Origin of the sequence: Paenibacillus sp. ICGEB2008 (assembly GCF_000307675.1) — a bacterium.
Lineage (GTDB): Bacteria > Bacillota > Bacilli > Paenibacillales > Paenibacillaceae > Paenibacillus > Paenibacillus polymyxa.
In genome coordinates this window covers 1-57,671 of record NZ_AMQU01000028.1, presented here as the reverse complement: position 1 = coordinate 57,671, position 57,671 = coordinate 1, and the positions used below count along the sequence as shown (strand labels likewise).

Here is a 57,671-nt window from a genome sequence, read left to right as displayed (position 1 = left end):
CAAACGGAAATGGCGGCCAGCTATTTCAAGGTTTTATCCCAACCGGCTGCTGCGATTAAAACGTTAAAATTCAAAGGTCTGAATCCAGACTACGTTTACAGAAATATAGAAACGGGTGAGCTGTTCGGTGGTGATGAATTAATGCATGTTGGCATAACGCTTGCCAGGGTGAAGCAGGACTTTTTAGGCATGTTCTGGAGATTTGTTAAAGAGGACATCTGATTCAGCTAGAGGAGGTTTTACTAGATGGAAGCAAAAGAAAAGCATTATAAGCAAATATCTCAAGAAATTTTAAAATATATCGGTGGTGAAGAGAACATTATCGGTGTGGCCCATTGTGCCACAAGACTAAGAATTGTCCTTGAGGACAATGAAAAAGCGGAATTAAAGAAGATTGAAGATATTGATCTGGTTAAAGGTGTTTTCATAGCAGGGGATCAACTGCAGATCATTTTTGGAGCAGGGTTGGTCAATAATATCTATGCTGTGTTCTCCAAACTGACTGGAACGGAAGATATGTCATTAAGTGATGTCAAATCGAAGTCCGCACAAAAGCAAAATCCTTTTCAGAAAGCCATTAAATCGCTGTCAGATGTCTTCATTGAGATCATGCCTGGAATTCTTGCCGCCGCATTGTTAATGGGGATAACCGGTCTTCTGGGTCAAAAGGGGCTATTCGGCCCTAAATCGATTGTGGAGATGTATCCAATTTTCCAAGGGATCAATCGCTTTGTTCAGATCGTTTCCACAGGGATTTTCACCATCCTCCCGCTGCTTGTTGTGTATTCTGCAACCAAGAGATACGGTGGTCGTCCAATTCTCGGGCTTGTGCTAGGTGCGATTATGCTTCATCCGGCCTTGGCGGATGCTTTTGAGGTAGCTAAAGGAAGCCAAAATCCGGAATCGATCAGTCTTTTCGGGCTTCCCGTACAGTTGGTTGGCTTTCAGGGCGGTATTATTATTGCTCTAATGATGGGATATGTGGTAGCCAAGTTGGATCAGTTTTTTAACAAAAAGGTTCCAGACATGATTAAACTATTTTTGGCTCCTTTGCTGACGGTCTTTGTTTCTTCTCTGCTATTGTTTACCATTATCGGCCCTCTTGGGCGAGAGTTGGCCAGTCTGGTGACTGTTTCGTTGCTTTGGATGACGCAAAACCTAGGGATATTCGGCTTTATGTTTTTTGCAGGTATTCAGCAGATCATCGTTATTACGGGTTTGCACCATGTTATGGGCGCGGTAGAAGCACAGTTGTTAACCGATACAGGCAGAAATTTTATCAATCCATTGGCATCGGTAGCTTTGATGGCTCAAGGGGGCGCCGTTTTGGGGTATGTTCTTTTGAATCGCAAAGACACCAAGGTTAAAGAACTGGGTTACTCTGCATTCGGGTCTGTACTTTTTGGAATCTCGGAACCAGCCATCTTCGGGGTCACTTTAAAGTATAAATTCCCTTTAATTGCTGGTTGCCTTGGAGGAATGGTTGCAGGGGCATATGTATATTTAAGCAAGCTGACAGCCATAGGATTCGGAACCACGGCTCTTCCTGGCTTTGCAATTGCAGCATCAGATAACCACGGTCATATCAATTATCTTGTCGCTCATCTGATTGCCCTGTTATGCGGAGCATTATTTACATTGGCTTACGGTATGATCAAGAGCAAGAGGTCAAAAGTAATATCTTAAGGAATGAATCGAAGTTTATGAATAAAAAGGAGTAGAAAGAGCTTGCAGGCTCTTTCTACTCCTTTTTATTTGCGGATATCGTACTTATATGGAGGGATCGCTCTCAATCAGCCCTTTGCCGATCACATTGGCTGATACCGGAGGCTTGCCAAGCTCGCGCGACCATACGGATAACTGCCCGATATGATGAATCTGGTGGGCAATGACATGGCGCATTACCTCACCCCAGGCATCAATCGCAATTCTGCCGTCCGGGAGGTGATCTTCAAACCTTTTTCGTTCCAGACCTTCATGCCAGGCGAGTACGAACGGCTCTACATCGAGTCGAAACTTTGCATCCAGCTCGCGGACTTTATTCAGCGTATTATACTGAGAGAAGTCTTCCTGAAAATCAGGTTTGCCTTGAATGATTTGAATCCAGCTCCATTCTACATCAACGATATGAAAGAGCGTTTTTAGAATGCCGCCAACCCCGCCGATGCGTTCTTTCAGCAGTTCCTCCTGCGGCACCTCTTCACACCAGCGGTACCATTGTTCCCGAACCATCCAATTGTAACGAAAAAAAGTCTGCATCCATTACCCTCCAGGGACTGTAATAAAGAATGATTTCCACCAGTTTACCACAGAATGCCAAAAGGGCTGTCTCATTCGTAGAAAATCTACTTTTGAGACAGCCCTCGTGATTCAGGATAAGAATGTTGCTACTGGCTTATTTCTTTGCAGCAGCGTAACGTTTGTTGACTTCATCCCAGTTGATTACATTGTAGAAAGCTGCAATGTAGTCTGGGCGTTTGTTTTGATATTTCAGGTAGTAAGCATGCTCCCAAACATCCAATCCAAGGACCGGAGTCAGACCTTCGAACAGCGGGCTATCTTGGTTTGGAGTGCTAGTGATCGCCAATTTGCCGTCTTTGCCGACAACCAGCCAAGCCCAGCCGCTACCAAAACGAGTTGTAGCTGCTTTAGTGAAGTCTTCTTTAAACTTGTCATAGCCGCCCAGTTCGTTGTTGATGGCTTCAGCAATTGCACCTGTTGGCTGTCCACCGCCGTTAGGAGCGATAACTTCCCAGAACAGGCTGTGGTTGTGGTGTCCACCACCGTTATTGCGAACCGCAGTGCGGATGCTTTCAGGAACGCTGTCCAGATTGGAGATCAGATCCTCCAGGCTTTTGCTTTGCAGTTCAGGAGCGCTCTCCAGAGCTGCATTTAAGTTCGTAACATATGTGTTATGGTGACGATCATGGTGAATTTCCATTGTCAGTGCATCAAAGTGTGGTTCCAGTGCGTCTTTTGCGTAAGGAAGTTCTGGTAATTGAAATGCCATAATAAAATCCCTCCTGGTTATATGGTTGGGTAAGTGTTCCTATGTAATAATACCCTCGATAGTTATATTAAACCGCATTCGGCCTATTTTTTCAACATTTTTGTTTGTAAAATACCAAACTGAGCAATAGCGCCTGGTAGCTAGCATGTCCAAAAACCCGATTGGAATACGTAATACATAGGTAATAAGAGGTAAATTTGCCCCTCAAAAATGTAAACGCTTTATATACAGCGCTTACATGAGAAAAAAGGATGTATTCCGTCAAAAAGTATGGTTTAATGGTCAAGGAAGCAGAATTTTGGGCTTTTTTGTCGTCTGCTATTAGCTGTCATGTCTATGACATGACGAACTTGAGGGCACACACCCTTTTCCTGTTCTTCATTTCATATATAGCAGATCGTATGCATTTTTATCATAATGCCTTGTGATTAACACCATGATAAGCGCTTTATGGATTTATGTAAAAATGACGGTGCTGTCTCAATTTTTTTATTATGCTTACGAAAAGGGAGATATTACTTATGCACGTTCGTTCCTTTCAATTAAGTGATGTGAATTCAGTAACGGAACTCATGCAAATTGCCTTGTCAGAGGAGTGCTACAAAGAGACGGTGGGTGCTTTTGCCCGTCAGCTTTCGTGGGATTCCGGTTTGATCGTCGTTGCCGAAGAAGAGGGAGAGATCGTTGGTGCCCTGATTGGCACGATTGATCAGAATCATGGTTGTTATTATCGTATTGCTATTCACCCGGATCATCGTCGGATGGGAATCGGGAAATCGCTTGTGGAGTCCATGGAGCAGCGTTTTCAGCAACGTAAGGTTAGCCGTATTTGGGTAGCAGGGGACAAGCATAACAGTGCGGCCATGCCGTTGTACGAAGCTATGGGCTACGGAGCAAGCCAGATTTTACAGGCGTTTCAGAAGCTGAGTATTTTGGCACCTCATTAATCGGTATTCGATATACAGAAACGAAGTATAATATTTACATTTAGAGCATATCTGAGTAACCGTTGCAATCGGGTACGGGATATGCTTTTCTATTTATAACAGGGTTGAGGAGGTTAATTATGGACGCTTTGGCTCCTTCGTCAGACCCGCTTCCTTCACCGGAAACGTCCAAACAGGCAGGTCGCTCTGGTTACATACGCGATTGGTTAGTCACTCTGCTGATCGCGATGGTTGTCTTGCTGCTTCTGAACCTGTTTGTATTTAACTTGTCTACGGTCAGAGGACATTCGATGCAGCCGACGCTAATGGAAAGCCAGCATTTGTTCGTTAACAAGCTGGTTTATAATTTTCATGATCCGGGAAGAGGGGACATTGTGATTTTAAAAGATCCCGATTCCAAACTGTCCAGCCCAAGATTTTTAGTGAAAAGAGTCATAGGTATTCCCGGAGATGTCATTCGGATTGAGCATAATCATTTATATGTAAACGGTGAGCTGCTAAATGAACCGTACACCAACTCGGACGTGGAGGATGGTGATTACGGTCCTTTTACGGTGGAGCCAGAACACTTCTTTGTCATGGGAGATAATCGCCATACGGCTGCAAGCAAGGATAGCCGGTATTTTGGCAGCGTTAAGTCTGAAGATTTACTGGGACGTGCAGAGTTTATATTTTGGCCGATCTCGGAGTGGAAGTGGCTATAGAGCAGTTATGATTCTGAAATCAATGGGGAACACGCACAAACCGATCAGGGTTATAACGGATCAGCGATTCCCAATCAGGAAAGGAAGAGAACGATGAAAGAAGTGATGGTTTATACCGACGGTGCTTGTTCGGGGAACCCGGGCCCAGGGGGCTGGGGGATTGTTTTGCTGTATGGAGAGCATCGTAAGGAGCTGTCGGGTGCCGAAAAGATGACGACAAACAACCGCATGGAGATCAAGTCGGTGATTGAAGCGCTGAAGCTGCTCAAGGAGCCGTGCCGTGTAAAAGTACACAGTGACTCTGCCTATGTCGTCAATTGCTTCAAACAAGGCTGGATTAAGAATTGGCTCCGTAATGGCTGGCGCAACAGTAAAAATCAGCCGGTGGAGAACAAGGAACTTTGGGAAGAACTATGGGCACTAATGGGTAAGCATGAGGTTGAATATGTAAAGGTGAAGGGCCACAGTGACAACGAACTGAATAATCGCTGTGATTTTCTGGCGACGAGTGCTGTTAAAAATTTACGGTAGCATCTGCTGCTATTTTCTGTTGAAATTTGAGATAGGAGAATGATACATCATTCTCCTATCTGTCACGAAGAATTGTGAAAGAGAGGTGAGTATCGGATGCAACGCGAACTAACTCGGACGGCGACCGGAACGGCTTCGACTTGGGCTTCGCTCAAGCAGGAAATTATTGAGGCAGCTCCAGGGCTGGGGATTGATTCCATCGGGTTCGCATCCGCCGATCCCTTTCTGTCTCTGAAAGCTATATTGGAAGAGCACCGTGCTAAAGGTTATGAATCCGGCTTTGAGGAGCCCGATATTGATAAGCGTATCTATCCAGAGCTGTATGGCTCGCAGCCCGCATCCCTGATTGCCATTGCGGTGGCGTATCCTTCGAAAATGAAGGACCCGCCGAAGTCGGACAAGGGCAAATACCGTGGTATTATGGCGCGTTCAGCTGGGGCAAAGATTATCATCTGGTACTGCGCGAAGCGATGGAAAAGCTGGAGGCTTTTATAAGTGAGCGGGTACCTGATGCACTGTTGAAAAACATGGTGGATACCGGAGAATTGTCGGACCGAGCCGTTGCGGAACGCGCAGGAATTGGCTTTAGCGGCAAAAATACGATGATGATTTCACCGACACTGGGGTCATGGATTTATCTCGGGGAGCTGTTGACGAACATTCCCTTCCAGCCCGATGAACCGGTTACGGATGGTTGCGGAGAGTGCACCAAATGTTTGGATGCATGTCCTACCGGCGCGCTTGTAGGTCCGGGACAGCTGAATGCCCAGCGGTGCGTGTCCTTTTTGACGCAAACCAAGGGCTTTTTGGACGAGGAGTTTATGCTGAAAATAGGGAATCGGCTGTATGGATGTGATACGTGCCAAATCGTATGTCCCAAAAATCGAGGCCTTAACTGGGATCATCATCCCGAGCTTACACCCGATCCTGAAATTGTGAAGCCGTTGCTGTTACCGTTACTGGATTTGAGCAATCGTGAATTCAAAGACCGGTTTGGTCAAAGTGCAGCGGCTTGGCGGGGGAAGAAGCCGATTCAACGTAATGCAGTCATTGGTCTTGGCAATTTCAAGGATGTTAGCGCGGTGCCCAAATTGACGGAGGTTTTATTGGATGATCCGCGTCCCGAGCTGCGAGGCACGGCGGCGTGGGCTTTAAGTCGAATAGGAGGGGAAAACGCTATGACAGCGATCAAGCAAGCATCAGAGAAGGAACAACATGAGCAAGTACGCGAAATGATCGCGCAGGCGCATTCCAAGCTAGCGGAACAAGAGCAGGCAGAGCAGCAAACTTCTGCTGAATTAAAGACGGAGGATTCACAGGGTCCAACTAAGATTTATTATGACGAAATGGAGACGCCTGTGGGCACTCTGACGCTGTGTGCTACGGATCGAGGTCTATGCCGAATTGACTATAGCTCTTTTTATGCGAAGGAAGCATTGCTTCAGCAATGGGCCCGGACATGGGTCGGGGAATATGTCTATGTACAGGAGCCGGAAAAGCTGCGCGAAGCTGCAGAACAACTGCGTGAATATTTTGCGGGAGAACGACGGGAATTCAGTATAGCCTATGATTTGAGAGGCACTCCTTTTCAAGAGCAGGTATGGCGCGCACTGCAAAATATTCCGTACGGACAAAGTGTGTCCTATCAAGATATTGCAGAATCGATTGGACGAGCCAAGGCGATACGTGCTGTCGGCGAAGCCAATAACAAAAATCCATTGCCTATCCTGTTTCCATGCCACCGTGTATCGGGTGCAAACGGTAGTTTGGTTGGCTATGCCGGAGGCTTGCCAGTCAAAATGAAGCTGCTGGATTTGGAGAAGGAATAAGGACATATGTTTGCAAAAAGTAATTTGCTAGCTGTCCCATGTTTTGCTATGATAGGTTCGTGTAATTCAAGATGTCTCATATAAATATACAGAGGTGACGACTTCGTGGTGTGGAATATTGTCATTCCGATTATTACCCTGATTGTTGGCTTGGTCGGGGGATTTTTCATCGGTGCTTATTATCTTCGCAAACAGCTTGAAAAGATGCAGAACGACCCTGAAACGCTGCAAAAAATGGCCAAACAGATGGGCTACAACCTGAATGGGAAACAGATGCAAAAAGCCCAGCAGATGATGAAGAACCAACAGTTCTCCAAAAATCAGCCTGGTGCGCGTAAAAATCAGGGCCGTCGGAAATAATGAGCAACGTGAGTACGGATGCCGCATGAGGTTGCTGCATAGAGGAGGATTACTGTGGCTGGCGTAAAAGATTATATTAACCGCAAAGCTGCGGATAACCGGGATAAAATCGAGTACCATGTGGAGCAGATTTTAAAACTGATCGGTGAGGACCCCAAGCGTGAAGGTTTGTTGGAAACACCAGCACGCGTTGCGCGCATGTATGAGGAAATATTTGCGGGTTATGAGGTTGATCCACGAGATGCGCTGGGTGTGACATTTGACGAGAATCACGAGGAGCTTGTAATCGTGAAGGATATTGTCTACTACAGTCAGTGTGAACACCATATGGCTCCTTTCTTCGGAAAAGTGCATATCGGCTATGTACCCAGCGGTAAAATTGTAGGACTAAGCAAGCTAGCCCGTTTGGTGGAGGCGGTGACCCGCCGATTGCAGGTACAGGAGCGTATTACATCGCAGATCGCTGATATTTTAAATGAAGCGGTCTCCGCTCACGGAGTTATGGTGGTCGTGGAAGGCGAACACTTGTGCATGTGTGCCAGAGGTGTCAAAAAGCCTGGCAGCAAAACGGTAACATCTGCCGTACGCGGTACGTTCCGTGATAATGCAGCACAACGCGCAGAGTTCTTGTCCCTGATCAAGGAATAATTGAACAGAATGCAATGGTTAGTGATAAAAAAAAGGGTGGTTTACGCATAGGCGTAGCCGCCTTTTTTTTGTTAACATCGGTAATAGTGACAATGGGATAGCTACTGTGAAGAAGATGAAATAAAAAAATAGCAGCATGCTGCCTTGAAAATTACGATTAGTCTATGGATAACAGTTATTTTTAAGATAGGGGATAACGTATGGACCATATACATAGCTCAACAGAAATAACAACAGCATTGCCTGAGTTGCAATGGTTGGAAGCGCCACTGATGACTACTCAGGAAGACGTATTGTTTCCGCTGGCTTGGGAGGAGCTGGCTTGTCGGCAAGTAGGGAAAGGAGCTGCGCCCATTTTGCATGTATGGCGGCATCCGGCAGCGCTTGTGATTGGTCACCGGGACCGCAGGCTTCCCAACGCTCCACAGGCGATGGAGCGAGTGCGTAGTTCAGGAACGTCGGTATGCGTGCGTCCTTCAGGTGGAGCAGCTGTCATGCTGGACAGGGGGGTACTGAACCTGTCCTTGATCCTGCCGAATCCGCAGCGGGCCATCAGCCTGCATGAGGATTTTCGGCTCATGGCAGGGCTGATTGCCGATGCGCTGGCCCCGTGGTCTGCCGAGGCGCAGACTGGAGAGATCATCGGGTCCTTCTGTCCCGGGGATTACGATGTGAGCGTCCGAGGACGCAAGTTTTGCGGCATTGCACAGCGGCGTCAAGCCAAGGCGTATATCATCACGGCCTTTGTGATGATTGAGGGCCACGGAGCAGAGCGCGCACAGGCGGTGCAGCAGTTTTATCGGGAGGCAGCCGGGGATACACCGGCAGGCGTGCAGCAGCCGGATTATCCCCGGGTTAATCCGGCAACGATGGGCAGCCTGGCAGAGCTGGCCGGAGTGCCGTCTGTCGAGGCGTACACAGCATCGCTACGCCGTGTAGTCGAGAGTCGGGCGGCCATTTTGCCTGCCGATGGCTCACTGGTGCAACTGGAAGGATTGGCAGAACAGATGGCAGCGCTCAGAGAGCGGTACGATTTGCAGGTGTAGTTTATTTTAGCTTAGAATGGTTGCCATCTCAGCTTGGAGGCTTGAGCGTAGCGCGCTTCCACCTCAGGCCAGTTGACGACATGCCACCAATCTTCGATGTATTTATTGCGTTCAGCCTGATGCTTTAAGTAATATGCGTGTTCCCACACATCGATCGCCAGCAGCGGAATAGACTCCCATTGAGTCAGGTTCTGGTGCTTTTCGGCCTGCAAAATTTCAAGCCGCCCGGCGCGCGGACTCCACACCAGAATGGCCCAGCCGCCGCCTTCGACCTTTTCGGCTGCTGAACTAAATTGCTTTTTGAAGGCATCGTAGCTGCCAAAATCCTTTTTAATCTGTTCAGCCAGCGGTCCGCTTGGATTTCCACCGCCTTGAGGGCTCATGATCGTCCAAAAAAGAGTATGCAGATAATGACCTGCACCGTTAAATGCCAGTTCACGTTCCCAATGCTTTACGAGGTCAAAATCACCTGTTTTTCGGGCTTCTTCCAGTTTCTTTTCCGCTTTATTCAGATCATTCACATAGCTCAAATGATGCTTGTCATGGTGAATACGCATCGTTTTTTCATCAATGTACGGTTCAAGCGCATTATAAGGGTAAGGAAGCGGAGGGAGCCGATGTCCGCCAATAGGGACCGGGCGACCGATTAAGGACTTTTCTGCTGGCGAAGGTTGAGCCTGGCCGGACTGGACGCCTTTAGTAGCCCCAGAACCCTCTCCTCTCATGCCGGCATGCCGCTCTCGAAACGCTTGCTCCGGGTAATCCTCACCCTCTGCCGCTACATGATACAACCCAGCGGCTCGCGCGATGGAGCCGGGCTCTTGAAAGGGAGTGGTTGAGATCAGGAAATATTGACTTTCATGTGCTGCGTGTATTACAACTCCGGCGGATTTTGGCTGTTGACGCAATGCATGACTGTGTTCAGTCAGCAAACCTAGCTGCCGTACATATTCTTGTGATTGACGGTTCGCGGTTTGCAGCAAATCGTCCAGTCGACGATTTAATTCCTGTGAGGCAGGCTGTGAATTCAAGCCTGAAACAGACAACGATTTCTCTCCAGTTGCTGATGCGTCTGATCCCCTTGAATGTGCTGATGATTCATCCAGCTGGTGTGTATGTGCTTGAGGAACAGACGACTCTTTTTTCCATTGATGCTGCCATGCCTGTTCTGCCGGATCAAGCGCGCTCCGTTGCTCTTCGAGCAGCTCGATGGCGGTGCGTTCCGTTTGTTCAAATACGGTTCGCCAATCATCCAGCAGCCGCACATAAGCAGGCTCTAGCCCTTCAGTAGCAGATTTAATCACTTCCACGTGCCAACTTTCCTGCTGCTTCCAATGACGAATTTCCTCCAGCACACGTAAGGGCAGGAAAGACCCATAAGTACTCAGCATTCGTTTTTACCTCCCGTATCCCGCTATAGCTATCCGGCAGATCTAGCAGATCTGTCCTGGATGCATATGTACCCAGTATATTCGCCGTCTCACCGTGAATATGTCTATGAACTTCCTTCATCAGGTTATACCTGTTGCGCAGAACAATAATTACTCATGGAAAATAAAAAAAAGAAGCCCGTCTACGGCACGGGTTAAGTGGGGACTGACCCCATAACGTGAGACAAATCAAAACACCTTCAAGAGAATCAAGCCATGTCGTAAGATATGGAGATAACCTTGGAGGTGTTTTTACGTTGGCAACGAGAGTGAGTTACCCCCTAGAAATAAAGATGAAAGCTATTGAAATGAGATTGGCAAGAGTTCCGGTAAAAGAGGTTATGGAGCAACTGGGAATACGGAATAAGACACAGCTAAAAACATGGATGAGGTGGTATCGAAAAGGCGAAGTGCATCGTCTGGAGCAGCCTGTGGGTAAACAATACAGCTACGGAAAAGGTCCGGAATACTCCTCAGAGCTTGAAAAAGTAAAGGCGGAGAACCGGTTCCTGAAGCAGCAATTGGACCTGCTAAAAAAGTACAAGGAACTGGAAAGGAGGTGGAACCAGAAGTCGCTGTTGCCTGGATCGAATCCATTCGAGACGAAGTGACGGTGTCTGAGGCTTGTAGATGGATCGGGATCGCAAGAGCGACCTACTACCGCTGGAAAGCAGCCGCGAAGACAGAGCGCACAGATGCTACGGTGGAGAAAATCCGGGGGCTTTGCATCCATCATAAATTTCGGTATGGTTACCGGAAAATCACCGCACTCCTTCGGGCAGAGCAAAGAATGAATCACAAACGAGTTCAGCGGATTATGCAGCGTGAGGGGCTACAGTGCCGCGTGAGGATGAAGAAACGAAAGGTCACTGGACAGTCTGCTCATCTAGCGGAAAATCTGCTGAAGCGGCAATTCCATGCCGAGGCGCCCCTGCAAAAGCTCGTCACGGATATCACCTATTTACCGTTTGGGGGTAAGATGTTGTACTTCTCCAGCATTCTAGATCTGTACAACGGAGAAATTGTGGCTTACAGTATAGCGGACAAGCAAGATACGTCCTTGGTTTTGGATACGCTGAATCAACTTCCAAAACGGACAAACATGCTACTCCATAGCGACCAGGGAAGCGTGTATACGTCACAGGCATATCAAGCTGCAGTAAAGGGAAAAGGCATTACCATGAGCATGTCCCGTAAAGGAACGCCCGCTGATCATGCCCCCATCGAATCATTTCATTCCACACTAAAGTCTGAAACGTTCTACCTCGAAGATCTCATCTGTACAACGACTGCCATCGTTGTACAGACCGTTCGAGACTACATCAACTACTATAACTCAATTCGGATTCAAACGAAACTAAATAACCAGTCGCCAGTAGATTACAGGCGACTGGTTATTTAAACTTGAAAGGTGTTTTGATCCCTGTCTCACAAATGGGGGTCAGTCCCCAGTGTCCATAGGCAGGCTTCTTTAAGACGATGAATACTTGTTTTAAAAATAATTTCTTACTTCGTAGTCGTTTGTTTATGGGCAGCAGCAGTGGTTTTCTTGTCCTCCAGCTCCTGTACACTGCTTAGAAATGTCGATACCCGTCGCAAATATTCACGGGGATGCTCTCTGAAAATAAGCTCATGTATCCCGTTTTTGACAATCCATACACTGGAAAGCGGGTTGGTTTGATTGGCAGCAAGCTTTTCCGCAATGGGGTAAGGAGCCTTTTCATCCTGTGTACCATGCACAAACATGATTGGAAACGGATAGTTCTCCTTTTTAACCTCTTGATATGGAATCTGATGCAAGCTGGTGCCGTTTAAGACTGGAAACAGCAACTCCAAAATTTCCAAAGACGGATGTCTCGGCAGATTAATTTGATTGTGAATGTTATGGTACAGTGTATCTGGCTCCAGCAGGAAGGTACTGTCCAAAATCATTGCGTCCACATCCTTGGTTTGCAAGCCCGCCTGAAGAGCGGTTCCTGCTCCCATAGAAAAGCCCCATACGATAATTTCCGACGAGCCGCGTTGCTTCGCAAGCTGAATCGCTCCAAGAAGCTGCTGGGATTCCGCCTTACCTCCGGTTGCGACGGCCTTGCTGTTTTGTGACGCGAATCCATAATCAAACATGACCACATTAAAGTTCAGACTGTGGGCATAATGCGCCAGATCATACATAGGAATCCAGCTTTCTTCGCGATTAGCCCCGTAACCATGACTGAAAATAATGGTTTTCCGCGATTGATCCGCCGGGATATACCAGCCTTGTACGATGCGGCTACCATCCTTCGCTGGGAAGCTGACATCTTCATAAGGCATGCCTTTGGCCTGCATCGGATTAGAGTACAAGGGTGCGACGGTGGGATTCGTAAGCACCCAGGCGATGTAAGCATGCAAGGCAATAAAGCAAAACAACAGAAAAAATACGACCGACAGCAGCAGAGCAATCACAACGTGCTTGAACCGCAGCATACGGGGATTAAAGAGTGGGGTGGACGGCTCCTGAACAGCGGTCTGTAGCTGAGCGTTGCGCTGGGATGTCGAAATCATGTAAGAGCCTCCTTATATAAAATTGATCTTCGAATCATAAAATTTAGGTATAATTCCACTTGAAAATAGTAGGGTATGTTCGTATAGATACCTATTATCGTATGATGGCTATTATCCAAAGTCAACGCCTGAACCGGAAAAGTAAAAATGATGCAAAGAATTGTCGATGTTTGTTCTTGTTCTGTAATATGGTTGTCACAAAAACATCGGTTTACAGTAGCCGCGACTATTCTATATAATTTATGTAACCATGTTTCATAGTGTGAAACGAATATGGATACAAGAGGAGCGGTTCACGATGGAAGACCGTAAATTAACCGTCCGCGCTGTAGAGCGTGCACTTGATATACTGCTGTGTTTTACCGCAGAATCTGATCTTGGTCTAACGGAGATTGCCTCCCAAATTGGTCTACATAAAAGCACTGTTCATCGTCTTTTGACTACGCTGGAGGATCGGGGATTTGTCGTTCGGAATGCCGAAACGGAAAAATATAGGCTTGGTTTTCGCATATGGGAGCTGTCCACGCATCTGTCCCAAAGCGATGAGCCGGCGGTGTTGTTACAGCCTGCAATGGAAGGACTGCGTGATCGCTTAGGGGAGACAGTCAGCTTGTACCTGCGGGATGGAAGCATGCGTATTCGCATACAAGCCGTGCAGAGCAATCAGGCGATCCGCAGGGTTGCGCCTGTGGGTGCGCGTATGCCGCTGGCTGTGGGAGCCTCCAGCAAGGTGCTGGCGGCCTTTATGCCACCGCAGGAGCTGGAGGTATTGCTAAGCAGTGAAGAATGGCCACCTTCGGTAGACCCGGAGGTTTATAAAGCCCAGCTGCAGGACATTCGTGAGAAGGGCTATGCGACCAGCTATGAAGAACGTGAGCCAGGAGCTGCGGCTGTGGCCGCGCCTATTGTGAACCGAAAGGGACAGGTCACGGCGGCTTTATCTGTATCCGGCCCGGTCAGTCGACTTGCGCCCGAGACGCTGCATGAGTTTGCACCGATTTTGATCGAAGCAGCCAAGGAAATGGGGCTTATGCTTCCGTGACAGTAATCAATACAAAGGAAATCATACAAGGGTTGCCAAAGCTATAAATTTAAAGTAGTCTGATAGAGATGGCGGGATGTTTGTTATAGCCGCCAATTCATGTGAATAGAAAGTATCACAGTTACTGGGGGAGCCTGTAATGCGGGCTGAGATGGAATCAGGCAAGATTCCGGACCCTTTGCACCTGATCTGGATCATACCAGCGTAGGGAAGTAATCGGCCATTGAAATGTATACGCAGCTGCTGTCTACGGCCGCGCATTGGAATATGATTATTCCACGTGCGATCGGTTTGGATAGCTGTCTCGTTTGATTAGCCGGTTCCCTAGGGAACCGGCTTTTTTGCATAGATCAGCGCCACCCTGGGAATGGTTCCGGATCGGTGTGTCATTTCAACGATACGGGAGGAATGGACCATGAAACCGACGGAAACAAAAGGAACAAAAGAAACAGGAGTGAAATCAGCAGATGCAGGATTGGCGGGAATAATAGAAGTAGAGGGAGAGAAGGCCAAAGCGGAGCAAGCCAGTGGGCTAAAGCCCTTTCCGGGGAGCCGTAAGGTGTATATTCAAGGTTCTCGGCCGGATATTGCTGTGCCTGAGCGTGAAATCGCGCTACAACCCACACATACGCCTCAGGGCACCGAGCATCATGAGCCACTGCGTGTGTATGATACCAGCGGTCCGATGACGGACGAAGCCTACCAGGTCGACATCCGTCAGGGATTGCCACCATTACGGCGAGCTTGGGCACTGGAACGGGGAGATGTGGAGGCTTATGAGGGCCGCGCCGTCAAGCCGGAGGATAACGGGATGAAGCCCGGCTCCAAACGGGAGACAGTGGAATTTCCCGGCGTGACCAACCGTCCGCTACGGGCTTTGCAAGGGCGTACTGTGACGCAAATGCACTATGCGCGGCAAGGGATCATTACGCCTGAAATGGAATTTGCGGCGATCCGCGAAGGCGTAGAGCCCGAGTTTGTACGACAGGAGCTGGCGGCTGGACGAGCTATTTTACCTTCAAATATCAATCACCCGGAAAGCGAACCCATGGTCATTGGACGCCATTTTCACGTAAAGATCAATGCGAACATTGGGAATTCTGCGGTTTCGTCCTCCATTGAGGAAGAAGTGGAGAAGATGACCTGGGCTGTACGCTGGGGATCAGACACGGTCATGGACCTGTCCACAGGTCGTAATATTCATACGACGCGCGAATGGATCATCAGGAATTCGCCTGTACCGATTGGAACGGTGCCGCTATATCAGGCACTAGAAAAGGTGAACGGCGAAGCTGAGAAGCTGACGTGGGAACTGTATCGAGACACGCTGATTGAGCAGGCGGAGCAGGGAGTGGACTATTTTACGATCCATGCGGGTGTATTGCTGCGATATATACCGATGACGGCGAACAGAATGACGGGAATTGTATCCCGGGGCGGGTCGATCATGGCAGCCTGGTGCCTTGCACACCATCAGGAGAATTTTTTGTATACGCATTTTGAAGAAATCTGTGAAATTATGAAAGCCTACGATGTGGCCTTTTCTCTCGGGGATGGTCTGCGTCCAGGGAGTATCTATGATGCGAATGATGAAGCACAATTTGCAGAGCTAGAGACGTTGGGCGAGCTCACGCAAATTGCATGGAAGCATGATGTCCAGGTCATGATTGAAGGGCCAGGACATGTCCCTATGCACAAAATCAAGGAGAATGTGGATTTACAAATGGAGATTTGTAAGGAAGCCCCCTTTTATACTTTAGGGCCGCTGACGACGGATATCGCGCCAGGATATGATCATATTACCTCAGCTATCGGGGCGGCGATGATCGGTTGGTTCGGGACGTCCATGTTGTGCTACGTTACGCCGAAGGAGCACTTGGGTCTGCCGAACAAGGATGATGTCCGCGAAGGAGTTATTACCTACAAAATTGCCGCGCATGCTGCTGATCTGGCGAAGGGTCATCCGCGGGCACAGCAGCGGGACGATGCTTTGTCCAAGGCGCGTTTTGAATTCCGCTGGCGCGATCAGTTCAATCTCTCGCTTGACCCTGAGCGGGCATTGTCCTACCATGATGAAACGCTACCAGCAGAAGGGGCCAAGGAAGCCCACTTTTGCTCGATGTGCGGTCCCAAGTTTTGTAGTATGCGTATCACGCAGGACATTCGTGCCTATGCGGCCGATAAGGGACTGAATACTGAGGAAGCCGTTGCCGCCGGGATGCGAGAGAAGGCAGAGCAGTATCGGGAAGCTGGGCAGTAAAAATCGGTAGCGATACAAAAGTCAATCAACTGGGAAGCCTCAACGAAAAGTACAGTTAAGCTCGTCAGAGGTTTATTTCCATAAACGTATGAGCAAGGTTTAGAAACGCGTGAGTAACAAAAAGCCGTGGTTCTCTACAGTTGATGTAGAAAACTACGGCTTTTCAGCTTATGTAAAGCGGGATCATGCTACCGGATTAACGGAGCTTTATTTTTTACCCATTTTTTCATTCAAAATGTCCTGAAAGCTGAGCTTCTTCTCCGAGCTATCTTCTTTCTTCTGCATACTCACCGCGTTGGCACGTTGGTATTGGTGGTGAAAAGGCATCAGGGTGTGGACAGTTAAGTTCATTGTATTCATGTGGTCATTCCTCCAATTCCATTTTGTCAAATTCAGATTGAGTTGCTTAGGACGTCTGTATAGGACTATGTATATGTACTTGATGTTGTAATGCCGTGTAGGTTGCTTGGTAATGTTTCAATCATTATACCCGCATTTATCCAAAGTAAAACGCTTTTGACATAAAACAGGAAGATGGTCGTATGTGTCCAAAATGTGTATTAGGAGGATGGTCATTTTAGGGGAAAATGTGCCTAGGGCCTAAACAAGGGCTAGAGGCCCGTTTTCTCAGTTTAGTAGTCGGGATTGTGTTTTTTTGTCGAATAACCTTGTATTAGCGGAATTTTGCGGAATTATAAGGTTGGACTAAGGCAGTCTGGTGGCGAATTAAAGTGTCAAAGTTGTATTGACTTTATGTTGGGTAGTGGATACCATGAACTGGTTGTCAGCGTATTTTGGCAAGAAGAGTCAGCCAATCCATCTGGCAATTCATCCGTTGAAATGTTAGAGAGAGGATTAGAGCATATATGAAAAAAAGTATTGCAGATATCGTATTTATTATTCTGGGTGCGTTTTTTTTTCGCGCTGGCTGTTAATCTGTATGTGATCCCGAATGAATTTGGCGAGGGGGGCGTTACAGGGGTCACGATCATCTTGTACTACCTGTTTCAGTGGTCTCCCTCGATCGTCAATCTGGTCATTAATGGCTTGCTGCTGATTGTCGGATATAAATTTTTGGACAAGAGAACGACTCTGTATACTATAATTGCGGTCGCTTTTAACTCGCTGTTTTTACATTTAACAGTCAACTGGCGGATTGATTCGCATGAGCCGACGATTAATGCCGTATTTGCCGGAGTTTTGGTAGGGGTCGGCATTGGCTTAATTGTACGGGTCGGTGGTACAACGGCAGGAACAGTCATTTTAGCCCGGATTGCCAACAAGTATCTGGATTGGAATATCAGCTATGCCTTGTTGTTTTTTGATCTGATTGTCGCCTTCTCTTCCTACTTTATTATCGGCCCGGAAAAATTAATGCTAACTATCGTTATTTTGTACGTCGGTACGAAAGTTATGGATTTCATGATTGAAGGATTGAATCCGAAAAAAGCGGTCATGATCATTTCGGAGCATCAAGACAAAATTGCCGAGATGGTCATTACGCAGATGGACCGTGGAGTCACCGTCCTGTCAGGCCACGGATATTACACCAAAAATCCAAAAGAAGTTTTATATATCGTCATTAGCAAACAAGAGGTGTCAGCGCTTAAAAAGATTGTGAAAGCTATCGATACAGCAGCATTTATCACCATTCATGACGTACGGGACGTATTCGGAGAGGGCTTTTTGGATATTTCGAAGTAATTGGCGTGTGAAGCTAAGGTTATAAGAGAACGTGGCTAGAAGTCGGTCCTGAGAGGATCGACTTTTTTTTGTCCTGTTTGTTGCCTTACATAGGGCCTCATACAGATAAAAAACACCCCTGAATCGCAGATGAATCTGCAATCAGGGGTGTTGTATATATAATGCTATATCATTACGCTTGAATCATTTGACGCAGTACGGTTTGCAAGATACCACCGTTGTGGTAGTAGTCGATGTCGACGGTGCTGTCCAGACGGGCAGTGACTGGGAATTCGAACTTGGTGCCATCCTCGCGTTTGGCTACAACCGTAAGTTCTTGACCTGGTTTCACGTCATTGTCAATGCCGAGAATGTCGAAGGTTTCGCGACCGTTCAGGCCCAAGCTGGACCAGCCATAGCCTTCCTGGAATTGCAGCGGCAATACACCCATACCGACCAGGTTACTGCGGTGAATCCGCTCGAAGCTTTCAGCAATGACGGCTTTAACACCTAGCAAAAGCGTACCTTTGGCCGCCCAGTCACGGGAGCTGCCTGTGCCGTATTCCTTGCCGGCGATGACGATCAGGTTCTGATCGGCTGCCTGATATTTCATGGATGCATCATAGATGGACATTTCCTCATCTGTAGGCAAGTACTTGGTCACACCGCCTTCGGTGCCTGGAGCTACATTGTTGCGGATACGGATGTTGGCGAATGTACCGCGCATCATGACTTCATGGTTACCGCGACGGGAGCCATAGGAGTTGAAGTCCTTGCGCTCTACACCATGCTCCTTCAAGTACAGTCCTGCCGGGCTGGAAGGGGCGATGTTGCCTGCTGGTGAGATGTGGTCTGTCGTGACCGAATCATTCAGCAAGGCAAGTACACGGGCATTACGGATTTCCTTGATATCCTGCACACCATCCTGAAGCCCTTCAAAGAACGGCGGATTTTGAATATAAGTTGAGTTTTCATCCCATTCATACAGTTCGCCTTCAGGAACCGGAATGGAATTCCATTTTTCGTTGGCCGTAAATACATTTTCGTATTTGCGACGGAACATATCCGGACTCAGAGACAGGCTGATCGCTTCCTTGATTTCTTCGGAAGTAGGCCAGATATCTTTCAGGTAGACAGGCTGATTGTCCTGATCGTAACCGAGTGGTTCGTTCACCAAATCAATATTTACCGTGCCGGCGAGAGCATAAGCGACTACCAGTGGCGGTGAGCCGAGATAGTTGGCTTTGACTTGCGCATGCACACGTCCTTCAAAGTTCCGGTTACCGGAAATAACTGCGCCAACGGTCAGATCATTGTCTGTAATGGCCTGACTCACTTCGTCAGGAAGGGGTCCAGAGTTACCGATACAGGTCGCGCAGCCATAGCCTGCCACATGGAAGCCGAGGGCTTCAAGCGGTTCGATCAGCCCGGCTTTTTGCAGGTACTCCGTTACGACAAGCGAGCCTGGTGTCAAGCTTGTTTTAACATAGCCTGGCTTTTTGAGCCCGCGCTGTACTGCCTTTTTGGCGAGCAAGCCCGCGCCTAGCATAACGCTTGGGTTGGAGGTGTTCGTGCAGCTTGTAATGGCTGCAATCACGACTGAGCCAGTACCCAGCTCACTGGTGGAGCCGTCCGGATGGGTCAGTGGAACCTTCTGTGCGATCTTTTCATCGCTCAGTCCATAGCCGCCTTTGTCTACCGGGGTACGGATAATGCCTTCGAAAGTTTCTTTCATGCGGCTTAGCTCAACACGGTCCTGCGGACGTTTGGGTCCTGCGAGACTCGGTACAACCGAAGCCAGGTCCAGCTCAAGCGTATCGCTGAACACAGGGTCTGGGGTATCGGATGTGCGGAACATGCCTTGAGCTTTGTAATATTCCTCTACGAGGCTGACTTGCTCATCGGAACGTCCGGTGCTGCGCAGGTAAGCCAGCGTTTCGGCATCAACCGGGAAAAAGCCGATCGTTGCGCCGTATTCCGGTGCCATGTTGGCCACGGTCGCACGGTCAGCCAAGCTAATGTTGGCCAGACCTGGGCCGTAAAATTCTACGAATTTGCCGACCACGCCTTTTTTACGCAGCATTTGCGTGACTGTCAGCGCCAGGTCGGTAGCGGTAGCTCCTTCCGACAGGCTACCTGTCAGCTTGAAGCCGATCACATCGGGAGTGACAAAATACAGCGGCTGCCCCAGCATACCCGCCTCTGCCTCGATCCCGCCGACGCCCCAGCCTACGACACCGAGTCCGTTAATCATCGTCGTATGGGAGTCCGTTCCCACAAGGGAATCCGGGAAGACAACCGTTTCGCCGTCGATGGTTTTGGTGGCAGCCACGGAAGCGAGATACTCTAGATTAACCTGATGAACGATACCGGTGGACGGCGGCACCGCACGGAAGTTATTGAATGCCGTTTGCGCCCAGCGCAAAAAACGATACCGTTCTTCGTTACGTTCAAACTCTACATTAATATTGTAGTCCAGCGCGTCACTGGTACCGAAGGCATCAACCATGACCGAGTGGTCGATTACGAGATCGACGGGAACGAGCGGGTTGATTTGTTTCGGATCGCCGCCCGCTTTTTTCACCGTATCACGCATAGCTGCCAAATCGACAACCACCGGGACGCCAGTAAAATCCTGAAGCACGATACGTGCAGGAATGAACGGAATTTCCTTGTTGGTGTCACGATCCTCAGCCCAGCCTGTCAACTGCTGCACATGTTCCTCCGTAATGGCGCGTCCGTCAAACTGGCGAACCGCTGCTTCCAGCAACACTTTAATGGAGAAAGGCAGCTTGGCAACACCGCTTTTTCCTTGTTCCTCCAGTGCCTTAAGACTGTAGTAGCGATAAGGCTTCCCGTTAACTTCCAAACTACGGGCAATGGAGAATTGATCTTTTCCTGACATAAGTATTACCTCCTTGAAGTAGATGCTTGCGGGAAAATAGGGATGTCTTTTTTCGACGTCATGCACATTTGGTTTTAATTGGTTGCGTTCTCAATTTCATCTTCAGTGGTACATTGTAAGTTAAGAGGTTGAGATGAATGTAATTCGTTTCATTAGATGAAACATGATTTCAAAATGATTGCTTTTGGATTAAGTATACCGTTTTCAGACGGTTCCGTAAAGTTTTTTTTGACCTAAATTATGCGTGTTCAGACTGGAAAATAAAACGTTCCGTTCCCCCGCGTTTCGATGTTCATACCAAGCTTTAGAGATTCATACTTATAGATAGAGAGCATATCCGACCAGAGAGAAAGAAGGAAGTTATATATCAGCGTGGTTATCCCCGAATAAGGATAGCGAGACGAAAAATGGAGGGATAGGGATGGGGGAGCGGGAATGGAAACAGGCCCTTTTTGCTTATGTGAATCAGTACAATCGCAGTGAGGTAAATGGTGTACCACAGCCGGATGAGTACCTGGAAGTGGGCCAGCGAATGGAGCGGGCGGCACGTGCGGCCAGATTGGAGCAGTGGTACAACGAACGGGACGCTATTCCCCTGCGCAGCGAGACACGCGCCAAGCCACTACGAATAGTGCAGGATACCCCGGATGAGGCAGTGGTCGATGTACAACTGCATGTGAGGCTCTTTTATGAGAAGGGCGGGATGACGCACCGGGAGGATCGGATTGAACGGGAGCGTCTAACGTTTACACGCGAGGGCGAAGCCTGGCAGGTGACGAGGATTGAGCGCGATCCGGCAGAAAGAAAGCCGGCGGGAGGAGAGGTTCCTTTTGAACAAGCGTCGTTTAATCAGGGAGGAAGTCTGCCGCTATTGAATCGTGGTGTGCTGGGCTTCGGCTCATCAGCACGCCCCAGCCGATATCGTCGTGAAGAAGCAGCGGCCTATGCAGATCAGTGGTGGGATAGCTTTAACCCGGAGTTTGAGGCGTTTGATGTGGATTGCACCAATTATATCTCGCAGTGCCTCTTTGCAGGTGGTGCACCGATCCACTATACTGGTAAAAGAGAATCGGGCTGGTGGTATAAAGGACGGGTCGCCGGACGTGAGCTGTGGAGCTATAGCTGGGCGGTTTCCAACAGTCTGGAGCGGTATTTGGGCTCCAGCTCCTGGGGGTTGACCGCAGAGCAGGTGAGTCGACCGGAGCAGCTCATGCTGGGGGACGTCATTTTTTATGATTGGGATGGTGACGGAACTTTCCAGCACAGCACGGTGGTAACGGCCTTTGATGCTGGCGGCATGCCGCTAGTCAATGCACATACGGTAAGCTCTAGACATCGTTATTGGGACTATAAAAATTCGTATGCGTGGACGGACAATACGGTATATCGCTTTTATCACATCGCCGACTATTTTTAAATGAGATGATGGATAACAGGTACAGTGAAGCAAATCAGGCACAATGACGAAAGCAGGAAAGCGGAGGATAGGCATGGCAAATCAAAAATTGACCGTAGGGCTGGTGTACGGTGGTAAATCGGGCGAACATGAGGTATCGCTGCAAACGGCGTATGCGGTAATGAACGCTTTTAACTATGAGAAATACGAGATTATTCCTTTTTATATTACGAAGGCTGGCGATTGGCGTAGAGGGACGCTGTTAAGTGCGCCTTTGACTACTGTAGACCAATTGAAGCTGGAGCACGCTGAGGGCGGCACCAAGGCGGCATTAGATACGTTGTTCGGCAAGTTGTATGGAGAGCAGACGCTGGATGTACTGTTTCCGCTGCTGCACGGCACCTTTGGCGAAGATGGAACGATTCAGGGTCTGTTCGAAATGGCTGATATGCCTATGTCGGGGCAGGCGTGCTGGCTTCGGCAGCAGGTATGGATAAAGGCGTCATGAAGAAGCTGTTTGAGCATGCAGGATTGCCGCAAGTGAAATACTGCTATTTTAATAGTACACAGTGGGCACAAACCGGTCATGACTTGGTGCGTAACATAGAGACTGAGTTGGGTTATCCTTGCTTTGTCAAACCAGCCAATCTGGGATCGAGTGTTGGTATTTCCAAAGCGAGTAACCGAGAAGAACTGGAAAAGGCTGTAGATCTGGCTCTGCAATTTGACCTGAAGGTGATTGTGGAGGAGTACGTCGATGCCCGTGAGATTGAAGTCAGCGTACTTGGCAATGACGAGCCGATTGCCTCGGTACCGGGTGAAATTGTGTCGTCGAGTGATTACTACGACTATGCTGCCAAATATACCGATGGTCAATCGGAAATGCTCATTCCGGCACCACTGGACGAGGAAGTGGCAGATCGTATCCGTGAAGCCGCATTGCAAGCTTTCCGTGCTCTGGAAGGTTGCGGGATTTCCCGTGCCGATTTCTTCGTCAGACGCTCAGATGGACATATCCTTATTAATGAAGTGAATACAATGCCTGGCTTTACACCGTTCAGCATGTATCCATTATTGTGGAGAGAAACCGGCGTATCCTATGTAAGTCTGCTGGATCGCATGATTGCTCTTGCACTGGAGCGTTATGAGCGCAGGTCGGCACTGCACTATGAGAACTCATAAACGAAAAACGAAGGGGAGCTGATCACTCTCCTTTTTGTTCATATACACTGATAGACTTGAGCATTTTACCAAACTCTTAAATATGAAAGGTGGCGGCTACACATGGGCTTTCAAACTGAATTTAACTCGGTGTGCAAATTCAAGAGTGAACAAGAACTTTATGAACTGCTGGAATATGGACGTGGCAAAATGGTTAAATCCGGCCTGCGTGTTTTTCCGACAGGACAGAAGGTCATCGCTTACAGCGTGGACAACGTGGCAGTAGCCATCGTTCAGATTGTGGGCTGTATCGCCGAAATCAATTTCCAAGGTGACGAAGTGACCGAGGTAGAAATGACTCTCATTCGTAAGCTGAATGAAGAGGAATCAAGAATTCAGACCGCATTGGCGGATGAAATGTTTTTTGGAGCACAGCAGCAATCCTAGCTGTTTGTTTCTTACAGTTTTGTGCAATACACCGAATCAGCAGGTGCTTTTCCGGGTATGATCAGTAGAAAAGGGGTTTAGGTCACAGAATGAAAGCGGCCTTGCCATCTACTGCGAACTGCTGAAAGGAAGGACATCTATGATCGTAAGGTTCGGATATGTTGCCATGTCAGTCACCGTGCAAAATGCATCCCCTTCTAAAACTATGACCATGGCCAGCTTTAACAAGATCGGAGACCGAGAAGCGGCGATCCGCAAGCTAGAACGGATTGCAGCCGAAAATCTCCATAATACATTGAGGCTGCTGCGTCATAATCGTGCGAGTGATATTCAGGTCTATCGTTTCTCATCCAAGCTGATTCCGCTTGCGACCCATCAGGATCTGCGGGACTGGGACCCGTTTGAGGCGCTTGCCGCTGATTTTGCAGAGGTGGGGGACTATGTCAAGGCGAATAAGATGAGGGTATCGTTTCACCCCGATCATTTTACAGTGCTCAGCACTCCCCGTCCTGAAGTGTTACAGAGCTCCATTAATGATCTGAAGTACCACGTGGCGATGCTGGAGGCCATGGGACTTGGTGCTGAAGCCAAGAACAACATTCATATTGGTGGTGCCTACGGAGATAAGGTGACCTCAGGTCAGCGTTTTGTAGAGCAAGTGAATGCCCTGGATCTTTCATTAAGACAACGGTTAACATTGGAAAATGATGATAAAACGTTCAATGCGGTGGAAACACTGGAAGCTTGCAAAATAACGGGCTTGCCGATGGTTCTCGATATTCATCATCAATGGGTCAATAACGAGGGGGAGAAGCCGTGGGAGCTATGGCCGGATATATTGGATACCTGGAAAGGGGAATTGGCTCAAGCCGGATCTTCTACTGATCATCCATTGCCGCCCAAAATTCATGCCTCCAGTCCTAAAAGTGAAAAAGACCCTCGTGGTCATGCAGACGGTGTTCTGGTGGAGCCGTTGCTGACCTTTCTGCGTAATATTGCTGGATATACGGATCGGATTGATGTCATGCTTGAAGCCAAACTTAAGGATGAAGCATTGTTCGGATTAATGAATGAACTGCGTCTTCAGGAAGATAACGGGGTCAAAGTGTTGGATGGGGCTTCCATAGAAATTACGCCTTAAAAAGTAGTATTTTGCGGATAAAGCTTCCATATGGAGAAACTTTATGAAGCTTATTGTGTATACTAGAATGTGTAAACTATCAAACTTGTACTGAAACAGAGATGGTTAAGAGACTGTCTGCAGGGCAGATTCATAAACCACGTAACAATGATATAGAAAGTAGAGTGAACACGTTGAACGAACATGAAAACGAAAAGGTTCCCTATATCGTATCAGGAAAAAGCTATACGGCCGTGGCTATTAATGCGGCATCCAAAGCCGGGGAATGGATTAAGAGCAGACTGGGCACTGTTGAACAATTGAATACCAAGCAATCTTCGACCGATCTAGTAACCGAGGTAGATAAAGGTGCAGAACAGATGATTCGCAGACTCATCCTCACCCATTTTCCCGATCATGCCATTTTGGGTGAAGAAGGGGTAGAGCCGGGAGCTGAAGCTTCAGCCCGAGCATTAGAGGCTGCCCGTGAAGAGGAATATTTATGGATCATTGATCCGGTAGACGGCACTACCAATTTCGTGCACAGTCTGCCGTACTACAGTGTGTCTATTGCCTTGGCTCATCGTGGCGAAGTGATTGTCGGGGTAATTTATGATCCGTCCCGTGATGAAATGTTCGTAGCGGAAAAGGGAAAAGGCGCATACGTCCACGGAAATCGCATGCAAGCATCGAAAGAAGAAACGCTGGGAGATAGTCTGGTGTGCATCGGCTTCCCGCCGGATCGTACGTATGCACAACCGTTGAATATGAAAATTACGCAGGTTCTTACACCTCAGGTACGGGGCATTCGGGCGCTCGGCTCGGCAGCCTTGCATTTGGCTTATGTGGCGTCGGGACGCTTGTCCGCTTATTGCGAAATCGGTTTGAATGCCTGGGATGTGGCCGCGGGTGCTTTGTTGGTACAGGAATCAGGAGGCACCATTACGAACACATTAGGCCAACCTTATGACCTGAGTGTACGGCATGTTGTAGCTACGAATACAGCTATTCATTCTCAACTTATTCAAGTGCTGAAAGAAGCGGACGCAACCGGGTTATAATACTACGTAACCATCATCCTGAAGGAGGAAATCGCGATGAGCCAATCCGAAGAATTGGAACGCCAGCTCAGTGAACTGCTGACGGAAGGCGAAATTCGTGAGAATGAGGCCAAAAAACGGGAACGACTCAGCCCCAAATATGAGGTGCGGGTTCAGACTCAAATGGACCCTATTGTCGAAGAGACGCGAAAATACCGGAGTATGGCACGTGAACTTGATGACCGATATGACGAATATATGAGCAAGGCGGACAAATCGAAAGCAAACGATCAACGCTAAGCAAACCCAAATACCTCTTGCCGAATGACCAAGGCATGGGGTATTTTGTATAATATAGAGTTTTCTCCATTTTGAGCTGGACCGTGCAGGATGAGCGAAGGAGGCGACATGTACTGATTACCTATTTTAAGAGCGCTTACAAAAATGCTGGAATCCATCATAAGATGGTACTGCTGATTACGGTGCTCATGCTGGTTAATTTTGCGGTTGTTGCAGTCATACTTAAATACGTATTTCATATTTATGATAATCAAATGTACAAAAAGACATCCGAGGTACTCAATATTTCTTCAATTGGCATTGAAAATGAACTGAAGGATGTTGAAAAGGTTACTTTTAAGGTAATAACGGACGAGCAGCTTCAGCGTTATTTGCTCCAGTTGGAAAAGGAAACGTCACCTTATGTCAAAATGGTACTGCGCAAAAAAATAACGAATAGGCTTATTGCCTTTGCCGGCTCTGAAACCTATGTCTATTCTATGATGGTAATCGACAAAGAGGGACAGGTGATGAGTGCGGGCAACCGCGAAGGTATCCCCCAAGAGCTTCGATCCACCCTGTCGGAGTTGGCAGACGAATATGACGGCTCCCATGCATGGTATGCGGCAGGCCATTCCTCCTTGCTGGCAGCACGGCAATTCAAATCTTTTACCGATTCCAATTTTACGCTGAACGGGCTTGGAACGCTTGCGATTCGTGTGCGAATTGACCGGATTGTAGCGGATCGTGTGCAGACCTCCGGCCGTGACGGACAGTTGATGATTACAGACGGAAGACGGATGATTTATCCCGAAACACCGCTTTTGAGTGAGAGCGATATTCAGGCAGAGCTTGGGAGGAAGCAGCCTTACGGGATCGCGACCTATACAGGCGGGACCTTTTTTGCTGCTCAAATCAAATCCTCTTATACGGGCTGGACGTATTTACATATGACTCCCTTTGATGATATGTTTCGCAGTATTACGATAATCAAAGAAATTGTAAGCGCAATTTTTGTCATTATGCTGCTTATAGCACTGGCACTGGGCGCTAGGTTATCGGGCAGCATTACCCAACCGATCGTTCAGTTGATCCAGAACATGCGTAAAATAGAAAAAGGAGATCTCGACCGTCTGGAAGAGGAAGCGCTTGGGGCGGTACCCCTTTCCACACAGGATGAGGTAGGCTTACTGCATCGGACGTATAAGAAGATGATCCGCCGTATCCGTGAGCTTATTAATGAGAATGTTGCCAAGCAGCTACTGCTGCGGGAAACAGAGCTAAAGGCGCTACAGGCACAGATAAATCCACATTTTCTATACAATACATTAGAGTCTGTGAACTGGCTCGCCAAGGCCAACAAGCAGGACCGGATTTCAGAAATGGTGGAAGCCCTTGCTTTTCTACTACGCAGCGCGGTCAGTTTTGAAGAACAGCTAATTCCGCTTCAAAAAGAACTGGATATCGTGAGAAGCTACGTAACGATCCAAAAAACACGTTTTGATGAACGTCTCGTTTTCCATCTCGATGTCCCGGAAGAATTGATGGACGCGCAAATTCCGAAGCTAACGCTTCAGCCCTTGGTGGAGAATGCGATTCATTATGCGCTGGAGCCGCGTATTGAACCGTGTCGGATCACAATTGTGGTCAGAGAAAACGAGGGGACGCTGTTCCTGAGGGTTGAAGATGACGGACCTGGAATGACCCCGGATTTCTTGGAAAAGCTGCGGAGCGGACAGATCACCACCCGTGGGCGGGGTATTGGACTTGCGAATATTCAAGAACGGATTAGCCTGACATTTGGTACACCTTGGGGGATAGAGCTGCATAGCGAGTCAGGAGCAGGAACGTCAATTCATGTCTGTATTCCATATGTGAAAGGGGATCAGGGTCGTGTACAAGGTGCTACTGGTTGATGATGAGCGTATGATTTTGGAAGGCATATCACAGGTGGTCGATTGGGGCAAGGCAGGAACAAGGCTGGTAGGTACGGCGCGTAATGGGATTGAGGCATACGATCAGATCCAGGCGAGTCCGCCTGATTTTGTGATCAGCGATATTTCTATGCCAGGACTGGACGGTATCGAACTCGTTGCCAAAACGACGGAGCATTTTCCAGACGTTCGGTTTATTCTGTTGTCAGGTTACAAAGATTTTGACTATGCCTGTCGGGCTATGCAATACGGGGTGAAGCACTACTTGCTGAAGCCCTGTAACGAGCGGCAAATTCATGAGGCTCTGACAGAGTTGGGACAGGAGCGAGAGGAACAGGAAGAACGCAAGCAGTTTGTGAACCGGATGAAGCTTGATTTTCAGCGTATGTTGCCGCATGTGAAGGAGCATTTTTTGAAGGAGTTTATTTCCTATAAAACTTACGGCAGCCGTGATATCGCTTTTTATGAGCGTTTGTTCGGTCTGGAGTTGCAAGATAAGCAGGTTCGAATGCTGCTGCTGCGGGTGGAGGAGTCCCACGAGCCGGAGCATTTGTTTGCTTTGCAAAATATAGCAGGGGATTTAATGGATCATGTCTTGCTCAGTACGACTATGCAAGGGCAGCTGCTAATTGTGCTGGAGAGTGGGGATGACACATCTCGATTTATGAAACAGATTGAAGCGGTACGTACGACATTTCACCGCTTTTATAAGCTGGAGGTGACCGTCGCAGTTAGCGAGTCGGATAGCATGCAGCATTCGCGGGGGATGTACCGGGAGACTTTGCATTGTATGAATCACCGCTTTTACACCGGAGAGGGAAGTCTCATTACGAAGGAGGATTTGGCGGCTGAGGACACCCGGGAGATGGCAGATTTGGAGCTGGACGAGGAGAAGTTCGGTCTGCTGATCAAGGCTGGAAATAGGGAGGAAGTTGCGCAGGAAGTGGATCGGCTGTTCGGCATCCTGTCCCGTATGAAGTTGGAAATCTCCGTAACCCGTTCCTATGTGCTACAGCTCTATGCTGCCATGATCCGTATATGTCCTGAAGAAGAGCGTGCGGCGTTCACGAGCCGAATGGTCGTGCTGGCAGAGCAAAAAACACTGGCATGTCTCAAATCTTTTGTACAGGAAGCTGCCGAACGAATGACCGCAATTTATTATAAAAGCAATGTATACCGCCAATCTTCCACGGTGGATAAAATGATCACAATTATTGAGCAAAACTATAGAAAATCCGATCTTTCACTGAACGGAGTGGCGGGGCAAATGCTCTATATGAATTCCGACTACTTAGGGAAAATTTTCAAAAAAGTGACGGGCGAAAACTTTTCGCACTACGTCAATCGTTACCGGATCGAACGTGCGGCTGAGCATATTCGGGAGACGGGAGACGTAAAGGTGTTTGAGCTGGCAGAATGGTTCGGCTTCGGCGGGAATGCGCAATATTTTAGCCAGGTGTTCAAAAAATGGGCAGGTATGACACCGTCCGAGTACATTAAATCATACGAACGGGGATGAGCTGCTGAGCCCCTCTGTTTTTTGAACCTTTGAAATCGGATTTGTGTATTCCAATGTTTCTCTGCATTTGGGAAAATAACAACAGGAGCAAATGTAAACGCTATCAAACTTGCGTAAGTACATTGTTACTTGTAATAAGGCTCCTTTCTAGAACAGCGAAAAGGGGAGAGATAGGTGGGCAAAAAGGGATGGTTTCTGATCATAGCGATGCTGCTCGTTTTGACGACGGCATGTAGTGGAGCAGACGGTGGAGGCAATTCGGGCACAAGTGCAGACGGGAAAGTAAAGTTGCGGATCGCTTGGTGGGGATCGGATACGCGCCACGAATATACGCAGAAGGTTATCGATTTGTATAAGCAAAAAAATCCGAATGTGACGATTGATGTGGAATATGCCTCTTTTGATGACTACTGGAAGAAGCTCGCCCCGCAGGCGGCAGCAAACCAACTGCCGGATATCGTACAGATGGACATTTCGTATATTAGCCAATATGCGAAGAACGGCCAACTGGAGGATATGGCGCCTTACTTGAATCAGAAAATCCAAGTCGCTGATGTGAACGAAAATGTACTCAAAACCGGGATCATTGCCGGAAAGCAATATGGTATTCCAACAGGTGTCAATGTGTTGGGCTTCCAATATGATCCGGCATTGCTCAAAAAAGCGGGCATAGACAAAATTCCTGACGACTGGACATGGGATCAATACAAAGAGCTGGCTTTGAAGGCAGCCTCTAATAAAGTTTACTTTGACAGCTCAATGGCTGCGGATATTTTCTTCCACTACTATTTGCGGACACATGGAAAATCTCTCTACAATACGGAAGGAACAGGATTGGGGTATGACGACGATAAGCTGTTTGTTGATTTTTTCGGCGGTTTAGCTGAGCTAATTAAAAAGGGAGCGACACCAACTCCTGAAGTCATGAACCAAACCAAGGGAATTCTTGAGGAATCGGATATCGTTAAAGGAACAGGCATCGGCATTTGGCAGTGGTCCAATCAATATGTGGGCTTACAACAGGTCGTTAATCGGCCAATGGCGCTTGCTCCGATGTTTGGACCGAATATGGAAAAAGGCGTGTATATGCAGCCTACAATGTACTGGGCTGTGGCTTCCCGTTCACAGGTGAAGGATGAGGCCGCAAAATTTATTGATTTCTGGATGAATGATGTAGAAGCGAATAAATTGATTAAAGGCGAACGCGGCGTACCGATTTCTGCCAAAATCAAAGAAGCTGTAGCGCCGGAGTTGAGCGAGGCAACGAAGCAGGTGTTTGAATTTGTGGCTTCCATGGAGCCAAAGGCTTCTCCAATGAGCCCGCCGCCGCCTGTTGGATCGCCGGAAGTGATTGCTACTCTGACCGATTATATTGAGCAAGTCAATTTCGGACAGATGACGCCTGAAGACGCAGCGGTCAAATTCCGGGCTGATGCGAATACCATCCTTGCGAATAACAAGCAGTAACAATGCAGGGTTGAAGGAACGTTTCGTTAGGTTAACCGTGCGTAGTGCAAAGCAATGATTGCGCACGGTTGATCCGACGAACCCATCGTAGAGGCAACCTTTGTAGATATCAAAACAAAATTCATATAACAACGATTAATATATATATTTAAATTTGCTAATTTTTAAAATGCAACAGAAGGGAGGCTTGATGAGCTTGCGAAATCATCAGAGCTTGAAAGCCAATATGACCGGATATGCGTTTATCAGCCCGTTTATTGTGGGCTTTCTGGCATTTACATTAATTCCAATGTTTATTTCGCTGTATCTATCCTTTACCAGCTACAATCTGTTCACCCCGCCCAAATGGATTGGTCTGGGTAACTTCGAAAAAATGTTTACAGGCGATCCGAAATACTGGAATTCGATCAGGGTTACGTTTACGTATGTACTGGTCGGTGTACCGTTGCGACTGATTTTCGCGTTGTTTGTGGCGATGATTTTGAATACCAAGTCACGCATGGTGGGCACCTATCGGACGATGTACTATCTGCCTTCTATTATCGGGGGGAGCGTTGCAGTATCCATCATGTGGCGCAATATTTTCAGTAATGAGGGCATTGTTAACAGCTTGCTTTCGGCCTTGGGGGCAACCCCGGTGAAATGGTTTGGTGATCCGAATGCTTCGCTAATGATGCTAATCACCTTGTCTGTATGGCAATTTGGTTCATCCATGCTTATTTTTCTGGCAGGACTGAAAAACATTCCGCATGAAATGTACGAGGCATCCAGTGTAGATGGTGCTACGCCAGTACGGAAATTTTTCAGTATTACGCTGCCACTGCTGAGTCCGATTATTTTATTTAACTTGATAATGCAGACAATCAGTGCTTTTATGACCTTCGTCCCGGCCTATGTTATCTCCAAGGGTGAGGGCGGCCCAATGGATGGAACGATGCTGCATTCACTGTATCTGTTCCGGCAGGCGTTTATGTTCAGCAATATGGGATATGCGGCGGCTATGGCTTGGGTCATGCTTATTATGATTGCGATACTGACTGCGATTTTATTTATAACATCCAAATTTTGGGTATTTTATGAAGCGGAAAAGGGGCGCTGATACCAATGGCATGGAAAACGTTCAAATGGCCAATTTATCACATTCTGGTTGCTGCACTAGCGCTCCTAATGCTGTATCCCGTGTTTTGGATGCTGTTCAGCTCATTTAAAGAAAGTCGGACGATATTCGTCACAGCCTCCTCACTTTTCCCTACAGAATGGATTTGGCAAAACTATGTAACAGGCTGGAAAGGCACGACGGGTTATAACTTCGGCACATATATTCTAAATTCGCTTACGATCGTAGTGATTTCCACGATTGGCGCTGTGCTTTCCTCCTCATTGATCGCATTTGGCTTCGCACGCTTAAAATTCAAAGGGCGTAACTTGTGGTTTGCTCTGATGATGGTGACGCTGATGCTGCCAGGGGATGTAGTGCTGGTACCGCAATATATCATTTTCACCAAGCTTGGATGGATCAATACAATCTTACCGTTGGTAGTACCATCCTTTTTCGGGATGCCGTTCTTCATCTTTCTGATGGTGCAGTTTATACGCACGATTCCAGCAGAGTTGGATGAAGCGGCGACGATTGATGGATGCGGCAAGTTCCGGTTGTATTTTCGGATTATTTTACCCTTGCTCAAATCCTCGCTGGCTACGGCGGCCATCTTCTCTTTCTACTGGAAGTGGGAGGATCTATTAGGTCCGGTATTGTATCTGAACTCTCCAGAGAAATATACCGTATCGATTGCACTCAAAATGTTTCTCGATAGCGAGTCAGCCTCCAATTGGGGAGGAATGTTCGCGATGTCCATCTTAAGCCTGCTGCCTGTTATCGCTGTATTCTTCGCTTTCCAAAAGCAAATTGTAGAAGGAATGAGCACGAGTGGCCTGAAGGGTTAAGACCGAGGAGTGAGTAAAATGTGGAAGTTTGACTTTGGTCCGGGGGAGCCTGCGGATGGCTACAAGGCAGTGTCCCCGGATTGCATATATACAGCTGAACAGGGCTATGGCTTCGAGACTACAGAGCATGTGTACGGGCGACAAAGGCAGAATCCAGCCAAGGATGCACGCACACGGCTGCGAAACAGCTTTTGTATTCCACTGAACGCTTCGTTTATTGCAGATGTGCCAGACGGGCTGTATCTCGTCACTATACTGGTCGGCGATCCACTGGCGGAAACGCTCACGCGATTCCAGGCTGGCGAGGGCAAGCATATGCTGCCCCCGGTACACACGCTGCCGGGCCAGTTCACGGAAGCGATGTTTACGGTGCCTGTCCGAGGCGGCAGACTGCGCCTCACCGTATCTGGCACTGCGCCACGGCTCAATGCTCTGGAAATTGCACCCGCACTGCAGAGTCTTCGGCTATTCCTAGCCGGAGACTCTACGGTTACGGATCAAGGGCTGACCGGCTATCCTTATACAGGCTGGGGTCAGGCTTTGCCAGCCCTGTTCAAGCATGATGTCTGCGTGGATAATCACGCTGTATCGGGACGAAGCTCCAAAAGCTTCGTGGACGAGGGACGTCTGGACGCTATTTTGGGAGAAATGAAGACAGGAGACTTCCTGTTCATCCAGTTCGGTCATAATGATCAGAAGCCTGATCCGAAGCGGGCCACGGAGCCTTTTACGACCTACAAGGAGCATTTGCGCCTATATACCGACGGAGCTAGAAGCAAGGGCGGAACCCCGTTGCTGATTACGCCTGTACATCGTCGCTATTTTAACGAGGATGGTACGCTGTCCGATACACATGGCGACTATATAACGGCGGTTCGCGAGTTGGCGGAAGAAGCGAACGTGCCGCTCATTGATTTGTCTGCCCGCACGCAGGAGTTATATGAAGAGCTGGGCCCTGAAGAAAGCAAGGAGCTTTTTATGTGGCTGCTGCCTGGGGAATACATGAACTTTTCCGGCGGCCTGGAGGATAATACGCATTTTCATGAGAATGGTGCGATCCGGATTGCAAATATGGTGACGGCGGCTGTGAAGGAACTGGATTTGCAACCGCTGCGCATGTACTTACGTTGACGGATGACCTTTTTTGGAACAGGTGGCAAGGAGGGCAACTAACGTGAAGCTTACCAAAGGAGGAGACGTAGCAATGCCCGCATTGAGTTTTGATGAGGAACAGATTAAACAGGTGATTGGCCGGGTGGAGTAGCCTTTTATGGAGTATGCGAGGCCTATGAAGCAACAGGCAATGAAAAGTATTTGACCAAGCTGAAAGAATGGGTTGACGAGAATATCGAGGATGGACTTCCGCCTCTGTCGGTAAACGGCGTTTCTATTGGACATTGTTTGTTGGCACTACATCAGGCTACAGGTGAGCAAAAATACCTGGATATCGCCATCGAGATGGCAGAATTTTTGACGAAAAAAGCTGAGCGGTTTGCCGATGGCATTTTCCAGCACACCGTGAATTCACTACATGATGTATTTCCGCAGCAAGCATGGGTGGATACGATGTTTATGGCCGGTTATTATCTGCTGCGGATCGGGCATTTGCTGGGCAACAAGACATATTGGGAGGATGGAATCCGGCAATATCACGGGCATGAAGAATTTTTGCAGGACCCGGATACGAATTTGTATTATCACGGCTGGGATCATGCGAACCAAAGCCGCATGTCGGGAATATACTGGGCGCGCGGCAATTCATGGGCAGCCCTCACGATGGCCAAGGCGCTGAAATGTGTGGAGGTGCAGCATCCATCCTATATGATCATTGACGGCTCGCTGCGTGACCAACTCAATGCACTAGTGCGGCTGCAATCCCCAGAAGGACTATGGCATACAGTGCTGAATGATGATACCTCTTATCTGGAAACCTCCGGCTCTGCAGGGATTGCGACTGCTTTGCTTATGCAGGGCCGATTGTTTAACAAATACACGCAAAAGGCGATCGACGGCATCCTTTCCCGCATTAAAGAGGACGGCACAGTGACTGGCGTATCCGCTGGAACTGCTGTAATGAACGATATAGATGGCTATCGCAACGTACCCTACAAACGCATTCAGGGATGGGGCCAGGGATTGACGCTTGCTTTTCTGGCTCAACTGCTGCGTACCAAAGAGAATCCGTACGGGTAAAAAAGGCTTTAGAGGTGTGAAGGTATTCATAGGTGAAAGGAGGCTAATGGCATGGGAGAACCTGAACAGTCTCAGGAAAAGGCGGCTAACCAGCCGCGAGGAAGTTTATTCTGGGTCATCCCCGATGGATATATTCCACCGGAAAGCCGGGGAGAGCTGCTCAGTCATGAGAGTATATGTGTGCTGAACTGTGGAAACCGTGCGGCAAAGCTGAGCATAGACATTTATTTTGAAGACCGTGAGCCGTTGGAGGGAATGATCGAGGTGGTGGAAGGAAGACGAACCCGCCATATCCGAACAGCCTCGCTGGAAAAGTCCGGCGAACGGATTCCGCCAGGTATTCCTTACGCAATTACGGTCACTAGCGATGTGCCTATCATTGTACAATATAGTAGACTGGACACGACACAGCCGGAGCTGGCGTTAATGAGTGTCATGGCGTATCCGGTCTAGTCCACGAAAACGATGAAGTTAAAAACTCCAGGCTGGAATGACCCAGCTTGGAGTTTTCTTTTTTTGAAGGCAAATTAGCACCTGTCTGCTTTTAGCCCATTATTGTGATTTAGCCGAAGTTGTTTTGATCGGCGTAAAGCTTTTTCTTCCTCCGAAATTGGTGCCCACCACACCGATAATGATCACCACAGCACCAATAATGTGATAGTAGGCAAGCTGTTCCTTCAAAATATAAGCACCCGCTAACATGGAAATAAGGGTGGATAAATTACCAATCACACTCATTTTGGAGGCTTCGATCCACTTCAAGGCAAAGCTGGACAACAGCGAGGTGACGAGGGTAGATAGTATGCCCAGATAAGCCAGTGCCATCCAATAATCAGGCTTTACCAGCGGCGCAGTATAAGCGCTCATAGAACCGTCTATGGCATGATACCCCAAGGCCGCCAAGTTAAAAACAATACATCCCAAAATGGAGGTAACGTAGGTCAGTTCCATCGGATTGTACTTTTGTGTTAATGGACGAGCCAGTACGTTATAGCCAGATAGGCATATAGCAGAGAGCACGAGCAGAAAAATACCGCCAAAGCTATTGGAAGCTAACGGTGCTCCGCTTTTCATCACAAATATAAAAACGACACCAAAGACAGATAGCAGTAAGGATATCTTTTGAAGCACTGTTGTGCGCTCTTTAAGAAAATAGGAGGCTAGCAGAAGCGTAAAGATCGGAACGGTAGCTTGAATAATTCCACCCTCCGATGAAGAAGTACTCATCAGTCCGAACGCTTGCAAGGGGAAAAACAGTAAAGGTGAAAGCAGCGCCAATGGTAAAATGCGCAGCATATCACGCAACTTGATATTGATTTTGATCCAACCAAGCAGTACTGGAATGGTCAGAGCGATCAATGACAACGCAAAGCGGTGGGCGATCACATCCAGCGGGCTTGCCTCTGTCACCGTCAATTTTACAAATAAAAATGAAAAGCCGAGTATAGCTGCATAGCTGAGAGCTGCCAGATAGGCGACCCCATTTCCGGAACGACTGTGCATAATAAACCCCCGTAATCATGATCTCAACTTGTGGTTCTCTCAATATAACCGGATAGCATAACCAGATACAATTCATAAAATCTGCAACTGTACGGGTACAGTTGTGAAATGAAAAAGAGCCAGAACGCAGTCCCAGAGGTCGGATACCCGTCCCTAAGATTACTTCCAGCTCTCATCCTATTCATATTTTATCGCTTACTGCTCTGCTTATTTACCTTGTGACATCGCACGGAACGAATCGTCCGCCGCTTCCAGCGTGGCATCCACATCTTCGTCCGTATGCGCTGTTGTGAGGAACCAGGCTTCGAACTTGGACGGAGCCAGATGAATACCGCGATCCAGCATGTGGCGGAAGAAGGATGCGAACGCTTCGCTATCCGTATCCTGCGCCTGCGCGTAATTCGTGATCGGATGATCACAGAAATGCGTCGAGAACGCTCCACGAATGCGGTTGATCGTCAATGGCACGCCGTAACGATCAGCGGAAGACTGAATACCGTCCGTCAGTCTCACAGCCAGACGTTCCATCTCTTCATACACGCCTTCCCCTTGAAGAACTTCAAGGCAGGCGATGCCTGACGAGATCGAAGCCGGGTTGCCCGCCATTGTACCTGCCTGATAGGCTGGGCCGAGTGGGGCAACCTGCTCCATGATCTGCTTGCTGCCGCCGTATGCACCAATCGGCAGACCGCCGCCCATAATTTTGCCCAGTGCGGTCAAATCCGGCTGAATCGCATCATGGTTGTCCAGACCTGCATACGTTTGGGTTGAGCCGTAGTGGAAGCGGAAGGCGGTAATGACCTCGTCATAAATGACGAGGGAGCCATTCGCCCGCGCCATCGAGCACAGCCCTTCCAGATAACCCGGCTGCGGCATCACCATGCCGAAATTACCGACAATCGGCTCTACCATGACTGCCGCAACATCGTCGCTCCAGCGCTCCAAAGCTTGGCGCAACGCGTCAAGGTCATTGAATGGCACAGTAATGACCTCGCTCGCAATGTTGGTTGTAATGCCTGCGCTGTCAGGTATGCCCAGTGTGGAAGGGCCGGAGCCTGCGGCTACAAGTACCAAATCCGAGTGACCGTGGTAGCAGCCGGCAAATTTGATGATCTTGTTCCGCCCAGTATAGGCCCGTGCCACACGAATCGTCGTCATGACCGCTTCTGTGCCGGAATTCACAAACCGGACCTTATCCATAGAAGGAATGGCCTCTTTTAGCATCTTGGCCAGTTTGATTTCCAATGCCGTCGAGGTTCCATACAATACGCCATTCGCAGCCGCTTCGCTGATGGCCTTGGTAATATGGGGGTGAGCATGTCCGGTAATAATAGGGCCGTAGGCCGCCAAATAGTCGATATACTTATTGCCATCCTCGTCCCAGAAATGAGCACCTTGGGCGCGTTTCATAAATACTGGAGCGCCGCCGCCTACAGCTTTAAAGGAGCGTGAAGGGCTGTTAACGCCCCCGACAATATGCTCCAGGGCTTCTTTATATAGTGCTTCGGAGTTATCCCGTTTCATCATCAAAACTTCCTTTCCGTTCATTAAAATAGGGTATACACACGCCAAAGGGCAGCGTTCACGGCTGCCCCTGCATACATCATTATAGCTCTTTTTGTCCTGTCTTTGTTGTTGATTGTGTGGAAGCATCCTCATTACTGGTTTTACTGCCCCCTGTAAAGGAGGCTTTATCCGTCTTGGAAGACGATGCACTATCTGGCTGTTTCGTTTCGTTCTGATCCTTATTTTGTTCCTGTGTTTGTGTGGGAGGATTATTAAATATATCCTGCACATATGATTTCAGTTCTTCGGGATCGCGGACGGTAAGAACTGCCGCGCCGCCCACATTTTCTTCTCCAAGCAGCTTCATCGGTGGAACCTGTTCGCTGCCTGCAAAGCTGCTTTGGTACCCTACATTCGCCAGCTTCCACATATCGTTAACACTGAGATTTGTATCAATGTACGGGTTAACCTGCTCTAAAATGCTTGGCAGATTAGCAATGGAAGTCGTGGTCTGCATTTTCTGGGCTACGGCCTCCAAAAATGCCCGTTGCCGTCCGGAACGGGAGAAGTCGGACATGGCATCATGGCGGAACCGCACATATTGAAGCGCCGTGTTGCCGTCCAGATGCTGCATACCCTTTTTCAAATCAATATCGTATTCATGCTTATCCGCATTACTTGTATAATGCATATCCTTTTCCACTTCAAAATCAATGCCGCCTACAGCGTCCACCAGTTTGATAAAGCCTTGGAAATCCGTATACACATAATATTGCACTGGGATGCCCAATAGATCGCCAGCCGTCTTCATGGCCGTATTGGGGCCATGAGTAATGGCAGTATTGATTCGATTTTTTCCGTAGCCGGGAATATCCACGTACGTATCACGCAAAATAGAGAACAAGTGGATTTTTTTCTTCACGGGGTCCAGTGATACGACCATCATGCTGTCCGATCGGGGGACTTCCCCTTTCTGGATGCCACGGCCATCGACACCCATCAGCAAAATGTTGACCATATCGGTACCTTCCCACTTGGGCGGTTCTGGCGTACGAACCTGATCGACCTGCTTTACATTTTTGAAGGGGGAGTTAGCACCCTCTTTATGCAGATTATCCAGCTGATTATAAATGGATGTAAAATAGTACACGGCAAAGCCGACAATCGCGACGATTACCACGGCTAGAACCGACCATATCGTCCTTTTGGTTCTGCTTGTCATGGATGCTCTCCCTTTCGCTTTTCAGTTCATTACATTATAATTTCTTTTTGGAGCACAATCAATTTAACTATGGATTTTACAAATCCTGATTGAGAGGTATAGCATGCTAGCAATTGATGTGCAGGATCTGCGCAAAACATTTAAGGTTCAAAAAAACCGCGAGGGCTTAAAAGGTGCCTTCCTTGATTTATTCGCCCGCGAATACAACGAGGTGGCTGCGGTCAAAGATATATCCTTCCGTATTCCGCAAGGGGAAATATGCGGTTATATTGGTGAGAACGGTGCCGGAAAGTCCACCACGATTAAGATGTTGACAGGTATTCTCGTGCCGACATCGGGACATCTCAAGGTGGGAGGATATGTCCCTTATGAGGATCGCGAGAAATTTGTAGGTAACATTGGCGTTGTTTTCGGTCAGCGCAGCCAGCTTTGGTGGGACATCGGTGTGATCGAGTCTTTTCAACTGCTGCGCAAAGTATATCAGGTTCCGGCCACAGACTTCAAACGTAGGCTGGATGAGCTGGTAGAGAGGCTGCAATTGCAGGATCTGCTAAGTCGCCCGGTACGCAAGCTTAGCCTTGGACAACGGATGCGTTGTGAGTTGGTAGCTGCTTTGCTGCACAATCCGTCCATTGTTTTTCTAGACGAGCCGACCATTGGACTTGATATTATGGTGAAGTCCGAAATTCGCGAGTTTTTGAAGGACATGAACCGTGAACACGGGACCACTATTTTGCTGACAACCCATGATTTGCAGGATATTGAAGCGCTGTGCTCGCGCGTCATTATGTTGGATGATGGGAATATCATTTATGATGGTGGACTGGATGATCTCAAGGATCGTTGGGGGACAGGAAGGGAAGTACGGTTTCAATTTGGTACGACGACACAGCTGGAGCAATTGCAGGCATGGACAGCCGATATGCCGCTGACGTGGACCATGGATAACGATTTGGCTGCCAAGGTGTGGATTCCTCTTCATATTAATGTATCGGATGTACTAGCTAACGTAGTTGGTCGCACGGACATTACGGATATCAAAATCATTGAAACCAACACGGATGATATCGTCCGCAGTATCTATCAGTCTGGCTCGGCAGAACGCCAGGGCAATCCGATAGTGGAGGCCAAAGTTCATGCTTAGCGTATATACCGATTTTATTCGTATTCGATTTCTCACCATGCTTGCTTATCGTGTGAACTATTATTCAGGCATACTTATTTATTCCATGAATATCGGCGTGTATTATTTCACATACAAAGCGATATATGGCGATGCGGGTAGTATTGGAGGCTTTACTGCTGCTCAGATGACAACCTATGTAGCCGTTTCGTGGATGGCACGAGCCTTTTATTTTAACAATCTGGATCGCGAAATATCGACGGATATTCGGGATGGAAGCATTGCTATTCAGATGATCCGACCTTATAACTATGTACTTGTTAAGTTTATGCAGGGGCTCGGCGAGGGGATGTTTCGCTTCCTCTTGTTTATGATTCCGGGCATGGCGATTGCGATGCTGCTGTTTCCCGTGAAGCTTCCTAGTGACCCGGTAGCCTGGATTGGTTTTCTGGTCATGCTGTTTTTCAGCTTTCTGATTAATACTCAGATTAATATTATTACAGGATTGACGGCCTTTTTTATTGAAAATAATGAGGGCATGATGCGCATGAAGCGCGTAGTCGTAGACCTGTTCTCGGGGTTGATCTTGCCAATCAGTTTGTTTCCGGGCTGGCTGGCGACAGTTTCCCAATGGATGCCGTTTCAGGCAATTACTTATTTGCCGGGCTCTGTATTTACGGGACGTGTAAAAGGCGTTGGCATATGGAATGTGCTGGGTATCCAAATCATTTGGCTGGTCGTTCTGCTCGTGCCGATGATCATCATTTGGCGGCTGGCGCGCAGACGTCTGTTCGTGCAGGGAGGGTAAGCCGATGATGTACTATTTGGGTCTCATTAGCGAATATTTGAAAAATTACATGAAATCACGGCTCACCTATCGTGCCGATTTTTGGGTAGAAGTCATTTCGGATCTGCTCTTTCAGGCCACGAATCTTATTTTTATTTTAGTTATTTTTATGCATACGAACAGCTTGGGTGGCTGGAGTGAAAGCGAAGTTGTGTTCGTTTACGGATTTTTTATGGTTCCTTATGGACTGTTCAGTTGTTTCGTTAACCTTTGGAACTTTAGCGAGCGTTATATTGTAAAAGGTGAACTCGACCGGGTAATGACCCGTCCTGCGTATAATCTGTTCCAGATTTTCCTTGAAAATGTGGACCCGCCCGCGCTGGTCGGCTCAGTGATCGGCCTGATTATTATGGGGATCAGCGGCGCACAGATGGATTTGGCTATGGAGTGGTGGTTCGTACCGGCGCTGATCGTTTTGAGTCTAAGTGCCGTGGCGATCTATACGGGTATATACACCATATTGACTTCTCTTTCATTCTTTTCGGATGCGCCCACAGGAATTATTCCGCTCATGTACAATATTCAGGGCTACGGACGTTATCCGGTAACGATCTATAACCGTGCCATTCAGGTTGTGCTGACTTGGATACTCCCTTTTGCTTTTGTCGGTGTATACCCGGCTTCCCTGTTCCTTCAACGAGAGGACATGCGCCATATGGCGCTCTTAACTCCTGTGATGGGAATTGTTTTTCTGACATTGGGCTTACTGGCTTGGAACTGGGGGATTCGGCGTTACCGGGGGGCTGGCTCATAGGGTGGATGATATAAGAACCCCTACAAGATAGGAGATGATAAGATGTCCACGACATTGACCGTTATTGGACAAGCTGCACCAGACTTTGAATTGCCTGGTAGTGAGGGCAAGAGTGTCAAGCTGTCGGATTATCGCGGCAGTAGAGTATTGTTGTATTTTTATCCCAAGGACTTAACCTCTAGCTGCTCGACCCAGGCTTGTGATTTTCGGGATAAACATGTGGAGTTTGAAGGTTTGAACACCGTGATTCTGGGCATAAGCCCCGATCCACTTAAGCAGCATGACAAGTTTATTGCCAAGTACGGTCTACCTTTTCAGTTGTTATCTGATGAAGAGCATCAGGTGGCTGAGATATATGGTGTATGGCAGCAAAAACAAATGTACGGCAAGCAGTACATGGGCATTGTTCGCTCTACGTTCCTTATTGATGAGAATGGCATTTTAGTTCATGAATGGCGCGGTTTAAGAGTAAAAGGACATATTGATGCTGCGCTGGCTTACATTCAGGACATGGCATAAGTTATGAAAAACCTTTTGGAATCGCGTTATGCTTTTTAAGCGTCGGTTTCAGAAGGTTTTTTGTTAATGTGTAGATATGTTTTGCCGCTGCTTCCACTTTTGCCGGCAGAGGTAAACAATCCATAAAAGAAGTGGAATGATCAAGCCGTTCGTATAATGCCAGGCTGCCATGGGATAAACAAGAGTTCTTACATAATAAAACACATTGGGGGTTACCAAAATGGTCATTCCATACACAAGCGCCCCCGCAGGTATAATAAAAGGTTGAACATTAGAAATTCGAAACAACTGGGTTATACCGAAAGTAAAGGCAAAGAAGAAAATGACTCCCTTAAAATAAGCGACTAGTGCCCAGAGCAAAGCAACCAGTGATTCAATGCGTGTAATATAATTCAGCTCATTAATTTTGGTTGAAAGGGCAGATGAAATGTATGGACTGTAGTTGGTCACGAAGGGTCCAATCACAAGCAGGGAGAGCAGCAGAAAGAGGCTAATCAGTACTCCGCCTAGAAGCGATGCGAGCAGCATATCCCTTTTAAAATGACCTTTTTTGTTGACAAAAGGGAAAACCATGAGCATGATAGACATTCCGGCAAAAGGCATTGCCGCGCCTGGAACCATCCCTTTAGCAACTGGAGCGAGCCCGTTTTCCAAAACAGGACGTACATTAGAAAGGTGAATTTGTGGTAGCAGCGCTAGGATCAAGCCACTAAAAATGAATATATACACAGGTATCAAAATCTCGCTAACCCGACTAAAGGCTTCAATTCCCGCTAATGCAGCAAGCACAAGCATCAAAACTTCCATCGCCAGTAGAACGCGCAAAGGAGTGTCCTCAAATATCTGTGTAGTCAGATAATCACCTACCTCTCTCGCATTAAGGACGACACCCATGAAGAAATAAAACAAATACCAGCAGGAGATAATGGTTCCGAACACGGGCCCCAAAATTTTGCGAATCGCTTCAATAAGTGTAAGATTCGGGTGGAGTTCATGAACGCGAATAAGCACGTAAATAATGATTAAGCCCAGCGGGATGGACAGTATGGAGCTGATCCAGGCATCCTGATGAGCAATATGTGTAATCATAGTCGGATAGATTAAGAGCATATCCCCGATTAAACTCATAAACATCAGGACAGTCACTTGCCGAACGCTAATACGTGCTTTTTTTGACATGTGGCTGTCTCCTTTCTAAAAACCAAATACATGTGATACAAAAGCGTTAACAGGGTTGTAGATGATTTCAATCAGCACCAGCGGGCTTGGCGTAACCTCTGATTTAGCGGCAAGGACACTAAGCCATGTGCCTATTCCGAGCATAATGATGTACACGAACATATCTTTAAAGCGATGTTTTCGATACAAGCCTGGCAAATCTTTGGCAGCAATGGCTAGACCGATACAGATAATAACAGTGGTGATTAGCACGGTGAAGGCTCCTTCCGTTAAAGGGTGTGGATCAACTGGGTTCCAGGCTGTGGCGGCCTTTCGATCTTAACTTGTATACGATAAGCAGCAGCGAAGGAAGGACAACAGAATCCGTCAAATCCCAATAAATCCAGGCATGGACGATCGTATCCAGATAGTAAGTAATATTAGGCGCCGACACGATAATCAGACCAAACAGGATCATGAAGCTAGGACCAAGAAAGGTCCGAACATTATTTAATCGCAGTAGCTGAGTCATTCCTAAGGTAAAGGCATAGAAGTGTAAAATGGTTTTAACAAAGGTAGTGATAATCCAGGCAGTACTCATCATGGATTCAATTCTCTGCAAGAAATTTCCTATGTTGATCTTTTTAGATAGCGTATAAGAGGTGTACACGCTATGTTCGGTTACAAAAGGGCCCAGCACCAGGAGAGAAACTAGGAGTAGTACGCTTAACAGAATACTGGCAGCAAGTCCGGAAAGTAAAACGGATTTTTTTAGACCCGGTTTTTTGCTCACATAGGGAAAAATCATGAGTAAAAAAGCTAGTTCACCGAATGGGTAGGAGAGCGCAAATAGGCTGCCCTCCATAATTTTAGGAATACCTTGCTCCATAATGGGCTTAAGCTGCTGACTGTCACATTGGGGAAGCAAGCATAGGATTAAAAACAAAGCAAAAGCCAAGCATAATGGAAATAAGATTTGAGCCGTACGCGCAATGGGTTCCAATCCCATATACATCCCCCACATCAGCACAAGGATGAAGAGTAAATTGATCACGGGAAGAGGCGTCATCACATAGGTCTGACTGTTCATAAAATCTCCGACTTCTCTTAAATAAATCGCTGAATTCATCATTAAATGGAACAAATACCATATGGAGATGAGGGCGCCTAGCCACGGACCCAAAATTCGCTGGCAGAGCTGAACAAAGGTGAGATCAGGATACAGCTGATGTACCCGCAGGAGTAACAGTAGTACAGCCAGTCCTGCAGGGATGCTAAGTAATGAGCTGATCCAGGCATCCTGCTTGGATATGCTAGTAATGAGGGAGGGGTATACCAGTACACAGTCTCCAATAATACTCAAAAATACGAGTACGGCTATATTTGTAATGCTGATACGCCCTTTCTCCTCCACCAAGCTCACTCCTTTATTTCTTTTTGGAACGATTCAAACAAGGAACCAATTTTTTTGATCGTAGTCTTTGCCTTGTATTCAATCTGTAAATCCATAAATGGATTTTCTTTTTCTTCTTTTAGTCTTTTCCAAAGCTCTGGTTTGGACTGGTGGATCAGTTGACCAAAGCCGAATATGTCTGACTTAAACTCACGTCGAACAGTCTCTACGGAATGCTTCATAATTTCAACGATTTTTTCATTGCTTGCGGCCTCAATTTCTTTGATATCAGCCATACTGCTTAACTTCATATGCTTACAGTTGACCTCTCGTACTGTGCTGTCGTTAGTAACGGATATGGAGATAACAGGCTCTCCATCGCGAATAAGCACTTTTTTTTTGGGTGTTACTGCTTAAGGTTAATAAGGCAATGTTCCCCCCTCCCTGACAGTCGGCATGTCCTGTAGTTGACTCCACTGTATTCCGAATGTAGTTGAACCCTTTGCTGTCTTGATTATTGATCCAGCCCAGCAAGCGGTCTTTCTCTAATACACCAATGCCAGAGAACCTTAGTATGGTTCCAGGAGATATGCTTTTGGTGGCATCTACACCTTTTTCATTGGACGATTCTATATCCCCCACTGCTTCCAATGCGGGTAGAGTGGACTGGATGTCTGGATTAGCCAAGTCGCTCAGCAATTGATCCATGGTTACTTTGGTGGCAGGAGCCCATGTTTTAGTTAACGTATCCAATGAAGCAAACATTTTATTGGCTGGCAACTTTTCCAGTGGAGTGGGGATCTTTAACATCGTAGAGGCCTTATTATTTTTAGCTATCGCAATATAAAAGTCGCTTCTGGTAAAAGGCTCTCGCATCAAGGCTTCAATCGCATCCGAAATTCCTCTTCTCGCGTACTCTTCACCTAAAATCAGCATACGAATATGAGATAAATAGATGGATCGCGGGCTTGTATCCGTCATTTTTTGAATAGCCTCTTGAATCGTGGGCGCAGTAGCCTCATAAGTAACAACTGGTGAGCCTGAGCTGGGTGAGGATTTGGAGGCTACAGCAGAAGGAATGACCACCTGAGCAGTCACCTGATATTGGTCTCCTTCCATGTCCACTCCGATCCCAATAGCGATGCCCAGCTCGTTTAATTCTTTACGATCCCAGCAACCACCTAATAGTAATGCAATCAGTCCCCAGACGAAGAACAAATGTATGGTCTGTTTCATGGCTGATCCCTTCTGGTTTTCGATTTATTGCCAATCCGTCTTTTTTTCGTTTTTTGACGAATTGTATTTTGGATAGAGATGGATTGAGGCCGTGTCTTCATGCGAGGCCAAGGTAGGCGAAACAGCGTATCTTTTATATCGCTTTCCACATAGGGACCAAACGGGCTCATATAAGATACTCCGAACGATCGCAGACTGGTTAAGTGCAACAAAAGTACGATTAACCCCATCAATATTCCCAGAAGTCCAAAGGCTGCCGCTAGCATCATTAAGGCGAAGCGAACAATACGAACCGCTATCGATAAACCATTTTCTGGAATAACATAGCTGGAGATCGCTGTGATTGACACAATAATGACCATAGCCGCCGAGACCACTCCTGCATCCACGGCTGCTTGTCCAATGACCAGTGTACCTACAATGGATACGGCTTGCCCGACGGTCTTGGGAATTCGAACTCCTGCTTCACGCAAAATTTCATAAGTTATTTCCATGAGCATCGCCTCGACAAAAGCCGGAAACGGTACGCCTTCTCTTTGTGCAGCGAGACTGACCAATAAGTTTGTAGGAATCATCTCTTGATGAAAGGTAGTTACCGCAATATATACTGCTGGCGCAAGCATAGCGATAAAAAAAGAAAAGAAGCGTAGCATACGCAGCAAAGTGCTGATGTCAGCACGCTGGTAATAATCCTCTGCCGACTGGAAAAATTGAACGAACAATGCAGGTATCAGCAGAACAAATGGTGTTCCGTCCACCAAAATAGCAATTCGCCCTTCCAGCAGGCTGGCAGCGACTGAATCCGGACGCTCGCTGTTATAAATGGTTGGGAATGGAGTGAAGGTCTCATCCTGAATCTCCTCTTCGATGTAACCCCCTTCCAGGATTCCGTCAATATCAATTCGGTCCAAACGATCTCTCAGTTCCTGAATAACTCCTTCGTCAGCGATTCCTTTGATATACATCACGGACACATTGGTATGAGTCACTTGACCGATCTGTCTTGTTTCCATCCACAGCCGCGGATCACGGATTCGCCTACGTATTAGAGCTGTATTGGTACGCAAATTTTCAGTAAAACCCTCCATTGGACCCCGTACAACAGTCTGGGATTGGGGCTCGCTGACATTGCGATCCTCCCAACCGACCGCATCAATCCATATGCCCTTTGCGTATCCATCCAGCAAAATGATAATACTGCCGGATAACATTTGATTGAATAGGGCGTCCATTTCATCCACACTACCTGAGTGACCCGCAATTAAAACCTGATCCTTTAAATAGTCAAATGGCTCTACGTCCTCCGGTACATGATGTTCGTTTACCCGCATCAATGAACGCAGGACGGAATCATGAAGTAATTGAGTGTTGACCAGACCATCGATATAAAACAGAGCTGCTGGCCATTTTTGCATCCATAATAGCTCTTTAATGATTACATCTCCGCTGTTTCCAAAAGAGCTCTCGATATGATTTACATTATCTTTCAAGTTAGAGGATACATGAGTAAGTGGACAACTTTTATTCTGATTTGGCATACGTAAAATCCTCCGATATTGGAGTTTGTTGGCTTAGTATGCTCTGAATATATGGATTTATGCCTTGACGGCTGCAAAGTAATCTGATGATTAGTGCTAAATGGTTAATTATATTTTTGTTTAATTTATGGAGTCTGTCGTATTAGAACTGATTAGAATGGTAGATTGGCAGTACAGGGAGTTATTCGCTGCAGGTAACATTAATGGAATTGGGGGGGCGTTTCTCCGTATAGCTTTGTTGGCTTTAATATAACGGCTTATGGGTTCGGGGTTTAGCGTAGGTGTCTTACTGTCTAGTGGGTGATTCCTTTTTTGGTCCTGTCATCTGCGGAGGGTCTGCTTATTACCCGCATATTTGGAGACATTATTAATGCAGGAGACCCCATTGTATTTACAGGGTCCATTGTTGGGTATGCTGACGACGTAGAACCAAGGTATGATCGGAATGTCTATGTTTGGAGCAGGGGTAGCTCGAATCATGAGCCGCGAATGTGGGCTCGGCTGAAGGAGTTTAACTATTCCGTGTCATCTTTGCTGCTGGTTTTTACTGATTTTTTGGATTTGTATAGCGATCCAAACAGGAAGCTTCTCCACCGATATATAAAATACAGCAGGATTACGAATCCAACCGCTGCTGCGATTCGTAGTGCGTACAGCTCTACCAAATGGAAAATGGCATCCCATTGCGGGCCAAACAGCTTGCCGATGCTTAGAAAGAGGACGACCCAGAATAAAGCACCGCTGTAAGCATACAGGACAAATTTACGGAAAGAAAGAGCTATAATTCCAGCAAAATAGCCGGTAAAATGCCTGACACCTGGGATGAAATATCCAAGGAAAATAAGCCAGTATCCATAATGTTGAAACCATTTTTGTGTTTTCTGTAGCTTGTCCGGCGATAACAAAACCCATTTGCCGTATTTCTGAATAAAGGGAAGTCCAGCCCATTTTCCAATAAAGTAGGTAATGGTCATACCGATGGTTGTGCCCAAAAAAGCTAGCAGCACCAGCTTGCTGAAATCCAGAGTACCGGCATAGGAGAGATATCCCGCATAAGCCATCGTGGTTTCCCCGGGAAAAGGCAAGGCAATAAACTCCAGCAGCAAGCCGAAAAAAAGGACGCCGTATCCATATTCTTCGAACAATTGCGCAATCCATTTCAGCACATCCATCGTGTACACTCCTACGGGCAGATTAAGTAATTTAGAATCAATTTATTTTATCAATCTTTTCATGACCACTCAACTATGGTTGATTTCTTGACGTGTTGTTTTATCGTTGCGTATAATGAAACGAACAATTGAGGGAGGCACGGTAATGAATAAGCCTAATGAAATCGTTGTAGTTCTCGATTTTGGAGGACAATACAACCAGTTAATTGCAAGAAGAATTCGGGATCTCGGCGTATATAGCGAGCTCCTTCCATACAATACGCCTGCGGAGAAGCTGAGAGAGCTGGCGCCGAAAGGAATTGTTTTCTCAGGCGGACCTTCCAGCGTATACACAGACAATGCTCCTCAGGTGGATCGGGCAATTTATGATCTTGGCATCCCTATCTTTGGTATTTGTTATGGCATGCAGCTGATGGCCCACCAACTGGACGGTAAAGTAGAACGTGCGGGCAAGCGTGAATATGGCAAAGCAGACGTGCAATTCAATGAGGATGCCCGTTTGACTAAAGGGCTGGACTCTCGTCAAACGGTATGGATGAGCCATGGCGATCACGTTACAGATCTGCCAACTGGCTTTACACTGGATGCGGGAACAGAGAGTGCTCCGATTGCTGCGATGAGTAACCTGGAGCGGAATCTGTATGCGGTACAATTCCATCCAGAGGTGCGTCATTCTGTTCAAGGTAATGAGATGATTAGCAACTTCCTGTATGAAGTGTGTGGTTGTGAAGGCAACTGGACCATGGAATCGTTCATTGAAGAGCAAATCCGTGAAATCCGCCAACAAGTAGGCGACAAGAAAGTACTGTGCGCTTTAAGTGGCGGCGTGGATTCTTCCGTTGTAGCCATGCTTATTCACAGAGCGATCGGCGACCAACTGACATGTATGTTCATTGATCACGGACTGTTGCGCAAAGGTGAAGCCGAAAGTGTAATGGAGACGTTCGTTGGTAAATTTGATATGAAAGTTGTCAAAATTGATGCACGTGAGCGTTTCCTGTCCAAACTGGCAGGAGTGGATGATCCAGAACAAAAACGTAAAATCATCGGTAACGAGTTTATTTACGTCTTTGAAGAAGAATCCGCTAAATTCGATGATTTTGACTTCCTGGCACAAGGCACGTTGTACACAGATATTGTAGAGAGCGGAACAGCAACGGCACAAACTATCAAGTCGCACCATAACGTGGGCGGTTTACCGGAAGACATGAAGTTCAAACTGATCGAGCCACTGAATGCTTTGTTCAAGGATGAAGTGCGTAAAGTCGGCGAAGAATGTGGACTTCCGGCCGAAATTGTATGGCGTCAGCCATTCCCAGGTCCGGGTCTTGCCATCCGTGTATTGGGCGAAGTGACAGAGGACAAGCTCAAGATTGTCCGTGATTCTGACTTTATTTTGCGCGAGGAGATTGCCAAAGCGGGTCTGGATCGGGAGATTTGGCAATACTTCACCGCTCTGCCGAATATGAAGAGTGTTGGCGTTATGGGCGATGCCCGTACGTATTCCTACACCGTAGGTATTCGCGCAGTAACGTCGATCGACGGTATGACCGCCGACTGGGCGCGTATCCCTTGGGACGTGTTGGAGAAAATCTCCGTTCGTATTGTCAACGAAGTGGACAACGTCAATCGTATCGTGTACGACGTAACTTCCAAACCACCAGCAACAATCGAATGGGAATAAGCGTGGAGACTCCCGCATCTTAACCACGAACCCTTTGAGATTTACCAATACAACATCAGGCTCCTCTGCATCGGCGAAATATCGCTATGCGGTGGGAGTCTTTTTTTACGGGGGCAAGGTCGAAACTTTGCTCGGGAAAGTTTACTGCACGGCAACCTCAATCGACGAGGTTTAGCTAAAGGCGAACAGCATGGCCTCATGCGACGGAGATATAAAGTCATTTGTTATTACAAAACAGAATATGAAGTTGAAAAAAAGGAGATATTATGCAATGGTAATGTCTCCTTTTTTTATATGAGTTTATTAGCTTCAAGCTATAAATAGCTTAAATCAAGTATGGAATTAAACGTTTATTTTCATGTCATCCTTTAATGGTGTCATGTTTTGATACCAATATATTTTATAATTTATCTAGATTAAAGTGTTACATATCCCGGTTCATTAAACGCTACTAAGGAGAATAAAGAGATGAGAAAATTATTTTTGTCGTCCTCATTTAAGGATGTTGCACCATGCTTAGTTCATTTTGCCGATGAAAACTTGGAAGGAAAAAAAGTCACTTTCATCCCAACCGCAAGTATTCCAGAGAAAGTTAAGTTTTATGTGAATACAGGGAAAAAAGCATTAGAGAATTTAGGATTAATCGTGGATGAAATCGAAATCAGCACAGCAACATGGAATGAAATAGAGAGTAAAATTAGAGGAAATGACTATATTTATATGACCGGAGGCAACACATTTTATTTACTTCAAGAGTTAAGAAGAACTGGAGCTGACAAAATCATTGCTGAGGAAGTTAATGCAGGGAAGTTGTATATAGGCGAATCGGCAGGTTCGATGATTTTATCACCTAATATTGAATATGCCCGACTTATGGACAATGTGCAGGAGGCGCCTGCTTTGGATTCCTTTGCTGCACTCAGGGCAATTGAATTCTATCCAGTCCCTCACCATACGAACATCCCGTTTAAAAAAGCGGTGGAGAACATCATTGAGAAATATGGCAGCCAATTAAATTTATATCCAATCAGCAACGAAGAGGTTATTTTGGTTGAAGGTGATAGTATAAAAGTCGAGAATGCATGACTTCCTTAAATAAAGGAGAATTTCAACTGATAAATATTTTAAAGAACCTTCAATCCACATCTATCTTGGTATTGAAGGTTCTTTTTTTTAATTCTAACTTACCATACGATCTTTTTCCCGGTTGCAGCCGATTCCTCGATGCGGTCCAGTAACTGATGTAGTTTTAAGGCATGGTTGAAATCGGGGGCGAGACGGGTGTCCGTCAAAATATCCCTGGCAAATACATGATGAGCTTTGGCTACATTCAGGGTTACCCCTTCTTTTGGGAAATCCAGGGTATTATCAGGTTCATGAGCTATACTGATTGTTTCAAAAACACCGTTAGGCGCATGACTCTGCTCATTACTTGGATCATATATCAGTTTTTCAAGCGTCAGATTCCCAAATTGAATATGTCCAAGCGAAGGATTCTGTGACAAACGCAAAATGCCCTTTTTCCCCTGAATCTCTAGCTCAAACTTAGAATTCACTCCACCTTGAATGTGAACGGATGTCGGTGCTCCATTTTCCATTAGTCCGTGAATCAGAATTTGATCGGCAGTATCCTTGGAAATGACTTCGCCCGTTTCATGAATAGTGGCTTCATTATAACGGGAGGATGTGATGGCCGATAGCTCACGGAATTCGCCAACGATGTATTGTAGCGCATCCAAGGAATGCCCTCCGTTAATGGTCAGTAGGTTGGCACCACTGGCTCTATTCAGCAGATAAGACGTATCCTGATTTGTTCGTCCTCCTTTGCCGGGAGTAGCTACTTGCATATGACAGGATACTATTTCACCAATTGTCCCGTCTTCCACCAGCTTTTTCATCATTTGCACCTCAAAATCCTGACGTGCCTGCAAGCCGACGGTATGATGGATGCCCGCCATTTCCGCCGCCTTAGCCATTTCAGTAGCTTCCGCAGTGTTGGCCCCCAGAGGCCACTCACAAAAAATATGCTTTCCCTCTTGAATAGCCGCCATCACCGCCTCATAATGATGGGGAACTTTTACGCTCACCACGACCATGTCCACATCCTCGGAAGCTGCGAGCTTTTTGGCATCGTCAAAAGCTAATGTTGCCCCTACGTCCTCTGCACTTTTTCGTGCACTCTCCATACGGGAAGTGCCGATGGCCGTGATATCCAAGCTCGGGTGCTTGAGCAAAGCAGGAATATGCGTTTGGCTGGCCCATTTGTTATTCATCGAACCTCCTATGATACCTGCACGAATCTTCTGTTTAACCATGTGCCATCCCTCCTAATTTTAAAATGTGAGTAGAAAATAACGCTCAAGCCCAATATAATACACTTAACTCATAAAGAATAATGCTTGTTAATGATGTAGATATCATTTTATTTGATGGGAGGTAAAGCGGTGGATATTCAAAATATGCAGGCATTCGTTTCGGTGGCAGAGCTTAGAAGTCTAACAGAAGCTGCCCAGAAGCTGAATCATCTGCAATCGAATATGACGGCAAAAATAAAGAAGCTGGAGACCTATTATGGCACAGCGTTATTTTACAGAAAGCCTCGTGGTATGGAACTGACACCCGCAGGCGAAATTTTATACGCTCAGTACAAGCAAATTTTGCTGCTATGGCAAGACACGGAGATGAAAATGAGACCCCAGGAGGAAAAACTGCGCGTCGGCACGATGCAGTCCATTGTAGCAGGCGAAACAACAAGGGCGCTAACGAAGGTATATGAGATGTATCCGCAGGTTTCGGTGACATTAAAAACGGGAACCACCACGGAAATGGAACAATTCATCCTCGACGGAGAGCTTGATATTGCTTTTGTTACAGGATATCCTACCAACCCATATATTCATTATCAAAAAATATGCCGTGAAGAGCTGGTGCTGGTGGGGAAAGGTATACACGAAGGTTCGGATCTCCAGCAAGTACTACAAGGAGCTTCTATTATCATATTGTCGGATAGCTGCCTATACCTCACGCATTTAGAGAAGATGTATCAGGACATGCAATTGACCCATGGTGAGGTTGTCGAGGTTGGAATATTTGATACGATGGTGGAATTCGCTCTAATGGGAATGGGAATTACCCTTATGTCCAAAAAGCTGGCCCGGCAATTTAAAGTAGCATCCTATCTACTCGTTCCTCCGGTTTTTGGCTACATGGATACATATTTAATATCCCGTCCCAATCACAAAATGACATCAATCGAACATAAATTTATCGAAATCAACAATACGATCTAATAGATAGGAGAGACATCGAATGCCAATTAATCAAGGCAAATACCAAGGTAGCCATGCTGTATTTCTGGGCGATAGCATTACGTTTGGATATGACTTGCGTGATGGAGAAAAGCCATAGCCCCAACTTTTTTTGTGATATGTAGACTTGTCTCATGGCTTGTTTATTTATAGTGAGGGTGTATAATACTTGATGTATCAATTGATGGGTCAAGTATCAGAAGGAGGAGAGATAGTCATCGAACATTGCTCTGAAAAAAGCCAGTTATTTTATCGCATGCATCTTTTGTGTAAAGAAATGAATAACGCTTTTGAAGCACAGTTAAAAACCAGCTTTACCAAGGTCGAAATTTTGTATCATATTGACCATCGTCAGGAATTAAGTCAGCTGGAGCTTCAACATCTGCTCGTTCTGGATGGTGCAGCAGTGACCCGGCATCTGAAAAGGCTGGAAGAGGAAGGTCTGATTTTACGCAGTAAAAAAGAGCAGGATAAGCGTGTAACTTATATACGTTTAACCGAATTAGGGATTCAAGAGCTGCAAGTTTTGACAGAGCAAAGACAAGCCTTTCAGGAACAACTTCTCTACAATTTTCAAGACGAGGAAATTGTGGCTTTAACAGATGCACTACAGCGTATGTCTAGCAATGTGAAGAATATGTAAAAATATGCGAGGACAAAATGATTTTGGAGGCCACTCGATGAAGATTTTAGAAGACTATTTTCACTACTATGATTTAGCAAAAGATGATGAGTCGAGCAGAGAACGATTAATCAGCCTTTTTTCCGAGAAGATTGAGTTTGTATTGAATGGTAATCGAAAACAAGGCATGAACAGTTGGAAAAGCTTTTTGAACATGTTCTTCGAGGGGACGCTCGAAATCAAGCATATGTATGAGGGGTGGAAGCTTGTTTCCGAAGAAGCTGATACCTATCAAACTAAATGGGCAGTGTGCGGTAAAAAAGTAACAGGCGAAGTTTATACACTTACTGGAGTGGACAAAGCCGGACTGGATACAGAAGGGAAGATCGTTTATCTGGAAAATATACCAGATACAGCGGATGCTTTTGATAAGTATAAAAATATCTGATTATCCTAAATAATAACCCGCCAGCTGTATAATAGCTTGCGGGTTATCTATTTTCCGAACAATACATATGTGTTCAATTTGTAACATTCGTTTTTTCTGTTGACAAGCCGTAGGCGAGAGCCTAAAATAACGGATGTAATATAGCGTATATGAAGGCGAATATTACAGCAATTGAACGACAACAATACGAGTATGCTTTGCGTAGGAGGAATTACGACTCATGGAGCGTTTCTTTAAATTAAAGGAACATGGCACGAACGTCCGCACCGAGATTATTGCGGGGATCACTACTTTTATGACCATGGCTTATATCCTGGTGGTCAACAATACCTTTTTGGGACCAACTGGAGCGGGGATGCCTAGTGAAGCTGTTTTCTTTGCGACAGCAGTAGGTGCAGGTTTAGTAACCATTCTGATGGGCTTGTTTGTAAATGTGCCGATCGGTATGGCACCAGGGATGGGCTTGAATGCTTATTTTATGACTGTAGTCTTGAGTTCTAATGGGATGATTACTTGGCAAGCGGCACTTGGCGCTGTATTTATATCCGGTATCGTCTTTCTGATTTTAACTGTTACCCGGGTTAGACAGATGCTGCTTGTTGCAGTTCCGGAAAATTTAAAAACCGCTATTACAGTTGGTATCGGCTTGTTTATCACAATTGTTGGCTTCAAGCTTTGTAATCTGGTTATGGTGAGTATTGTTCCAGGGACAGATGTTGGTCAACCGGTTCCGGGTCATGCTTTTAATTTGGTTCTGGGTAGTCTGGTACATCAAAAGGATGCGCTGCTGGCGCTAATCGGGTTGCTCATTATCGCAGCGTTGATGGTCGTTCGGGTCAAAGGCGCATTGCTGATTGGAATCGTAGCTACTACATTAATCGGTATTCCGATGGGTGTAACGAATCTGAGTAGCTTGACAACAGGCCACTGGATTCCAAATTTCGGCAATTTGGCAGTAGGTCAGCTAGACCTGAAGGCAGCTTTGCATATTGGTTTGTTTGATATTATTTTCATCTTCACATTTGTAGAGTTGTTTGATACGTTCGGTACGTTGGTAGGTACAGCTACACGCGCAGGCATAATGAAAGATAAGAAAAAAGGCGAGAAAATTATCGGTAAAGCGATGCTGGTAGATGCTGTTGGCGTAAGTACTGGTGCGGTATTGGGTACAAGTACAATTACAGCATTTGTAGAAAGCTCCGCAGGGGTAGAAGAAGGTGGTCGTACAGGTCTCACTGCTGTAACGACAGGCGTTCTGTTCTTGTTGGCCCTCTTTATTGCGCCGCTGGCACTGGTTGTGCCCTCTGCGGCTACTGCTCCGGCTCTGATTATCGTTGGGGTGTTGATGATGAGTCAGGTTCGTAATATTGACTGGGATAACTTCCTGTTGGCATTCCCAGCGTTTCTGACTATTGTTTTGATGCCTTTTACAGGTGGAATTGCGAATGGTATTTCTGCTGGTATTCTGTCTTACGTTGTGCTGGCTGTGTTCAGTAATCTGTTTACCAGCAATAAAGTTAAAATTCACTGGCTTATGTGGGTGCTTGCTATAATTGTAGTAATCCGCTTTGCCTTTATGGGCTCCGAATAATTCAGTAGATATAAAATACAGAACCTCTTTCCTGTTGGTTTAAAAGGGAGGAGGTTCTTTTTTTTATAGTTAAGCACGAGTAAAAACAAAAGAGTTAATATATGAAAGAAAACGATTAATAAATATGTGTTGTGAAAATTTATATACATAATACTTGCAAACTAAAATTACATATGGTATATTCTAATTCCGGCCAAGAAACACAAGGTTGTGAGCGAATGTTTCAAAAGAGACTTTTGAAAAAAAAACTTGCAAAGTTGGTTGGGATGTGGTAGGATATAAGAGTTGATGAAGCGACAAGCTGATTCGAAATAAAGTTTGATCTTTGAAAACTGAACAACGAGTGAGTAAACTGATTTTGTTCGCAAAATCAAACAAGAGATATTTTATCTCGTCAGTTTCAAAATGAGCTAATCGCTCTTTCTATATTGTTTCATCTTCGGTTCTTCTCCTTGGAGTGGATGAAGATGAAACAGGTTGACGTTACTTTGTAACGTCTTTAATGGAGAGTTTGATCCTGGCTCAGGACGAACGCTGGCGGCGTGCCTAATACATGCAAGTCGAGCGGGGTTAGTTAGAAGCTTGCTTCTAATTAACCTAGCGGCGGA

48 protein-coding genes, 1 rRNA gene, 5 pseudogenes and 1 riboswitch (1 of these 55 running past the window's edge) are annotated in these 57,671 nt (G+C 46.8%); of the genes and pseudogenes, 38 read left to right on the top strand and 16 right to left on the bottom strand.

The genetic code is table 11. The features are described from left to right. Both C400_RS0123575 and C400_RS0123570 read left to right on the top strand, forming a co-directional pair. Positions 1–222, top strand: the 3' end of a protein-coding gene (locus C400_RS0123575; protein WP_016819342.1) for an alpha-galactosidase. Its footprint begins 1,971 nt before the window's first position; 222 of the gene's 2,193 nt are visible here — the last part of the coding sequence; its start codon lies off the left edge, out of view; its stop codon occupies positions 220–222. Positions 223–246: 24 nt separating this feature from the next. Continuing rightward, positions 247–1,686 (top strand): PTS transporter subunit EIIC, encoded by a 1,440-nt coding sequence (locus C400_RS0123570; protein ID WP_016819341.1) that lies wholly within the window; start codon positions 247–249, stop codon positions 1,684–1,686. Between the two features lie 84 nt (positions 1,687–1,770). Here the strand turns inward: C400_RS0123570 and C400_RS0123565 are convergent, their stop codons facing one another. Continuing rightward, positions 1,771–2,259 (bottom strand): DinB family protein, encoded by a 489-nt coding sequence (locus C400_RS0123565; protein ID WP_017428441.1) that lies wholly within the window; start codon positions 2,257–2,259, stop codon positions 1,771–1,773. Positions 2,260–2,395: 136 nt separating this feature from the next. Next, complete coding sequence (locus C400_RS0123560; RefSeq protein WP_016819339.1) at positions 2,396–3,010, bottom strand: superoxide dismutase; 615 nt, start codon at positions 3,008–3,010, stop codon at positions 2,396–2,398. A 521-nt stretch (positions 3,011–3,531) separates the two neighbouring features. Between C400_RS0123560 and C400_RS0123550 the strand changes: the two genes are divergently transcribed. The 7 genes and pseudogenes from C400_RS0123550 (at position 3,532) to C400_RS0123520 (ending at position 9,075) form a co-directional block, all read left to right on the top strand. After that, on the top strand, positions 3,532–3,957 hold the full coding sequence (locus C400_RS0123550; protein WP_013369410.1) for a GNAT family N-acetyltransferase: 426 nt from the start codon (positions 3,532–3,534) through the stop codon (positions 3,955–3,957). A gap of 119 nt (positions 3,958–4,076) precedes the next feature. Continuing rightward, positions 4,077–4,661, top strand: coding sequence for a signal peptidase I (gene lepB / locus C400_RS0123545; RefSeq protein WP_016819338.1), 585 nt, complete (start codon positions 4,077–4,079; stop codon positions 4,659–4,661). A 93-nt stretch (positions 4,662–4,754) separates the two neighbouring features. Next, complete coding sequence (gene rnhA, locus C400_RS0123540) at positions 4,755–5,192, top strand: ribonuclease HI (RefSeq protein WP_016819337.1); 438 nt, start codon at positions 4,755–4,757, stop codon at positions 5,190–5,192. Between the two features lie 96 nt (positions 5,193–5,288). After that, positions 5,289–7,021: pseudogene (gene queG / locus C400_RS0123535) on the top strand (tRNA epoxyqueuosine(34) reductase QueG). A 105-nt stretch (positions 7,022–7,126) separates the two neighbouring features. Then, positions 7,127–7,381 carry a YneF family protein gene (locus C400_RS0123530; protein ID WP_013369414.1) on the top strand — a complete coding sequence of 85 codons (255 nt, stop codon included), beginning with the start codon at positions 7,127–7,129 and terminating at the stop codon, positions 7,379–7,381. 54 nt (positions 7,382–7,435) lie between these two features. Beyond that, positions 7,436–8,029, top strand: a complete 594-nt coding sequence (folE, locus tag C400_RS0123525; RefSeq protein WP_013369415.1) for a GTP cyclohydrolase I FolE — start codon at positions 7,436–7,438, stop codon at positions 8,027–8,029. A gap of 200 nt (positions 8,030–8,229) precedes the next feature. Further along, the gene (locus C400_RS0123520) at positions 8,230–9,075 is read left to right on the top strand and encodes a lipoate--protein ligase family protein (RefSeq protein ID WP_016819335.1); all 846 of its coding nucleotides are present in this window, start codon (positions 8,230–8,232) and stop codon (positions 9,073–9,075) included. An 11-nt stretch (positions 9,076–9,086) separates the two neighbouring features. On the opposite strand, the gene C400_RS0123515 is transcribed toward C400_RS0123520, so the two are convergent. Continuing rightward, positions 9,087–10,466: a Fe-Mn family superoxide dismutase gene (locus tag C400_RS0123515; protein WP_017428439.1), complete on the bottom strand. Its 1,380-nt coding sequence runs from the start codon at positions 10,464–10,466 to the stop codon at positions 9,087–9,089. Between the two features lie 296 nt (positions 10,467–10,762). Here C400_RS0123515 and C400_RS0123505 point away from each other — a divergent pair. Then, a protein-coding gene (locus C400_RS0123505) for an IS3 family transposase (RefSeq protein ID WP_128574158.1) occupies positions 10,763–11,907 on the top strand; the annotation gives its coding sequence in 2 pieces (ribosomal slippage) (positions 10,763–11,036 and positions 11,036–11,907; 1,146 coding nt in all). A gap of 104 nt (positions 11,908–12,011) precedes the next feature. Here the strand turns inward: C400_RS0123505 and C400_RS0123500 are convergent. Continuing rightward, the gene (locus C400_RS0123500; protein ID WP_017428436.1) at positions 12,012–13,049 is read right to left on the bottom strand and encodes an alpha/beta hydrolase; all 1,038 of its coding nucleotides are present in this window, start codon (positions 13,047–13,049) and stop codon (positions 12,012–12,014) included. A gap of 298 nt (positions 13,050–13,347) precedes the next feature. Between C400_RS0123500 and C400_RS0123495 the strand changes: the two genes are divergently transcribed. Beyond that, entirely contained in the window at positions 13,348–14,091 is a 744-nt protein-coding gene (locus C400_RS0123495) for an IclR family transcriptional regulator (RefSeq protein WP_016819332.1), read from the top strand. Positions 14,092–14,207: 116 nt separating this feature from the next. Next, positions 14,208–14,319, top strand: a riboswitch (TPP riboswitch). A 187-nt stretch (positions 14,320–14,506) separates the two neighbouring features. Beyond that, on the top strand, positions 14,507–16,351 hold the full coding sequence (gene thiC / locus C400_RS0123490; protein ID WP_017428435.1) for a phosphomethylpyrimidine synthase ThiC: 1,845 nt from the start codon (positions 14,507–14,509) through the stop codon (positions 16,349–16,351). Positions 16,352–16,558: 207 nt separating this feature from the next. On the opposite strand, the gene C400_RS28245 is transcribed toward thiC, so the two are convergent. Continuing rightward, a complete protein-coding gene (locus C400_RS28245; protein ID WP_010348453.1) occupies positions 16,559–16,711 on the bottom strand; it encodes a hypothetical protein in 153 nt (50 codons plus the stop codon). A gap of 506 nt (positions 16,712–17,217) precedes the next feature. Between C400_RS28245 and C400_RS0123480 the strand changes: the two are divergent. Beyond that, positions 17,218–18,055 (top strand): annotated as a pseudogene (locus C400_RS0123480) (YitT family protein). Positions 18,056–18,227: 172 nt separating this feature from the next. Here the strand turns inward: C400_RS0123480 and acnA are convergent. Continuing rightward, entirely contained in the window at positions 18,228–20,939 is a 2,712-nt protein-coding gene (acnA, locus tag C400_RS0123475) for an aconitate hydratase AcnA (RefSeq protein ID WP_016819329.1), read from the bottom strand. 421 nt (positions 20,940–21,360) lie between these two features. On the opposite strand from acnA, the gene C400_RS0123470 reads away from it, so the two are divergent. The 14 genes and pseudogenes from C400_RS0123470 to C400_RS0123400 all read left to right on the top strand — a co-directional run bounded on the left by C400_RS0123470 (position 21,361) and on the right by C400_RS0123400 (position 35,892). Further along, positions 21,361–22,356, top strand: coding sequence for an amidase domain-containing protein (locus tag C400_RS0123470; protein WP_017428434.1), 996 nt, complete (start codon positions 21,361–21,363; stop codon positions 22,354–22,356). Positions 22,357–22,429: 73 nt separating this feature from the next. Further along, positions 22,430–23,517, top strand: a pseudogene (locus tag C400_RS0123465) (D-alanine--D-alanine ligase). A gap of 102 nt (positions 23,518–23,619) precedes the next feature. Further along, positions 23,620–23,943 carry a hypothetical protein gene (locus C400_RS0123460; protein ID WP_016819326.1) on the top strand — a complete coding sequence of 108 codons (324 nt, stop codon included), beginning with the start codon at positions 23,620–23,622 and terminating at the stop codon, positions 23,941–23,943. Between the two features lie 139 nt (positions 23,944–24,082). Beyond that, entirely contained in the window at positions 24,083–25,084 is a 1,002-nt protein-coding gene (gene uvsE, locus C400_RS0123455; protein WP_013369428.1) for a UV DNA damage repair endonuclease UvsE, read from the top strand. Between the two features lie 173 nt (positions 25,085–25,257). Further along, the gene (locus C400_RS0123450) at positions 25,258–26,124 is read left to right on the top strand and encodes an inositol monophosphatase family protein (protein ID WP_017428433.1); all 867 of its coding nucleotides are present in this window, start codon (positions 25,258–25,260) and stop codon (positions 26,122–26,124) included. Between the two features lie 36 nt (positions 26,125–26,160). Continuing rightward, positions 26,161–26,403, top strand: coding sequence for a hypothetical protein (locus C400_RS0123445; protein ID WP_013369430.1), 243 nt, complete (start codon positions 26,161–26,163; stop codon positions 26,401–26,403). 164 nt (positions 26,404–26,567) lie between these two features. After that, positions 26,568–28,298 (top strand): sensor histidine kinase, encoded by a 1,731-nt coding sequence (locus tag C400_RS0123440; protein ID WP_231124988.1) that lies wholly within the window; start codon positions 26,568–26,570, stop codon positions 28,296–28,298. Beyond that, positions 28,276–29,835, top strand: coding sequence for a response regulator transcription factor (locus tag C400_RS0123435; RefSeq protein ID WP_017428431.1), 1,560 nt, complete (start codon positions 28,276–28,278; stop codon positions 29,833–29,835). Before C400_RS0123440 ends, C400_RS0123435 begins: the two co-directional genes overlap by 23 nt. 174 nt (positions 29,836–30,009) lie before the next feature. Then, complete coding sequence (locus tag C400_RS0123430; protein ID WP_013369433.1) at positions 30,010–31,302, top strand: ABC transporter substrate-binding protein; 1,293 nt, start codon at positions 30,010–30,012, stop codon at positions 31,300–31,302. A 190-nt stretch (positions 31,303–31,492) separates the two neighbouring features. Next, entirely contained in the window at positions 31,493–32,401 is a 909-nt protein-coding gene (locus C400_RS0123425; protein ID WP_017428430.1) for a carbohydrate ABC transporter permease, read from the top strand. A gap of 5 nt (positions 32,402–32,406) precedes the next feature. Then, on the top strand, positions 32,407–33,246 hold the full coding sequence (locus C400_RS0123420) for a carbohydrate ABC transporter permease (RefSeq protein ID WP_013369435.1): 840 nt from the start codon (positions 32,407–32,409) through the stop codon (positions 33,244–33,246). Between the two features lie 18 nt (positions 33,247–33,264). Next, on the top strand, positions 33,265–34,377 hold the full coding sequence (locus C400_RS0123415; protein ID WP_017428429.1) for a rhamnogalacturonan acetylesterase: 1,113 nt from the start codon (positions 33,265–33,267) through the stop codon (positions 34,375–34,377). A gap of 73 nt (positions 34,378–34,450) precedes the next feature. Next, positions 34,451–35,439 (top strand): annotated as a pseudogene (locus tag C400_RS0123405) (glycoside hydrolase family 88/105 protein). A gap of 51 nt (positions 35,440–35,490) precedes the next feature. Next, positions 35,491–35,892 carry a sensory rhodopsin transducer gene (locus tag C400_RS0123400; protein ID WP_017428426.1) on the top strand — a complete coding sequence of 134 codons (402 nt, stop codon included), beginning with the start codon at positions 35,491–35,493 and terminating at the stop codon, positions 35,890–35,892. 99 nt (positions 35,893–35,991) lie between these two features. Here the strand turns inward: C400_RS0123400 and C400_RS0123395 are convergent, their stop codons facing one another. The 3 genes from C400_RS0123395 to C400_RS0123385 form a co-directional block, all read right to left on the bottom strand. Beyond that, positions 35,992–36,942 (bottom strand): DMT family transporter, encoded by a 951-nt coding sequence (locus tag C400_RS0123395; protein ID WP_017428425.1) that lies wholly within the window; start codon positions 36,940–36,942, stop codon positions 35,992–35,994. A gap of 207 nt (positions 36,943–37,149) precedes the next feature. After that, positions 37,150–38,466, bottom strand: a complete 1,317-nt coding sequence (locus tag C400_RS0123390) for a glutamate-1-semialdehyde 2,1-aminomutase (protein WP_017428424.1) — start codon at positions 38,464–38,466, stop codon at positions 37,150–37,152. A gap of 82 nt (positions 38,467–38,548) precedes the next feature. Then, positions 38,549–39,670: an LCP family protein gene (locus C400_RS0123385; protein ID WP_013369441.1), complete on the bottom strand. Its 1,122-nt coding sequence runs from the start codon at positions 39,668–39,670 to the stop codon at positions 38,549–38,551. A gap of 103 nt (positions 39,671–39,773) precedes the next feature. On the opposite strand from C400_RS0123385, the gene C400_RS0123380 reads away from it, so the two are divergent. From C400_RS0123380 to bcp, 4 genes are read left to right on the top strand one after another with little or no spacing between them, the layout of a single operon-like run. After that, positions 39,774–40,814 (top strand): ABC transporter ATP-binding protein, encoded by a 1,041-nt coding sequence (locus C400_RS0123380; protein WP_013369442.1) that lies wholly within the window; start codon positions 39,774–39,776, stop codon positions 40,812–40,814. Further along, positions 40,807–41,601 carry an ABC transporter permease gene (locus C400_RS0123375; RefSeq protein ID WP_013369443.1) on the top strand — a complete coding sequence of 265 codons (795 nt, stop codon included), beginning with the start codon at positions 40,807–40,809 and terminating at the stop codon, positions 41,599–41,601. Before C400_RS0123380 ends, C400_RS0123375 begins: the two co-directional genes overlap by 8 nt. Positions 41,602–41,605: 4 nt before the next feature. After that, positions 41,606–42,394 carry an ABC transporter permease gene (locus tag C400_RS0123370; protein ID WP_013369444.1) on the top strand — a complete coding sequence of 263 codons (789 nt, stop codon included), beginning with the start codon at positions 41,606–41,608 and terminating at the stop codon, positions 42,392–42,394. 42 nt (positions 42,395–42,436) lie between these two features. Further along, a complete protein-coding gene (gene bcp, locus C400_RS0123365; protein WP_016819310.1) occupies positions 42,437–42,913 on the top strand; it encodes a thioredoxin-dependent thiol peroxidase in 477 nt (158 codons plus the stop codon). A 63-nt stretch (positions 42,914–42,976) separates the two neighbouring features. Here bcp and C400_RS0123360 read toward each other — a convergent pair whose 3' ends face one another. The 6 genes and pseudogenes from C400_RS0123360 to C400_RS0123335 all read right to left on the bottom strand — a co-directional run bounded on the left by C400_RS0123360 (position 42,977) and on the right by C400_RS0123335 (position 49,410). Next, positions 42,977–44,092 carry a GerAB/ArcD/ProY family transporter gene (locus C400_RS0123360; RefSeq protein WP_016819309.1) on the bottom strand — a complete coding sequence of 372 codons (1,116 nt, stop codon included), beginning with the start codon at positions 44,090–44,092 and terminating at the stop codon, positions 42,977–42,979. Between the two features lie 15 nt (positions 44,093–44,107). Next, positions 44,108–44,344: a hypothetical protein gene (locus C400_RS0123355; protein WP_016819308.1), complete on the bottom strand. Its 237-nt coding sequence runs from the start codon at positions 44,342–44,344 to the stop codon at positions 44,108–44,110. A 31-nt stretch (positions 44,345–44,375) separates the two neighbouring features. Continuing rightward, positions 44,376–45,485 carry a GerAB/ArcD/ProY family transporter gene (locus C400_RS0123350; protein ID WP_016819307.1) on the bottom strand — a complete coding sequence of 370 codons (1,110 nt, stop codon included), beginning with the start codon at positions 45,483–45,485 and terminating at the stop codon, positions 44,376–44,378. 5 nt (positions 45,486–45,490) lie between these two features. Continuing rightward, positions 45,491–46,700 (bottom strand): annotated as a pseudogene (locus tag C400_RS0123345) (Ger(x)C family spore germination protein). Then, a complete protein-coding gene (locus tag C400_RS0123340; RefSeq protein WP_017428422.1) occupies positions 46,697–48,238 on the bottom strand; it encodes a spore germination protein in 1,542 nt (513 codons plus the stop codon). The pseudogene C400_RS0123345 and the gene C400_RS0123340 overlap by 4 nt, the downstream one beginning before the upstream one ends. 515 nt (positions 48,239–48,753) lie before the next feature. Then, complete coding sequence (locus tag C400_RS0123335) at positions 48,754–49,410, bottom strand: DedA family protein (protein WP_017428421.1); 657 nt, start codon at positions 49,408–49,410, stop codon at positions 48,754–48,756. Between the two features lie 145 nt (positions 49,411–49,555). Between C400_RS0123335 and guaA the strand changes: the two genes are divergently transcribed. Both guaA and C400_RS0123325 read left to right on the top strand, forming a co-directional pair. Further along, positions 49,556–51,094 carry a glutamine-hydrolyzing GMP synthase gene (guaA, locus tag C400_RS0123330; RefSeq protein ID WP_017428420.1) on the top strand — a complete coding sequence of 513 codons (1,539 nt, stop codon included), beginning with the start codon at positions 49,556–49,558 and terminating at the stop codon, positions 51,092–51,094. A 468-nt stretch (positions 51,095–51,562) separates the two neighbouring features. Further along, positions 51,563–52,180, top strand: a complete 618-nt coding sequence (locus tag C400_RS0123325; protein ID WP_017428419.1) for a Type 1 glutamine amidotransferase-like domain-containing protein — start codon at positions 51,563–51,565, stop codon at positions 52,178–52,180. Between the two features lie 98 nt (positions 52,181–52,278). Here the strand turns inward: C400_RS0123325 and C400_RS0123320 are convergent, their stop codons facing one another. Continuing rightward, complete coding sequence (locus tag C400_RS0123320) at positions 52,279–53,409, bottom strand: Gfo/Idh/MocA family protein (RefSeq protein WP_017428418.1); 1,131 nt, start codon at positions 53,407–53,409, stop codon at positions 52,279–52,281. 129 nt (positions 53,410–53,538) lie between these two features. On the opposite strand from C400_RS0123320, the gene C400_RS0123315 reads away from it, so the two are divergent. The 5 genes from C400_RS0123315 to C400_RS0123290 form a co-directional block, all read left to right on the top strand. Next, complete coding sequence (locus C400_RS0123315; protein ID WP_017428417.1) at positions 53,539–54,384, top strand: LysR family transcriptional regulator; 846 nt, start codon at positions 53,539–53,541, stop codon at positions 54,382–54,384. Positions 54,385–54,571: 187 nt separating this feature from the next. After that, complete coding sequence (locus C400_RS0123305; protein WP_026065503.1) at positions 54,572–55,045, top strand: MarR family winged helix-turn-helix transcriptional regulator; 474 nt, start codon at positions 54,572–54,574, stop codon at positions 55,043–55,045. A gap of 37 nt (positions 55,046–55,082) precedes the next feature. After that, a complete protein-coding gene (locus C400_RS0123300; RefSeq protein ID WP_017428414.1) occupies positions 55,083–55,472 on the top strand; it encodes a hypothetical protein in 390 nt (129 codons plus the stop codon). A gap of 220 nt (positions 55,473–55,692) precedes the next feature. Then, positions 55,693–57,063, top strand: a complete 1,371-nt coding sequence (locus C400_RS0123295) for an NCS2 family permease (RefSeq protein WP_017428413.1) — start codon at positions 55,693–55,695, stop codon at positions 57,061–57,063. 499 nt (positions 57,064–57,562) lie between these two features. Beyond that, positions 57,563–57,671, top strand: a 16S ribosomal RNA gene (locus C400_RS0123290); the annotation flags it as partial.

What these genes read in the sequence shown, in the direction of transcription:
- C400_RS0123570 (WP_016819341.1), top strand. Translation starts at nt 247, where the DNA reads ATGGAAGCAAAAGAAAAGCATTATAAGCAAATATCTCAAGAAATTTTA.
- C400_RS0123565 (WP_017428441.1), bottom strand. Translation starts at nt 2,259, where the DNA reads ATGCAGACTTTTTTTCGTTACAATTGGATGGTTCGGGAACAATGGTAC.
- C400_RS0123560 (WP_016819339.1), bottom strand. Translation starts at nt 3,010, where the DNA reads ATGGCATTTCAATTACCAGAACTTCCTTACGCAAAAGACGCACTGGAA.
- C400_RS0123550 (WP_013369410.1), top strand. Translation starts at nt 3,532, where the DNA reads ATGCACGTTCGTTCCTTTCAATTAAGTGATGTGAATTCAGTAACGGAA.
- lepB (WP_016819338.1), top strand. Translation starts at nt 4,077, where the DNA reads ATGGACGCTTTGGCTCCTTCGTCAGACCCGCTTCCTTCACCGGAAACG.
- rnhA (WP_016819337.1), top strand. Translation starts at nt 4,755, where the DNA reads ATGAAAGAAGTGATGGTTTATACCGACGGTGCTTGTTCGGGGAACCCG.
- C400_RS0123520 (WP_016819335.1), top strand. Translation starts at nt 8,230, where the DNA reads ATGGACCATATACATAGCTCAACAGAAATAACAACAGCATTGCCTGAG.
- C400_RS0123515 (WP_017428439.1), bottom strand. Translation starts at nt 10,466, where the DNA reads ATGCTGAGTACTTATGGGTCTTTCCTGCCCTTACGTGTGCTGGAGGAA.
- C400_RS0123500 (WP_017428436.1), bottom strand. Translation starts at nt 13,049, where the DNA reads ATGATTTCGACATCCCAGCGCAACGCTCAGCTACAGACCGCTGTTCAG.
- C400_RS0123495 (WP_016819332.1), top strand. Translation starts at nt 13,348, where the DNA reads ATGGAAGACCGTAAATTAACCGTCCGCGCTGTAGAGCGTGCACTTGAT.
- thiC (WP_017428435.1), top strand. Translation starts at nt 14,507, where the DNA reads ATGAAACCGACGGAAACAAAAGGAACAAAAGAAACAGGAGTGAAATCA.
- C400_RS28245 (WP_010348453.1), bottom strand. Translation starts at nt 16,711, where the DNA reads ATGAATACAATGAACTTAACTGTCCACACCCTGATGCCTTTTCACCAC.
- acnA (WP_016819329.1), bottom strand. Translation starts at nt 20,939, where the DNA reads ATGTCAGGAAAAGATCAATTCTCCATTGCCCGTAGTTTGGAAGTTAAC.
- C400_RS0123470 (WP_017428434.1), top strand. Translation starts at nt 21,361, where the DNA reads ATGGGGGAGCGGGAATGGAAACAGGCCCTTTTTGCTTATGTGAATCAG.
- C400_RS0123460 (WP_016819326.1), top strand. Translation starts at nt 23,620, where the DNA reads ATGGGCTTTCAAACTGAATTTAACTCGGTGTGCAAATTCAAGAGTGAA.
- uvsE (WP_013369428.1), top strand. Translation starts at nt 24,083, where the DNA reads ATGATCGTAAGGTTCGGATATGTTGCCATGTCAGTCACCGTGCAAAAT.
- C400_RS0123445 (WP_013369430.1), top strand. Translation starts at nt 26,161, where the DNA reads ATGAGCCAATCCGAAGAATTGGAACGCCAGCTCAGTGAACTGCTGACG.
- C400_RS0123440 (WP_231124988.1), top strand. Translation starts at nt 26,568, where the DNA reads ATGGTACTGCTGATTACGGTGCTCATGCTGGTTAATTTTGCGGTTGTT.
- C400_RS0123425 (WP_017428430.1), top strand. Translation starts at nt 31,493, where the DNA reads ATGAGCTTGCGAAATCATCAGAGCTTGAAAGCCAATATGACCGGATAT.
- C400_RS0123420 (WP_013369435.1), top strand. Translation starts at nt 32,407, where the DNA reads ATGGCATGGAAAACGTTCAAATGGCCAATTTATCACATTCTGGTTGCT.
- C400_RS0123415 (WP_017428429.1), top strand. Translation starts at nt 33,265, where the DNA reads ATGTGGAAGTTTGACTTTGGTCCGGGGGAGCCTGCGGATGGCTACAAG.
- C400_RS0123400 (WP_017428426.1), top strand. Translation starts at nt 35,491, where the DNA reads ATGGGAGAACCTGAACAGTCTCAGGAAAAGGCGGCTAACCAGCCGCGA.
- C400_RS0123395 (WP_017428425.1), bottom strand. Translation starts at nt 36,942, where the DNA reads ATGCACAGTCGTTCCGGAAATGGGGTCGCCTATCTGGCAGCTCTCAGC.
- C400_RS0123390 (WP_017428424.1), bottom strand. Translation starts at nt 38,466, where the DNA reads ATGAAACGGGATAACTCCGAAGCACTATATAAAGAAGCCCTGGAGCAT.
- C400_RS0123385 (WP_013369441.1), bottom strand. Translation starts at nt 39,670, where the DNA reads ATGACAAGCAGAACCAAAAGGACGATATGGTCGGTTCTAGCCGTGGTA.
- C400_RS0123380 (WP_013369442.1), top strand. Translation starts at nt 39,774, where the DNA reads ATGCTAGCAATTGATGTGCAGGATCTGCGCAAAACATTTAAGGTTCAA.
- C400_RS0123375 (WP_013369443.1), top strand. Translation starts at nt 40,807, where the DNA reads ATGCTTAGCGTATATACCGATTTTATTCGTATTCGATTTCTCACCATG.
- C400_RS0123370 (WP_013369444.1), top strand. Translation starts at nt 41,606, where the DNA reads ATGATGTACTATTTGGGTCTCATTAGCGAATATTTGAAAAATTACATG.
- bcp (WP_016819310.1), top strand. Translation starts at nt 42,437, where the DNA reads ATGTCCACGACATTGACCGTTATTGGACAAGCTGCACCAGACTTTGAA.
- C400_RS0123360 (WP_016819309.1), bottom strand. Translation starts at nt 44,092, where the DNA reads ATGTCAAAAAAAGCACGTATTAGCGTTCGGCAAGTGACTGTCCTGATG.
- C400_RS0123340 (WP_017428422.1), bottom strand. Translation starts at nt 48,238, where the DNA reads ATGCCAAATCAGAATAAAAGTTGTCCACTTACTCATGTATCCTCTAAC.
- C400_RS0123335 (WP_017428421.1), bottom strand. Translation starts at nt 49,410, where the DNA reads ATGGATGTGCTGAAATGGATTGCGCAATTGTTCGAAGAATATGGATAC.
- guaA (WP_017428420.1), top strand. Translation starts at nt 49,556, where the DNA reads ATGAATAAGCCTAATGAAATCGTTGTAGTTCTCGATTTTGGAGGACAA.
- C400_RS0123325 (WP_017428419.1), top strand. Translation starts at nt 51,563, where the DNA reads ATGAGAAAATTATTTTTGTCGTCCTCATTTAAGGATGTTGCACCATGC.
- C400_RS0123320 (WP_017428418.1), bottom strand. Translation starts at nt 53,409, where the DNA reads ATGGTTAAACAGAAGATTCGTGCAGGTATCATAGGAGGTTCGATGAAT.
- C400_RS0123300 (WP_017428414.1), top strand. Translation starts at nt 55,083, where the DNA reads ATGAAGATTTTAGAAGACTATTTTCACTACTATGATTTAGCAAAAGAT.
- C400_RS0123295 (WP_017428413.1), top strand. Translation starts at nt 55,693, where the DNA reads ATGGAGCGTTTCTTTAAATTAAAGGAACATGGCACGAACGTCCGCACC.